This is a genomic window from Halomonas sp. SpR8, from assembly GCF_031010195.1.
Classification (GTDB): Bacteria; Pseudomonadota; Gammaproteobacteria; order Pseudomonadales; family Halomonadaceae; genus Vreelandella.
The window spans coordinates 113367-168737 of the sequence record NZ_JAUAMC010000005.1 but is presented as its reverse complement, the minus strand read 5'-3'; the positions used below and the strand labels follow the sequence as shown (position 1 = coordinate 168737).

Here is a 55371-nt window from a genome sequence, read left to right as displayed (position 1 = left end):
TGTTCCAAGCCTTTGTTGGCAGTGATGACGACGCCACTTGGCTGGCGCGACTGGCTGGAGGCGACTACCAAGAGCAACACTGGCTGGAGGGTTTAGAGCGTGACGGATTAGATAGCCCCACTTCGGCGGTGTTTAGTCGTTTGCCGCCGCTGGCTGCTGCACTGGGTTGGCTAGTGCTTAGCCACCACCGCTTGCCGTTAAAACCGCTGGAAAAGGGCGGCAATACTGAAAGGCGCTGGGGCAGAGGAAAGGCGCCACTTCAGGCGGAGCAGTTGGGCGGGCTGTTTGCGTCTATTCATGCCGAGTGGAATGAGATTCCCGAAACCCAAGACCCTAAGCGTATAGCCCCGTACTGGCAATTCAGCGGTGGGTTGCCGCTGAGTACATCCCGTTGGCGTGAACGTGCTACTAAACTCGCCACTAGGCTACAGGCACGGATAAAAGCGGATCGCCACTGGCTGGAAAGCCACTACGTCATGCACTTGGCGCGGCTAAGCTTAATGCTCGCCGACCATCACTACTCAAGCCTGGAAGACCTACAGCATCGCGTTCGCGGCGAACCCAACTATCCGCTAATAGCCAATACCGTGCGCAAAACTGGCAAGCCCAATCAGCCCTTGGATGAACATATCTTGGGCGTTGAAAAACACGCCGCCGCGATAGCGCGCGCACTGCCTAGCGTCGACAGCCACCTACCGCGTTTAGCCCGCCATAAAGGCTTTCGTAAACGCAGCAGTCACCCGCGCTTTCGCTGGCAGGATAAAGCCTTTGACCTTGCACAATCATTGAGAGAGCGCAGCCAACGGCAAGGCTTTTTTGGTATCAATATGGCCTCCACCGGCTGCGGCAAGACCCTTGCGAATGGGCGCATTATGTACGCCCTGGCTGATTCTCAGCAGGGTGCACGCTTTAGCATCGCTCTTGGGCTGCGCACGTTAACGCTGCAAACCGGTCAAGCCCTTCGTGAACGCTTGCATCTGGGGGAGGATGAACTCGCTGTCCGTGTGGGTGGTAGTGCCAATAAAACGTTGTTTGAGCACTACGAACAAGAAGCCGAAGCCAGTGGCTCGGCGTCTCAGCAGGCGCTGATCGAAGAAGACGCCCACGTGGTGTTTGACGGCAATTTTGATAACCACCCGGTGCTGCGCCGCCTGAATAATGAACCGGGCACCAGCGCCCTGATCGCTGCGCCCATTTTGGTGTGTACCGTTGACCACCTGGTGCCTGCTACGGAGAGCACCCGGGGTGGGCGGCAGATCGTGCCCATGCTGCGGTTAATGAGCAGTGACTTGGTACTCGATGAAATCGACGATTTCGATATCAACGACCTGCCTGCGCTGACTCGATTAGTGAATTGGGCGGGGCTCTTGGGATCGCGGGTGCTGCTGTCATCCGCCACCTTGCCGCCCGCATTGGTCGAAGGGTTGTATGAAGCCTACCGCAGCGGCCGCGAAGCCTTTCAGCGCCACCGTGGCGAACCGGGCTTGGCGGTGGATATTTGCTGCGCATGGTTCGACGAACACGACCGTCAGCATGAAAACTGCGCCAGCAGCGAGACCTTCAAGGATGCGCATCACGCCTTCGCCAAACGCCGGTTAGAGCGCCTATCGTCTAGCCCGGTGCGCCGCCGTGGCGATATTTTAGCGTTGCCAGCGTTGGGCAAACGCCCGGAAGAGATCAGAACTGCGATTGCAGGGCTACTGCGTGAACATGCGCTAGCGCTGCACCAGCGGCACCACTCCGTTGACCCCCACACCAGCAAACGCGTCAGTTTTGGCCTTATTCGCATGGCCAATATCGACCCCTTAGTGGATGTGGCCAGGGCGCTGTTTCAGCAGGGCGCGCCGGAAGGTGTGCGCATTCACCTCTGCGTTTACCACTCCCGCCACCCACTGGTGATGCGCTCGGAAATTGAACGCCGGTTGGATAAAACGCTGCAACGGGCCGAACCCGAGCGCGTGTTTCAGCAGCCCGATATCCGCCGCCTATTGGATAGCAGTGAAGAAAACGACCACTTGTTTATTGTGCTGGGCTCGCCGGTCACCGAAGTGGGCCGCGACCACGACTACGACTGGGCGATCGTAGAGCCTTCATCTATGCGCTCGATCATCCAGCTAGCGGGCCGGGTACGCCGTCACCGTGAGCAGGCGTGTGAAGTGCCCAATATTTTGCTGTTAGAGACCAATTTGAAAGACCTTGAGCGGCCGGATGAACCCGCTTTTCATAAGCCAGGGTTTGAAACAAACGCTACCTGGCGTCTCAAAAGCCACTCACTTAACACCTTGTTAACGCCGGATGAGTACCAGGTCATTGACGCTCGCCCCCGCGTTCTGGCGAGGGAAACGCTGCATGCCACAGAAAGTCTCGTCGATCTGGAGCATGTGCGGCTGCATCAACTGATGATCGAACAACCCGCTGAACCGTTAACCAAAAAAGAGATCAGGCTTGGCAAGCAGCCCAAGCCGCCACCGCTGGGGGCCTATAGTTGGTACGCCTTACCACAGGTGCACTTAACCGGTGTATTGATTCAGCGTGATCCGTTTCGCAAACAGCTTGAACCTGAAATAACCCTAGCGCTGCTGCCCGATGAAAGCGGCGAAACCTGGACGCTACACCGCGTAGACGATGGTGCAAGGCGGGGTGAAAAGCTCTATGTGCCGGTAGAAGAGAGCCTGCTGGTGCGGGTAGACCTGGCAAAAGAGCAGGGCGAGCGGATTCAACCCTGGGGCGCCAGCGACTATTTAACGGCATTGGCTGACTTGGCAGAAGACCTGGATATTTCCCTTGATCGCGCCGCCCGAACCTTCGGCACGGTGACGGCTTCGGCTAGAAACCAGCGGTGGGGGTATCACTCGGTGTTGGGGTTTTGGCGGAGCCGCTAACTATGCGTTTGCGAGCCGGTCACTGACTAAGCGGTTGAGGCTGATATTTTCCTCTGCTGCCTTAATCGCAAGCTCACGGTGTTTTTCCGGGGGAATGCGCACATTAAAACGACCAGAGTAGTGGCGTTCAGAAAGTGGGAGCGGGGGTGTTTCTCCTTCAGCTTCCATGTCGGCCACTACGTCGGAAACTAGGGACAGAATACCTTCCAGCGCTTCTTGGTGAGTATCTGCAAGCCAAGAGAGGCTGGGTAGTTCGGTGCATAAACCAACGAATTGGTCATCTTCTTCTGACCAGCGGATGCGGTAGGTGTAATGGGTATGGTTCACCATGGTGCTACTCCCATCGTCATGCTGATGACGACAATTTATCAATGGCAGCAAGCGCTTGGCGTACTTGATAAGCCTTGGCTTCTCCATTTTTCCCCCGCTGAATATTAACGCGAGGATCGCCGGGCCAGGGCGTTTTATATACCCGATGGCTAGTTTTTTGCTGGCGAGGAGGGCCAAAGTAGTGATCGCATAAATAGGTCAGTTCGTCGAAGCTCATGCTTTTAGGCTGTCGACGTGCTTTATCCAAAAGCTTATCAAGCTTTGCCATAAGCGCTCTCAAATAGTAGTACTAATAATAGTACTGTATTGGATGGATGTCACGCTGCAATGATGAGTCTGCTGCCTGTTCGGCAGAACATTGCCAAATGAAAATATAAGGCGTGCGATAGTATTGCTGAGCTACCTTCTCGGTAGTCAGGAATGAATGTTAGGAGTGTCTGAGAATGTAGTCAAGAATTTTGATTTTATAAGTGTACGTTAGTAGGATGACTTTATGTGAATAAGGTTTCTGGCTGAGCATCAGGCGTTTCCTTAAGTGCAGTAGTCGCAAGATCGTTCAAGGCTACAGTATAAAATATGATTAGGGAGTAGAGTTATGCGGGAAAGAACCGGCAACGGGGGACAAAAACTCAATTTAGTCATCCAGCACTTTCTAAAAGAGCGCTTCGATACCAAAACGGAAAAGCTAGATCCCGATGACCCGAAATACCAGGCACTGGTTGAGCAGTTCCAGTTCGATACCTGGATCAACGATGCGGCAAGGCGCGTTGGCCAACTGCAAGTCGTAACCCACTCGCTAAAACCTATCCACCCCGATGCCAAAGGTTCCAATCTTTACGCCCCGCCTGAATCGCTAAACAACCATTATCTTGTCGGTAGTCATGTACTACCCGCTGATTTTGCGGGCGATGTGGTGGGGAACGCCGCAGCCTTGGATGTGTATAAGTTCTTGAAGCTGCAATTCGAGGGAAAATCGCTGCTTGAGCGTGCGCTAGAAAATGACAGCGAGTTTGCCAAAGCGTTAAGCGATAACCCTGAACAAGCCCAGGCGTGGATAAGCGCCTTTGCTGCGATTACCGAACCGCGTGGTGAACACGCCTCCCACACTCGTGGCAAACAGCTCTATTGGCTGGTGGGCGAAGACGCCTTGGAAGATGAAGACTTCCACCTGCTAGCCCCACTCTATGCCACCTCGCTGGCCCACCGCGTATTCCAAACCATTAACCATGACCGTTTTAGCGAAGAGGCTAAAGAGGCACGTAAAGCCAAGCGGGAAGGCAAATACGCCGAGCAACCCGTGCACAGCTACCCCAACCTGGCCGTACAAAAAATGGGTGGTACCAAGCCGCAAAATATCTCGCAACTTAACAGCGAGCGCGGCGGTAACAACTATTTGATGGCATCGCTTCCACCCAGTTGGAATGTCCGTGATATTCGCCCACCGCTAAAAGTAGCATCGGTTTTCTCCAACCCAGGAATATTTGGCAGCCGCTCAGAAGTGCGCTCCCTTGTTAAAGACCTAAAGCGCTTTCTGGAGACCAATCCCACCACCGATATGCACACCCGCGATTTACGTGATGACTTCACCGCCATGCTGATGGATGAGCTGGCACTATTTGCCATGCAAATGCATAGCCTGCCAGCGGGTTGGAGCGACGATGAAAAATGCGAACTGGTCGCCGAAGAAGCCTTTTGGCTAGACCCTGGCCGAGCCGAGGAAGATGCCGCTTTTCGTGAAGCGCGAAACAGCGTGGAATGGGCTGACGAGATTCGCCACCGTTACGCTAGCTGGCTCAATGCGGCGTTGGGTGAAAAGCTCCCGTTAGGCGATGTGGAGTTTCGCCATTGGCAGAAAACGCTGGCAAAAGATACGACTCATCAAAGCATGTTAGATCGTGACCGCCGCTGGATGGAAAGCCTAATAGAAGACCTAGCCAACCTGCCTGGAGGTGATGACGATGAGTGAAGTGAAAAACCTCCTGGTTTTACCACGCCTGCGGGTACAAAACGCCAACGCGATTTCCAGCCCAATGACCTGGGGCTTTCCTTCAATGAGCGCTTTTGTAGGCTTGATGCACGCCCTTGAGCGCAAGCTCTATGCGGCAGGTATCAACGTTTCGCTCAGTAACGTCGGCGTTATTTGCCACGACTTTGACGCCCAGGCCACTGAAGGTGGCTACATTCGGGGCTTTCATCTAACTCGTAACCCGGTGGATAAAACCGGCGGCACGGCAGCGATTGTAGAAGAAGGGCGCATCCATCTGGATATCACGGTGGTCTTCACAATTGATTCAGCGGCGGCGGAAAGTGAGCACGAGCACATTGCCGAAAAAATCGGTGAGATCGTTGCGGGTATGCGTATTGCCGGTGGCAGCGTCATCCCTAATCGCAGCTTGCCAAACCACAAAAAACGTCCGCAATGGGTCACGCTTGATGACGATGAAGAAAAACGGCAAAAGCAGTTCGCGCGCCTAAAGCGGCGCTGGTTACCGGGCTTTGCGCTCACGCTGCGCGATGACTACCTCGCCGAGCACCACCAAACGCTGCAACAGCAAAACCCGAAGGCCAATTTGCTGGATGCGTGGCTAGACCTTTCACGGCTCAATCACTACTGCACCCTGGAAAATGAAGGTGAATCCAAAGAGAAGCCCGTTTGGCAGGTGCAGCGTCCCTATCGCGGCTGGCTGGTGCCTATCCCCGTAGGTTACGGCGCTATTTCTGACCTTTTTAATTCCGGAGAAGTGGCTAACGCCCGGGATAACAAGACTAAGTTTCGCTTTGTTGAAAGCCTCTACTCCATTGGTGAATGGGTCAGCCCGCACCGCATGAAGCAACCTGAAGACCTGCTTTGGTACGTTGATAACGACGAAGAAGCGGGACTTTACCGACTCAACAACGATTACCACCTTCGCGCCTCAGCACAGTAAACAAGGAGCTTTATCATGGCTAAAAACGATACCCTTAAAACCGCTTCCGTCCTCGCCTTTGAGCGCAAGCTTGATCCCTCCGATGCCCTGCTATACGCCAGCAGCTGGGGTAAGCGCCAAGATAATCAGCAGTGGCAGCCGGTAGAAGTACGCGAAAAATCGGTGCGCGGTACCATCTCCAACCGCCTGAAAGCCAAAGACCAAGACCCCGCTAAGCTAGACGCAGCGATTGAAAATCCCAACCTGCAAACCGTCGATGTCGCCACTTTGCCCCACGATGCAGATACCTTAGTGGCGCGTTTTACGCTGCGCGTATTGGCCGGTGCGGGAACGCCCTCGGCCTGCAACAACGCCGAGTACCAAGCCAAGCTGGAACAAGCAGTCGCCGAATATAAGCAGGCGCAAGGTTTTGGCGAGCTGGCGCATCGCTATGCCAATAACCTCGCCAATGGCCGTTTTTTGTGGCGCAACCGCATGGGCGCAGAACAAGTCGAGGTCAGTGTTCGCCAATTGGCCCAGGGCAAAACAACCAAAGAGTGGACGTTTGATGCCCTGTCGCTCTCGTTGCGGGCTTTCGATGACACCGCCGAGCTTAAAGAACTCGCCGGTGTTATTGCCTCCGCATTGGCCGGTGAGCAGCACTTACTGCTAGAGGTGGTGGCCTACGTGCGCGTAGGCAGTGGCCAAGAGGTGTTCCCGTCTCAAGAGCTGATTCTAGACCGGGGCCGGGGTGATAAGAGTAAAACGCTTTATCACGTTAGCAAGATTGCCGGTATTCACTCGCAGAAACTGGGTAATGCTATTCGCACCATTGATACCTGGTACCCCAATGAGAACGATGAAGATCTTGGGCCTATTGCCGTGGAACCCTATGGCTCGGTGACTACCCAGGGCAAAGCGTACCGCCAGCCCAAACAGAAGGCCGATTTCTACTCACTGCTGGATAACTGGATGATCAAAGACCAAGTGCCTTCCAAAGAGAACCAGCACTTTGTGATGGCAACGCTGATTCGCGGTGGCGTATTCGGCGAAGCGGGGTAAGCCATGGATCACTATCTCGATATCCGATTAAGGCCCGACCCTGACTTTGCCCCGGCAATGTTAATGGGCGCGCTTTATAACAAGCTGCACCGGGCGCTGTTTGATTTACAGGCTGAGGACGTAGGTATCAGTTTCCCTGGCCATAAGCACGGTTTACGCGCCCGCACGCTGGGTGATCATCTTCGCCTACACGGCACAAAAACGCGTTTGCAGCAGCTAATGAGTGCAGACTGGCTAACCGGTATGCGTGATCACACTCAGGTGAGCGAGGTGCTTGCGGTGCCTGCGGGTGCTCAGCATATCAACGTGGCGCGTAAACAGTTCAATACGGGGAGCGAAAGCCGGGCCAAGCGCTATGCTAAACGGCACAACATCACGGATGAGGAAGCGCGGAAGATTTATGCCAAGCTGGCTGAACGGCGTATTGAGCTTCCCTTTGTGCAGATCAATAGCCGCTCCACCCAGCAGCGTTTTAGCCTTTTTATTGAACATGGCAAACCGACCGCTTCTGCCACGGAGGGCACGTACAGCCATTACGGCCTAAGCCCCAACGCAACGGTGCCCTGGTTTTGACCCTTTTTTTCAGCGATAAAATAGGCCACCAATAATCAACCACTTAGCGGTATCGCTCAAAAAAGGGTGATACCGTTTTTTTCGGCCAAAGCTCTTTAACAATCAACACATTAATTTTGATATGCTCTAGTTCGCTGCCGCCCAGGCAGCTTAGAAAATCAGGGCGACATGCAGCGCGAGGGCAGTTACGTTCGCTGCCGCCCAGGCAGCTTAGAAATCAACAAGACCCGTGGCGGCGATGAGGCCGACGTTCGCTGCCGCCCAGGCAGCTTAGAAAAACACGTATCAATATCGGTGGCAGGCGTGGCAGTTCGCTGCCGCCCAGGCAGCTTAGAAAATAATCTATCAACTCTTGATAACTGATAGCTTGTTCGCTGCCGCCCAGGCAGCTTAGAAAGATCACCATGTCTTCGTCGATCGTTAATTCATGTTCGCTGCCGCCCAGGCAGCTTAGAAAACGTTAACAAGCACGTACTGCAGGCCGGTAGGGTTCGCTGCCGCCCAGGCAGCTTAGAAATCAACGCTCACGCTACTCATCCCACTGGGGTTGTGCGCTGCCGCCCAGGCAGCTTAGAAATAACACGCCTTGCAAAATACTGGGTGGTATTCGTGCGCTGCCGCCCAGGCAGCTTAGAAAAGTTTGCGCAAGAAATGGAGGATGCAGGAACTGTGCGCTGCCGCCTAGGCAGCTTAGAAAAGTTACGCGAGCGCGGCTACTCAATCATTAACGTGCGCTGCCGCCCAGGCAGCTTAGAAAAGGCATGGGAGTTCGAGTCTCCCTATTCGCACTGTGTATGTGGCTTGGTATCACTGCGCTTGTGTGCCGCTTGGCAGTGCAACCTCAATAAAATAGCCACCGCTTGGGTGGCTATAGATGCTGAGTGTAGAAAATGCCGATGCCCTACTCTTCTTTGGGCGGCGTTTCTAGAGCGCGTTTGTCGTCGGGTACTCTGACCATGTGGCCGATTTCGAGTTTGCTGTAGTTTTTGTGGCGGTCGCCTTTTGCATCGATGATGGCGACGACTTCGCCAATGCTAACGGCGTCATCTTCCCGATAGGCTTCCACTTTCACACGCACCATGACGCCCTGGTAACGTGCGGAAATGATGTCGCCGGGGTCGGGGGCGTTGTGATCGGAGTCATTTTTAAAGTACTCGGCTACGCTGGCGCTACCTGGGTTATCCCATTCGATATGCTGGTGCATCGTCGTCTTCCTTGTCATATTGGATGTTACTTTAGTGTAGTGCGTTCAGCTGCTTACTTCCTCTGGGCTTTCGTCCACAGAGCTTTGTTCGACAGAACTCTCTTTTACCGGAATTTGTTCGACAGGCGTTTCTTCTTCAGCCGCGTCTTCCGCTGCTGCTAGGTTATCGGGCTGTCCTACGTACTGAAATAGGAAGTTCAGAGCGGCTGGTAGGCTGGCGCGCCACACTTGCCAGGTGTGGCCGCCGGGGTAGAGGTCTAGACGTACATCGTTGGGCTGAATGCGCTCCATGGCTTGGCGCATTATGCGGGCGTGAAATTCTGCATCGTAAACGTCGCTGCGCCCGGCACTGATATACAGCGGCACCGGGGAGATATCGGGCTCTTCTGTGGTGCCTCGGGGGGTGACTTGTAGGCGATACGCTTCTAAATATGCGGTGTAGTTCAGGGCCTCCCACAGCTCGCGATCGAACTGCCCCTGCTCATTGATAAAAGCCGGATGCCGCCAGGCGGAGGAGTTGCGCGGCGGAAGCGGGGCGTAGCTGGCGGGGCTTAGGGCGGCCACGGCGGCAAATAACTCCGGCCGCTCCAGAGCAAAGTTGAGCGCGCCGTAGCCGCCCGCTGAAAGCCCGGCTACGCCACGCAGGCTGCGCTCTTGGCCGACATGATAGGTCGCTTCTACATGGGGGATTAGATCGTTGAAAAACGCGCTGCGGGCGGGTTCATTGTGTCCATCGATCCACCAACTGCGGCTGCCGGGCATAATGTAAACCGCCGGTGGAATGTGGCCAGCGCGGATTAGTCTATCGGCCACCTGTTGCAAGTTGCCGCGGGAAACCCAGTCTCGGTCTGTCCCGAACGAGCCGTGCAACATATAAATCACTGGGTACGCGTCTGTCGCCTGAGCGTCATAATTGTCGGGTAAATAAACGCTATAGGGGTAATCGTAGCCTAGCGTCGGTGAAAAAAACTGATGGTGTTTGACCTCGCTGGCTAAACTATGGCCACTGAGCGTTAGCCATCCAATAAACGCGGTGAGCAGAGCGTGAAATCGGTATGAGAAGCGTGGCAGCTTATTGGTGAACACATGTCCTCCGGGAATTAATACTGCTTAATGAGGTCGGACAGCGCAACGGCATAAGTTGTTCATCTTACAAGAGTTGAGGTGGTTGCGGCGGGAGGCCTAATGCGGAAAGTTGAAGAGATCTATTGGTTCCGTGCGTACGGCTGTATAGCCGTTTTTTTGTTTCATTTGTTAGATCATGTCAATCAACGCCTCGATAACGTCGCGACCGACCTAATGCGGATTCCACTGGTATTGGGTACGCCGATCTTCCTGTTTATTTCGGTTTTTGTGTTTGCCGTTCGTTACGATAAATCGGTGCCTGACGGGTTTCTTGCCCAGCGGGTGAAGTATGTGATGGTGCCGTACTTCGTTTATGGGTTTATTTATTCGACGGCTGAATGGGTCAGCCAGCGAGCCTCGGATGAGCCGGTGGGGTTTGTTGCCAATGCCATCGAGTATTACGTTTACGCGGGCTGGCACGGCTACTTCTTGATTATTGCGATGCAGTTTTATGTGGCGTATTGGTTATTTACCCGCTTTCAGTTGTGGCGGCTGAACCCGGTGCCGTGGCTGTGGGGCGCCTGCGTGATCAGCATGGCGTATTGGGGGCTTGCTTACTGGTTCGATGTTGACTTGCCAGGCTACCTGCTGTGGATCGCGCCGCTGGGATGGATCTACGTATTTTTCTTGGCATTAGTGCTGGTGCGTTACTACCCGCTAGCCCCCGAAAGCGTGTTAGCTCAGCGGCCCAATTGGATGCAGCAGATGGCCCACCCGGCATGGCTGGCGCTGTTGGTGGCGCTGATAATAGCGGCTACCTTTGCAGGTTGGCTGGAGTTCTCTTCGAAAGAAGTGTGGGTGATTCCTCTCTTTGTGCTGTTCACGCTTTGCGCTATGCGTTATTTGGCTGGTCGACCTGCGCCTAAGTGGGTGCGCCACATCAATGCGTATTCGTTTGGCATCTACTTGGCTCACCCGATGTTCTTTGTGCTTGCCGATCTGGCAGTTGATCCCTTGTCATTGCCCATCGGGGTCTACGCATTGGTATTAATAACCGTGGGCCTGGTGGGGTCGATTATTCTAAACAGGCTGGCAAACACCTCCACGCTTGGGGCGGTGCTATTTGGTAAACGGCTTAAAGTTAGTTAAGCGGGAGATGAGACGACCAAATCGGTGATTAAGGGATAACCGTTATTGCGGTGGCGCGTAAGTCGTACTGGGTGCGCCAAGCAGTGCAGCGTTGTCTGATGTATTGACTTGGCTAAGCAAGGAACCGCTGTAATTTTTTAGGCGGGTGGGGCAGGCGTGCAAGCGCTTTAAGAAGTCGTTAATCGCACTCTCGCTGTCTAATTCAGGATCAAAACCCCCTAAACTCTCGAACCAGGCCCGCCTAACGGCAATATAAGGCGGCAGTAGCAGCGCGCTTGCCAGTATGCGGCGCAGGATGCGCTCGGAGAATGAGGGCTGAGCAATGCCAATAATCAACGCATCCAGCGTATGGGCATCCAACTGTGGGTAAAGTGAACCCCAAAGGCTGGCAGGCAGTGGCTGTTTTTGTAGCGCGATAACTAGCCACTCCGCTTGGCATGAAAGCGCCGCTTTATTAAGACGCGCGCCTAACGGCAGCTTGGGTGTGATCAAGCAGTGGGTATAGTAGCGCTGCTCGATAGAGCTCAAACGCGCATGGTTATGTGAGCCTGTTACCACAATCGGTAGTAAGTGATCGGCAACACCAGATTTGCGTATGGATCTTAAATGCCGTGGCAACATCGCACCTGTCACCATGGCATCAACGATAAAGCAGACCGAGCCCATTTATCGACCCCAATTGTAAGCGCATCTATCGAAATGTAATTTATTGTAGTATTGGGGTTATTTGGGTAGCAAGTAAAAGTTTGCGAGCCAAATGACAGCGCTCAATATAATTAATGCACTATATTGGTGCTCATCCAGTCTTTTTTGACCTTATTTGGTGCGAATGGCTCTTTTAAAGTGGCCAAAAAGTCAATACCGCGTTCTTATGCGTCATCAAGAGGCACTGATCGCCATTTTTTAATAGTTATAAAACAATTGGTTGTTGCTTTTCTATACCATATTGGTGCAGTTTTGGCATGATATGTGCTTTGACTAGATAGAATGTTTTATAACGGCTAGCGGATCGTAGGCAGAAGCCTTGTGGCGTGCTAAAACAATAGCCGGTTTAAAATGCTCGCTGAGCGATTTGTTTACCCATGTCAGGCAAACGCTGAGCGAATAAGAATGACACACGTGCGGTTTTGCACGTATTTTGTCGAACAACACTTTTATCGTTAACTTTTTGTCGTTAGCTTTAAGCCACGCTCATACCGGAGGACACTATGTCAGCCAAGACTCTCGCGCTAATCGAAGAACACGATGTTAAATGGGTAGACCTGCGTTTTACCGACACCCGCGGTAAAGAGCAGCACGTTACCGTACCTGCCCGCGATGTGGACGAAGAATTTTTCGAGAATGGCCAAATGTTCGATGGCTCTTCTATTGAAGGTTGGAAGGGTATTAACGAATCTGACATGATTCTGCGCCCGGAAGATGGCACGGGTTACCTTGATCCCTTCACCGAAGACGCCACGCTGGTGCTACGCTGCGACATCATCGAGCCGGCCACCATGCAAGGCTATGATCGTGACCCGCGCTCCATCGCTAAGCGTGCAGAAGCTTACCTGCAGTCTACTGGCCTGGGCGACACCGCCTTCTTCGGTCCTGAGCCTGAGTTCTTTATCTTTGACGAAGTGCATTGGAAGTCTGATATTCAAGGCTCCATGTACAAGATCACTTCTGACGAAGGCGCTTGGGCAACCGATAGCCAAGTAGAAGGCGGCAACCTGGGTCACCGTCCGCGCGTAAAAGGCGGCTACTTCCCGGTTCCTCCGGTGGATAGCTTCCACGATATCCGTGGTGCCATGTGTAACACCTTGGAAGCGATTGGTCAGACCGTGGAAGTTCACCACCACGAAGTTTCCAACGCAGGTCAGAACGAAATCGGTGTGAAATTCAACACGCTGGTGAAGAAAGCTGACGAAGTGCAGGAAATGAAGTACGTGATCCACAACGTGGCCCACGCGTACGGCAAAACCGCTACCTTTATGCCGAAGCCGCTGGTCGGTGACAACGGTTCGGGTATGCACGTACACCAGTCGTTCTGGAAAGGCGGTGAGAACCAGTTCGCCGGTGACGAGTATGCGGGCCTGTCCGAAATGGCGCTGTTCTACATCGGCGGTATCATCAAGCACGCCCGTGCTCTGAATGCCTTTACCAACGCCTCTACCAACTCGTACAAGCGTCTGGTGCCTGGCTTTGAAGCGCCGGTTATGCTGGCTTACAGTGCGCGTAACCGCTCTGCATCCATCCGTATTCCGTACACCGCTAGCCCGAAAGGCAAGCGTGTAGAAGCGCGCTTCCCTGATCCGACCGCCAACCCCTACCTAGCCTTCTCAGCTATGTTGATGGCGGGTATCGACGGCATCAAAAACAAGATTCATCCTGGCGATGCCATGGACAAAAACCTGTACGACCTGCCGCCGGAAGAGGGCAAGTTAGTACCGACCGTGGCGCATAGCCTGGATCAAGCACTGGAAGCCCTCGATGCTGACCGTACGTTCTTGACCGAAGGTGGCGTGTTCACCGACGAAATGATCGATGCCTACATCGAACTCAAAATGGAAGAAGTGGAGCGTATTCGCATGACCACGCATCCGATTGAGTTTGATATGTACTACAGCTGCTAAGATCACCCTTGCGGTGCGAATAGCGAAACCCCGCCTCGGCGGGGTTTTTTGTTTTGCGGGTGATCATCGGGATGAACAAGGCAGTGAGGAGCACTATGGGCAAAGCGACCACGCTAGCCGCAAGTGGCGTAATGGCTGTTGTGCTGGGCGCTTGGCTTACGGGCAGTGCGGCAACTGCATTCGCGCAGACGGTTTATCGGATTGCCGACGAGCATGGCAACGTCACCTTTACCGATAACCCAGGAAGTGGCGGTGAGGCGCTGGAATTGGCGCCCTTGCCGGGCTTGCCGCCTGCGTTGAGAGCCGCAACTCGCCAAGCGGCTAGCTCATCAGTTACGTCAGCAGTGACGCCGGCGGCTGAGCGACGCGGCAAACCGGGGCAGCCCTTTATGCCTTATGATCACTTTTCGATTGCGTTGCCCCACCAGGGCGCACGTCTGGAAGAGGGTATGACCGCCGTGGAAATGGCGATTGCGCCACCCCTACGCGATGACCATCAGGTAAGGCTGTTAGTGAATGGCGAAATAAGTCAGACAGCGTTGCACAGCGATGTTTTCTGGTTAACCGGGCTAGCAGCGGGGCGGCACGAGCTTCAAGCAGAGCTAGTGGATAGCAGCCAACGATTGCAGCACCGAACGCCAGCGGTGACCATTAATGTTTATTAAGAACGATTCATTAAGAACGGTTGATTAAATCTGCAATGCACTAAAATGGTGCGCATACTATAGCTGTGGGCGCTGTGAGTGCGCTAAAACGATTCACTCTCTTACGTTGTTATGCTCGCAAGCCGTGCAAATAGGCATTAAGGGTCAATTGGCGCGCTTTTTGCAGTTCCCTCAGTGATCATCCACCTGTAGGTCGGTAACGGCGATGGAAGACGCGATTTCTCAGGACACCACTATGCATCAGCGCTTGCTTGAACATCTCACCACGGCGGTCTTACTGCTCGACGGCGAATTGCGGGTGCGTTGGATGAACCCAGCTGCTGAGGCCTTATTAGCGGTCAGCCTTACCCGTGTACACGGGATTAGTTTGGATACGTTACTCGGTGGTGATGAAAGCATTGACGATGTATTGGCCAAGGCGCGCGATGCGTTCCACCCATACACCCAACGTGAAGCGCGCATTACACCGATGAACAGCGAGCAGCTCACGGTGGATTACACCGTTACGCCGTTATCGGACGATGAGTTGCTGTTAGAAGTGGAGCCGCGGGATCGGTTGATGCAAATCTCCCGGGAAGAGGCACTAACCACACGCCAAGAGACCATCAAGGTGCTCGCCCGTGGGCTGGCGCATGAGGTGAAGAACCCCCTTGGCGGTATTCGCGGTGCGGCGCAGCTATTAGAGCGCGACTTAGATGACCCGGCGTTGCGCGAATATACCCATATTATTGTTGAAGAGGTGGACAGGCTGCGCGATCTGGTCGACTCCATGCTTGGCCCTAACCGTATTCTGAAACACGAGCCGGTCAATATTCACAAAGTGCTCGAGCGCGTGCGGGCACTGCTGATTGCCGAGCACCCCCGCGTGACGATCAGCCGTGATTACGACCCCAGTCTGCCCGACCTTTCCGGCGATGAATCGCAAATGATTCAGGCGGTGCTCAATGTGGCGCGTAACGCCGTCCAGGCTATGAGTGATGCGCAAACCTCAGCGCCTACGCTAATACTGCGTACCCGCGCCCGCCGCCAATTTACGCTCGGTGCTGAGCGCCACCGTCTAGTCAGTGAAGTCGCGGTTATCGATAACGGCCCCGGCATTCCCGATGCGCTGCAGGAAACGCTTTTTTACCCGATGGTGTCAGGGCGCGCGGAAGGCAGCGGCCTGGGGCTATCCATTGCCCAGTCGATTTTGCACCAACATCAAGGGTTGATCGAATGCGACTCACGAGCCGGACACACCGAATTTCGTTTACTGATTCCAATGATTATTAATTTCACCGGAGAAGCGTCATGACAGAGGCTGCACGTAATGATGTGGCGCGGGTGGTCATTGTCGATGATGACCGTGCTATCCGCTGGGTACTGGAGCGCGCCTTAGCGCAACCTGATCTTGACGTTGAGTGCATTGAGCGCGCCGATGTCGCCCTGTCACGGTTGCTGGAAACCCCTCCAGATGTGCTGGTCACCGATATTCGTATGCCCGGCATCGACGGGCTGGATTTAATGGCCAGAGTGCGCGAGGCGCATCCTGACCTGCCCGTGATTGTAATGACGGCGCACTCTGACTTAGACAGCGCCGTAGCCTCGTATCAGGGGGGCGCCTTTGAGTATCTGCCCAAACCGTTTGATGTTGATGAGGCGCTGGCGTTAGTTCGCCGTGCCGTGGCTCACGCCCGAGAGCGCCAGCGCCCGGTCGCTGTGCCAGAAGGCCTAAATGCCGAAATTATCGGTGAAGCGCCCGCCATGCAGGAGGTGTTTCGTGCCATTGGACGCCTTTCTCACTCTCACATTACGGTATTGATTAACGGTGAGTCGGGAACCGGTAAGGAGCGTGTAGCCCAGGCGCTTCACCAACATAGCCCGCGGGAGGGCAAGCCGTTTATTGCGCTGAACATGGCGGCGATTCCCCGTGACTTGATTGAGTCGGAGCTATTTGGTCATGAGAAGGGGGCGTTTACGGGGGCGGCCCAGCAGCGCCAAGGGCGCTTTGAGCAGGCTAACGGCGGCACGCTGTTTTTAGACGAAATAGGCGATATGCCAGCGGAAACCCAAACGCGGCTACTGCGTGTGCTCGCCGATGGTGAGTTCTATCGTGTTGGTGGGCATACGCCGGTCAAAGTGGACGTGCGTATCATCGCCGCAACCCACCAAAATCTGGAAGTGTTGGTGGACGACGGCCGCTTCCGTGAGGATCTGTTCCACCGTTTGAACGTGATCCGTATTCATCTGCCCAAGCTCGCCGAGCGGCGCGAAGATATCCCTCGTTTGACGCGGCACTTCTTAGCCGAAGCGGCGAAAGAGCTGACCACCGATATTAAGGTGTTGACCAGCGAAGCAGAAGCTCATCTAACGCGTTTGCCGTGGCCCGGTAACGTCCGGCAGTTAGAGAATATCTGCCGTTGGCTGACCGTCATGGCCTCCGGGCGCGAAATCCTGGTTGAGGATCTGCCACCTGAACTGCGCTCGCCCAGTGCGTCAGAAAGCAGTGCCCACGGCGATTGGCGCACGGCGTTTCGCGACTGGGCCGACCACGCGCTGGCTGAAGGCCATACCCATTTGCTGGAAGAGGCGGTGCCCGATTTCGAGCGAATTTTGATTGAGACCGCGCTGAAACATACCGGCGGACGAAAGGGTGAAGCGGCCGAGCTGCTTGGTTGGGGGCGTAATACGCTCACCCGGAAACTAAAAACGCTGCTACCGGCACTCGCCGACGAGTAGCGGCCTATTGGTTCGCTTCGATACGTTGAATCTGCGCCAGCAGCGCCTCTGCCTCTTCGGTAAGCGTTGCATTGGCACGCATATCGCCATTGCGTGACGCCTCCATTGCGGCTTGAAGCTTACGTTCATACTCTTGCTGAAGCTTCTTTTTGGGGTCGCGCTTAAACATATCTAACATGAGTCATCTCCTGGCTATCTAGGAATCTATTTCAGTGCTTCATGTACACTATTTGTATAGGTTTTGATTGCTCATGTCGAATGTTCGTTTCAGCTAGAGCCCACTGGGTCGCTTTTAGGGTTGGCACTGCACTGCCGTAAAAACCGCTCAAAATCGATCAGAATAGTATCCAGGCTGGCGTGTAGGCGGTGGTCGTCGTCTACCATTCGCAGCGAAAGCCTCTGTAGGCGGGCATGTTCAATCACGGGACCAGGGGCAACAACATCATCCCGCCAGCCGTGAATAATGTGAGTATGGCGTGCCTGAATGGTGGGCGATGTTTCAGGGTAGTCGGCTAAACCCAGCGCAGGGGCGAGCAAAAAACAGCCCAGCACCGGCTGCTGAGCGCTTACCGCTGCGCTTAGCCATCCGCCTAAGCTTGAGCCTGCCAATACGCATCGGGCTGGGTTATCGCCACGCTCGCCCAACACCTTTAATAAATGCAAAAGCCGCTGTCGAGGCTCAGCCATGCCGCGGTAATCCATTACCACGGGTTCGCAATCATCGAGCTCTTCAGCAACGCCTTTTAGGGCTTGGGTTTTCAATGCCCCTGGCCCGCTCTCTAGGCCGTGGGATAGATAAACAGTCATCATGATGTTTAATCCGCTGAGCGTTGGATAGCTTGGCCACCCTGCTCAATGTCTTCGCCTGCGCCACGAATGGTATTGCATCCGTTTAACAGTAGTAGAGTGGTGACGATGAGTATGCCAAGGGCAACAGCACGTTTCATAGAGGCCTCCTTGAAGGTAATGGGATTAAAGCTGGGACTACACCAAACCTGTAAGTAGCAAAAATAATCCCTAGCTGAGCACTTCGCTAGGTTTTTCGTGTGCTTATGTCGCATGTGTCAGTTCTATACATCAACAAAGACGGCAGAAAGAGGGAGTTAAGAGTTTCTTTTTTATTTTAAGTTCTTGTTTTTAATTATAATTATTGTCTTTTGGCACGCTTTGGCTCAACCCCTGCAACTACTAATCAGTTGCTTAGATGTTCAGCTGTTTAGATTTAGCCGTTTAGATAATTGTCAGCAGTAACGAATTCAGCAGTAACTAAGTGAGTGGGCTGACAGGCAGAAGGAAGGCAGGGAGCCAAGTTGATAACAGGACGTTAAAGGAAAATCGGCCCACTCACTGGTTACAGCGCAGGGATGCGCTGTTCATCAAGCCATGGAGTGGAACGATGCGAAATAACCATCTCGTGAAAATGAGGTGGTTTTTTTGCGTGGATGAATTATTATAAGTGATTGATATATATCTGTTGTTTGCATCGCCATTTTATTTGCATAGCTGTTGTACAGATAAAGACTGTGTTTTGGTCTATCCTGTACTGGAAATCACAATGCAGCGGTCATAAAACGTAAACGTAACGACCGCACACTATCAGGGACAAGATTATGGCGATGGCATTGATGTTATGCATGTTTGTTTTGTTCTTAGGGTTTTCAGGCGTAGGGGTGTATATGATGTTCAAGACATCGTTCATGGCAAGGCTGGATGAATTTGATGATCTGCCACCTGATATTTAGTATTAGTTAGCCTAAAAATAAGCTACTGATTGCGTCAAAAATGCCCGCTTAGCGGGCGTTTTTGTGTTTGGGTGAATTATAAAAAAGCGTTTTAGCCCATCCAGTAAAGGCTCATCAAGGCAAAAGCGTAGCCCATTGCTGCCCCTGCCAGTACGTCGCTAATGTAGTGCAGCCCTAAACCTACGCGTGAGATCGCTATCAGTAGCGCTAATGGCAACACCATGGGTAGCAACCAAGGCGTATGGGCCGCCACTAGCACGCTAAACATCACCGCATGCATGGTGTGGCCGCTGGGAAAACTGTAACGATCTCGCGCTGGTTCGCAGCACTGAATGCCCTCACTGTAAGTGATAAAAGGTCGCTCGCGGCACAGGCGCGTTTTTACCAGTCGATAAACGGAGACGGCAAACAGGGCGATGACGCTGTATTGCATCATCCGCCAAGCGCCATTTGGCTGCAGCCACGGCTGGGCGAGAATAAGCAGCACCCAGACCGGCCAATCACCTAAGCGGCTGGCTGCTTGCAACGTGAGGCGCCAGGGGCGGTAGAGCGAAAGCCGCGAGATGCGCTGGCAGAACTGCCACTCCAGCAGATCAAGACGGTCGAATACGACAAGCGGACGCGGGCGCATGATGAGCCTCCTGGGCGTGGTGTAAATAACGCAAAAATTGCTCGGCAATACCAGCCCAGCTCTGTTCAAGCGCTCGCAAGCGCGCAACTCGACCTAAGCGAGCGTAGTCAGCCGGGTGTTGGCATAGCGCTACCGCTGCCTGTTGAAAAGCAGCGCTATTGCCAGCAGGTACCGTAATGCCGTTGTGGCCGCTATTAACCAGTTCAGCGCTGGCAGCGTGATCGTAGGCCACTACGGCTAAGCCGCTGGCCATGGCTTCTGCCACCACATTGCCCCAGGTTTCTGAAAGCGAGGGGAAAATAAATAGATCGGCGCTGGCATAGTGGCGAGCAAGGGCCTCTTGGCCCACAAAGCCGGTGAAGTGCGCATCGGGAAGTACCTTCTGCAACTGCGCCCGTGCGGGGCCATCGCCCACAATCACAAGCGCGATATCGGGACGCACTTCACGCATGGCTTGGAAACTTTCGTGCAGCAAGGTGAGGTTTTTCTCAGCCGCCAATCGGCCAACGTAAAGCGCGACCGGCTGATGCTCGCTAACGCCCCAGCGCTGGCGTAACTGAGGATCGCGATGTGCAGGAGAGAAGCGCTCACCATCCAACCCGCGTGACAGCACGTTAACGTCCCGAATACCCTGATGCCGAAGCACTTTCGCCTGTTGATGGGTAGGCACCAGCGTCAAGGCACAGCCGTTATGAAAGTAGCGTAAGTAGCGTCGAGTCGCCGACGCTAGCCACCTGACGCCATAGTCTTTGCAGTAGTGGTCAAAGTTGGTGTGCCAGCCTGCAACCAAGGGAATATTGAGCCGTCGCGCCGCTTGGCGTGCCGCCCATCCCAATGGCCCTTGGGTCGCCAAATAGATCACATCAGGTCGGTATTGACGCCAAAAGTGTCGCAGGGTCGCAGGCGTTACCAAGCCGACTTGCACATCGGTATAGCCGGGTAAGGCTAGGCGTTGCACCTGTAGCTCGTGGTTAATACGAGTGGCGTTACCCGCCACCCGCGGGCGAGGGCGAATGACATCGACCGGCACTCCCTGCCGGCCCAGTTCATAGCTTAACCGGCTCAGCGTATGGGCAACGCCATTGATGTCCGGTGACCATGTTTCACTAACGATGCAGAGCCGCATGAGCGATTCATCCCTTTATCACGTTTCCGTACAGTGTGCGTGGGGCGAATGACACTGCCGAGTCAAACAGGTGAATAAGTGATGACACGTTTAAATAAATAGGCTAAGAGATAACGTGCTACAGCTACCTATTTCGATATCAGTTCAATGTTAAATTTAGATGGCAATTTTATTTAAAATGCCCATGAAAAATAAGTTCCCTAAAAAATAAAATTTTAAAGTAAATGAAATATAACTCCTTTAAGGTTTGCTGCGTTGAGGCGTTATTCGTCCTTCATTGTGCCTTCGCAAAGCGCAAGCATTTATTCTTTTAATCCAGTGCTTCAATGGGAACGAACATGTTTAAAAAAACGACACTCGCTCTGGCCGTTAGTGGTCTTTTAGCAGCCTCTGCAGCACAAGCCGCCACTGTTTATGATCAAGATGGTACCGACCTGGAAATTTATGGCCGTATCGCCATGGGGTTTGAAGGCGGCGGTGTTGATGACGGTGTTGATAACGGCGAAGAGTTCCGTAATTTCGGCTCGCGTCTGCGGATTACCGCCGGCCATCAGATCTCCTCTGACCTGCGTGCATTCGCCCGGGTAGAGTGGCGCTTTACGGGTGATGAGCGTAATACATCTTCTGGATTCGATGAGGTGCGTAATAGCTACCTGGGTCTGGAAAGCCAGCAGTTCGGTACCTTTATGGCCGGTAATTACAACAGCTTTTATGACAACTACGTGATGACGCCGTTCGATGTCTACGTAGAGCGCGGCTATGAGTTTGCTGGTGGTGGTCTTCAGGCACGCGGCGATTCGATTGGCTATAAAACGCCTAAAATGAGTGGTTTTCAGGCGGTTATTTCTGCCAAGCACTTCTCTGAGCGTGGTTTAACTGAAGCCGAGCAGACTGCCGAAGGATCCGTTATCGCTACTCAGGGTGGTGTTGTCTACGAAACAGGCCCAGCTCGTTTAGCGCTTGGCTATGTGGAAGATACGGTACGCGGTGGCGGTAACGGTGAAGTGCGTTATGGCGCTACGGGTGAGTTTGCTATTACAGATGCTTTCGCTGCTCGTGTAGGTTATGAAACCCGCGGTGATGACGATGTTAACGGTGGCGGTTTCGATAAAATCGGCGTTGGTGCTACGTACGCTATCGATTCCTGGAAGTTCTTCGCCGATTACTACAACATCGACGTAGATGGCGCTAGCGATGAGCGTAACGCTTGGGCGTTAGGATCAATGTACAAACTGACTAGCAATTTCGATATGTTCCTCGAACTGAATGATCGTAATCTGGATGCTGTTAATGACTTCGAAGAAGATATGTACTACGCCTTAGGCGCTCGCTATCATTTCTAATTGATAAAGTGATGTTAGCGGTAGTGTTGCATTAGTTTTTTGTATTAGCTTTTTGTATTAGTTCTTTAGCGTTTAGTTAGCTCGCATGTTTCGATCTTTACCGGTGTGGATGATTCCACACCGGCTTTTGGTGTTTAGTGAAGGTGATATTTCACCATGGAGACGAAAAGCCGCTGGTAGGCTATCTTTACTGCTAAGGTGTCTGAACACTGTTATGAAAGGAGTCATTTAAATGCGTTTTCACCGCTATGGCATGGCGCTAGGGACAGCGTTATTCGTCACCGTTCCTCCCGCCTTGGCTGATAACTACACCCTGACGCTGTTTCACACCAATGATTTACACGGACGCACCGATCAGTATCCCCATTTGATCACCACGCTGAATGAGGCGCGGGAGACCTATGGCGAAGGATTATTGCTGGAAGCGGGCGATATCTTTTCCGGCACGCTCTACTTCAATGAGTTTCAGGGCCAGGATGCGTTGGAATTTATGAACTTAATGGGCTATGACGCCTTCGTGCCAGGCAACCATGAGTTTGATTTGGGTGACCCGGAAGAGGGGCATCAGGCGTTAGCAGCGTTTTTTGCAGGCGCGGAGTTTCCTATCTTAGGTGCCAATCTGGATTTTTCGGCGGGCACGGAGTTTGCCGACATGCTGGGAGAGTCGATTAGTGCAGATCCAAAAGTGGGTAAGCTTTATGACGGCATTATTGTTGAGCATAAAGGCGAGCAGATCGGCATCTTCGGCTTGAGCACTCAGGATAGCGAGACAATCTCCAGCCCTGGCCAAGTCACCATTAGCGATTATCGTCAGGCGGCAGAAGCGATGGTGGCCAATTTTAAGGCGCAGGGCGTTAACAAGATTATTGCCCTTACCCACCTTAGTTACGACAGCGACCCCAGCATCGGCAATGATCTGCTGCTGGCGGAGTACGTCGAAGGCATCGATATCATTATTGGCGGCCATAGTCATAGCCAAGTCACGCCGCCAACGCTGCACACCGAAAGCCGTTCAGGCGAGGTGCTAACGCCCACAGTGATTGGCCAGGCAGGCGAGTACGGGCAATTCCTGGGCGTGATGCAGGTGAGCTTCGATGAAGACGGCGTGGTGGTGGATGCCAGCGGCGAACTGCTGGCTGTCGATGATCGCAAGGCGGATCCTGACGCGGCTGAGCGCCTTGAACCTTACACTGCTGAGATTGAAGCACTACGGGATACCCAGGTCGGTGCCAAGGTGATTGCCGCACTGCCGAACCCTCGCCATGGCAACGGCGATGAGAGAAGCGTCCGCGCCAATGAAACCGCGCTGGGTAATCTAATTACCGATGCGCAGCTGCAAGCAGCACAGCAAGTGGCGCCCGACACCGTGATGGCCATTCAGAACAGCGGTGGCATTCGTGAAGCGATTGATACCGGCGAGGTCTCTGTGGGCGATTTGATCGCAGTACAGCCGTTTGGCAATCGCCTAACGCTGCTCGACGTCACCGGCGCCGAACTGCTGGAAACCTTTGAAATTGCCCTGACCAATGCACCCGATGAGAACGGCGGTTTTCTGCAGGTGTCAGCAGGCGTTGAGCTGGTGTACGACAGCGGCGAGCCACCAGGTGAGCGGGTGATCAGCCTCAACATTGCCCGGGAAGGCGCGATGCAGGCGGTTGACCCAGAGCGTACTTATACCATCGCCACCAATAACTTCACTGCCGCTGGTGGCGACAGCCATACGGTACTCGGAGAAGCCTACGCTGATGGCCGTAACACTATCGTCGGCAATACGGATTGGGAAATGCTGCGCGACTATATGGTAGAGAGGAAAGAAGTCTTCTACCAGGTTGAAGGGCGGATTGCGGATGTAGCTCAAGAGGCTGTAGTTCGAGAGGACGTAGCTCAAGAGAATGTAGCCCAAGAGGATGTGGCCCAGGACGATTCGGAGTAGTTTTCTGGGCCACTTACTTAATGCTTACTCGTTGATGATGCTTGCAAAGCCTCCATAAATGAGACGCTTACCATCAAATGGCATCGGGTTAACATCCATCTGTAGGCGAGGATCCTGCATGACGTTGGGCATGGCTTCATCGCGCACGGCGCGGGATGGCCACTCTATCCAGGAAAAAATAACCGTCTCGTCATCCTTGCGCTTAACCGCCATGGGGAAGGAGGTCACTTCTCCTTCGGGCACATCGTCGCCCCAGCACTCCACCACGCGGAGCGCTCCGTGCTCCTTGAACACAACGGCCGCGGCACGGGCATGTTCAATAAACTCTGCTTTATTAGCGGTGGGTACGGCCGCGACAAAACCATCGACATAGGGGTAGGCGTTATTATTCATGATTGTTCTCCTATTTCTGTTTGGGGTGCTGCTTTAGGGGGGAGTTCTCGAACAGGGCGAACTTCAATGCTGCCCAGCCGGGCCGGTGGGATGCGGCTAGCCAGCTGCAGCGCCTCATTCAAGTCGTGGGCTTCAAGCAGATAAAAGCCCGCCAGTTGCTCTTTGGTTTCGGCGAAGGGGCCATCCGAGATTAGCGTCTCACCATCGCGCACGCGCACGGTGGTCGCTGTCTCCGTCGGTTGTAACGGCTGCCCGGCCAGGTAGTGGCCGCTGGCGCTCAGGCGCTCGACCCCGGCGATGCACTCCTGATTGAGGTCGTGCCACGCCTGTTCGCTCATGGCATTGATGATTTGCTCTTGGTAATACACTAACGCAACGTACTTCATGGGGAGTCTCCTTCTGTGGCCAAGGGGCAGTTGTCTGACGGAACGTTTACCATCCAGCCGACGCCAAAACGATCTATCGTCATGCCGAACCCTGGCGACCAGAAGGTCGCTTCGAACGACATGACAATCTTTCCACCCTCTGCTAGCTGAGCAAAGGTTCGTGCTGCCTGCTCGATATCCTGATACTCCAATTGAATCTCTACCCCTTGAGGTGGTGTATAGCAGTCAACCGCCATATCGGCACCCATCAAGCGGCGTCCACGCAGGTTTAGCGAGGCATGGATGATGCGGTCATGAAGGGCGGGCGGCATGTGTTCAGCGGCGGGTGTTTCAGCGTAAGTCAGTAGGCATTCCAACTGGCCACCAGTGACGTCGGCATAAAACTGCATGGCTTCACGGCAAGTGCCGGGAAAGGCAACATGCACGTTCATAGCATCCGGCACACGAGCAAGGTTACGGTGCTGCTCAATTCCGGCACCGGGCTCAAAGTCCTCCAGCGAAAAGTAGCGCCGTAGCTCAAGGGTCACGTTGCCATCGGCATCCTGGGTGGGCCACTGCTGGGCCCACTCAATGGCCACCTGTAGGGAAGGGGCTTCCAGAACGCTGTAACCGGCAATACGCTCACTGGCTGGCGACAACGGCCCGGGGATGATGGTGGGTTCACCGTTTTCGAAACGGATCAGACACCCGTCGCTGGTTGGATGTAAGCCATCGCCGCTCAAAAACACGCCTGCCTCGGTCATGCGCTGGTTATAAGCGGCCATGTCGGCAAGCATTTCCTGGGACGGCATAGCGCCATTCTCGGTGTTGGCATCAGCACGGCGTATCAACATAAATTTCATTGAGAGTCTCCTGGTTGGTCAGGGTAGTGACTCTCTGTAGTCGTTTGGCAGCGTCTTGAATCGACACAGTCTAAGCATTTTTTTATGAAACATTTTCGAGTTCTGCCAACCGCCTGTTCAGAAAGCGTTTTTCTGGTTCCAGGGTGGCCAATTGCAGCGCTTGGTGATAAGCACTGCGCGCGGCTTCATGCTGGCCTTGGCGACGTAGCAAATCCGCTTTAGCGGCATAAAATAGATGATAGCGGGATAGTTGTGGGTGATGGGCGATGTCGTCGAGTAGCTTCAGGCCGGTATCGGGTGCACCACTCATGGCAATGGCGACCGCACGGTTTAGCGCCAGGATCGGCGATGGAAAACGTTGGCAGAGAGCATCGTAGAGCCTGACGATACGTCCCCAATCGGTCTGCTCTGCGCGGCTAGCCTGGGCGTGTACGGCGGCAATCGACGCCTGAAGGGTGTAGTACCCGGCTGGAGTGAGCGCCAGCGCTTTTTCCAACCACGCTATACCGGCGTGGATATCTTCCTGACGCCATAGGCGTCTGTCTTGCGCATCCAGGGTGACCAGCTCACCGTCGCTATCCTGGCGTGCATCCCGACGGGCATCATTAAGCAGCATCAAAGCCATCAGCCCAAATACTTCCCCCAGGGGCAGTAGTCGTGCCAGCTCATTGCCCAGCCGCATGGCCTCTTGGGTTAGGCTGATATCGACTACGCTGGCGCCCGTGCTGCGTGAGTAACCTTCATTGAAGACCAGATAGACCACCTGGAGTACATCCGGCAAGCGTTCGGGCAGCTCTTCCTGGTTAGGCACGGCATAAGGGATATGCGCATCGCGAATTTTGCGTTTGGCGCGCACGATCCGCTGTGCCAGCGTGGTAGGTTTCAACAGCAGGGCGCTGGCTACCTGCTCAGTGGTCAAGCCGCACATCTCGCGAAGCGTCAGGGCTATCCGCGCTTCCATACTCAAGCTTGGGTGGCAGCAGGTGAACAGCAGCCGCAAAGCGTCGTCTTCGATAGTGGTGGGTTCAAGATCCAGCGCCTCTGCTGTAGGTGGCAGCTCTGTGGGTAACAGTAAGTGAGCTCGACGGCGTGCAGTACTGCGCCGACGAATCTGGTCGATCCCGCAGTGGTAGCCGGTGCGAATTAGCCATGCCGTGGGGTTGTTAGGCTCGCCGTTAACAGGCCACTGCTGAACCGCTGCCACAAAGGCATCCTGCAGGGCTTCTTCGGCAAGCTCAAAATCCCCCAGCAGGCGTATCAACGTCGCCTGCACGCGCCGGGAGTGATCGCGATAAAGAGTGTCGAGTAAAGGGGGGGTAATACTCATGGTAGAAGGCCCATTTGCACCCATAAGACGGGTATACAGTAGAGAGGAGTAACGTTAACTTTCTCAAACGTAGTCCATGGCGCCTTCACCTACGTATTAATTTATACCTTATACGCTTCTCGTGACGCTGTTAAAAGGATGTAGCGCCTCTAGGGTAACTTAGAGCTACAAGTGTCGGTTAGGAGGGGTAATATAAGAATTCTCTGAATTATGAGAAATATTACCACTGAAATAGATAGTACTGACTAGAATTGACTGCAATGCGTTGACGTGGTAAATGATATACATTGCTATGTAGCAGGGCGTTTGACATGGATCTCGCGAAAATCGGTGATGAGGTGGCTTGCAGCTGTAAAGGGGGGCCTCATCGTATTGTTACTGGCGCCTCGACGGCTAAAGTCGATGGTATCCCCATCGCAAGGGTCGGTGACAATAGTTCTTGTGGTGCCACTATTATCGCTGGTGTAGCTTGGTATGTCATTGAGGGCTCGCCAGCCGCTATACATGGCAGTGCCACTTCCTGCGGAGGGCAGATACTTACAGGCTCTAGTACCGAGGTTGGTTCGCCTACTGCGTCAGCAGCCAATTTACTCAGCGAGCTTCCTAAGCGCTTTAATGAGCGCTTTCGCCTTATCAATGCAGTTGGAGAGCCCGTAGCTGGTATGGAGTATCTAATTGTAAGAGATAACGGTGAGCAGATTAGTGGTGTTAGTGATGCCCAAGGTCTTACACGTCTGGTGTCCGATCATGATAAATCCGAAAAACTTCAGGTTTACATTAAAGAGAACCGGCCCATATGAGCGAAGTGACAACCTTCCCTGAAAAAGACGGTTATACGCATCTGGGTGATTTTTTCTCCACTCCAAGCAGCAGTCTTGAGCCGCAAAATGTCGAAATACCTGCACAGAAGTATCGCGAGTTCTCCGAGCCTTACTTAAAAGTTCGGCCTGATTACATTTTGGCAGAAGGGGTAGGTGTTCACGCTTCTTATAATCTTCGAGGCCATATAGCGGTAAGCGGTAATACATTAAATGTTAGTGCTATGGGTCGAACTGCTGCCAGCAGAATAGGCTCAGTAAATTGGTTCGTTTCGGCTAAAATTCTTGATGGGGTGTTAGATATTGCTACCCAGAATCTGGGTTGGGAAGGAGTTTCAGCATGGCCTAATGACGACTTCACCCCCATTGGTCATGCTAGCTTTACGTTACCCATGCCACCTCGTCGCCTGACGCTTCAACTTGTTGGCGGCTATTTCTTTTCCAATGGGCCAGGCAATCTAGCGTCAGGTACAACAGATATCAGTTTCGATATCGAGGTTGAGCCACTGTGAAGAAAGCCCTACTTATAACGATGATCACGTTATCGCTTATGGCTTGTTCCCTGGCCAACGGTGAAGCACCTGCGGAATATCTGGAGCGTGCAAGTACAGCACTCACTGATGCACGGGGCGATAAGCGACAACTAGAAGATGTGCTCATGGTTTATAAAGAAGGCCTGGAGCAGCACCCTAATAATTCTGAATTGCTCAGTAGTCGTGCTCAGCTCCTTACAAGCCTTGGCCGATATGAGGAAGCCAAGCTTGATTTGGATGAACTCCATACTGGAGAATTAAACAAAGAGGAAATGCTTCTGCGATGTATGCTGATTGAGCGTCTGGATGGAGTCACAGACGAAGCTAGGGCCTGTTATGGAGAAGTGGAAAGTGCTTATGCTCGAGAGGCGAATAACCAACCAGACGCGAACTATATTCTTGCAGCGCATCTAGCTGAATCCCCTCAGTCTGATTCACTATTATTAGAATGGCAGACTAGCAATGATCCTATGAAGGATTCAGTGCTGGATGGAATGTTGGAATTGGAAAGAGATGTCCTCATTCAGCAGTTTTTGCCTTAAGTGTTATTTAGCTATTAGTATTTTTAAACGCTTCATCTATGCCTCTCGAGTATATGTGTGAGGGGAGCAACTACTATTAATTATTATGGCAAACGTAGTTTATCGCTCCCCTTGTAGCTGATGTTGTTATTTTCTCTAGATGCTCTCAACCTCCTGTACGTTTCCCCGTGGCGCTATTAAAAGGATGCAAAGCATCGCGGGTTACGTAGAAGCGCAGGGTTTCGCCTTCGGCGACCAGCGGTTGCCCTGATACGCGAATAACTGTGGGCTGGTCGCTATCGGCGAGGTTCACATAAAGGTGGCTTTCGGCCCCGGCGGCTTCAAACAGCGCCAGCGTGGAGTCGACGGTTAAGTGAGGCGCTTCGGGCGGCGCTAAGTGCATATCATCCGGGCGAATGCCGACGGTATCGGTGCCGTCGGGCAGGTTGTCCAGCAGGCCGTTGGCGCCTGGTGTTTTCAAGTAGTCCACCGGCAGCATGTTCATGGCGGGGGAGCCGATAAACCCGGCGACAAACATGGTCGCGGGGCGGGCGTAGATCTCCATCGGCGTGCCTACTTGCTCGATCTGCCCGGCGTTGAGCACGACCAAGCGATCGCCCAGGGTCATGGCTTCCAGCTGGTCGTGGGTCACATACAGGCTGGTGGTTTTCAAACGCCGCTGGAGCTGCTTGATCTCCACGCGCATCTGCACGCGCAGTTTGGCATCCAGGTTGGAAAGCGGCTCGTCGAACAGAAACGCTGCCGGGTCGCGCACCAGGGCGCGGCCCATGGCGACGCGCTGACGCTGACCGCCGGAGAGCTTGCGCGGTTTGCGCTCTAGGAACTCCTCGATCTCGAGCATTTTGGCAGCGACTTGAACGCGCTGATCAATCTCGTCTTTTTTAAAGCCGCGGTTTTTCAGGCCATAGGCGAGGTTGTTGTACACCGTCATATGCGGGTAAAGCGCGTAGTTCTGGAACACCATGGCGATATCGCGTTCGGCGGGTTCGAGCTTGTTCACCACCCGTTCGCCGATTTTGAGCGTCCCTTCGGTGATGGTTTCCAGCCCCGCCACCATGCGCAGCAGGGTGGATTTGCCACAGCCGGAAGGCCCGACCAGCACCACAAACTCGCCATCTTCAATCTGCAAGTCGATGCCTTTGACGGCGTGAACATCGCCGCTATAGGTTTTCTTTAGCCCTTCCAAGGTAATGCTGGCCATGCTATTTCTCCGTCTCGGTCAGGCCTTTCACAAATAGGCGTTGCATAAACAGAATCACTAATACCGGCGGCAGCGCTGCCATCACCACTGCCGCCATGACGAGTTGCCACTGGGGGTTCTCTTCCGAGGTCATGCGCTGGATACCCATCACGATGGTGTAATAGTCAGGGTCGGTGGTGATAATCAGCGGCCAGAGGTACTGGTTCCAGCCGTAGATAAACATGATCACAAACAGCGCGGCGATATTAGTCACCGACAGCGGCATTAGGATGTCTTTAAAAAACTTCAGCGGCCCCGCGCCATCGACACGGGCGGCTTCAAGCATCTCTTCGGGAATGGTCATAAAGAACTGGCGGAACAGGAACGTCGCAGTGGCCGAGGCGATCAGCGGAATCGACAGCCCGGCAAAGCTATTGAGCATATTGAGATCCGCCACCACCTGGAACGTCGGGATAATGCGCACTTCCACCGGCAGCATCAAGGTGACGAAGATGATCCAGAAAAAGAACATCCGAAAGCGGAAACGGAAGTAGACGATGGCAAAGGCGGACAGCAGCGAAATAGACAGCTTACCCACGGTGATCGCCATGGCCATGATAAAACTGTTCCACAGCATCAGGGCGGCGGGCGGTGCACCGGCATTAGAGACGCCGGATTGCCACATGCGCGTGTAGTTTTCGATCCCGTGGCCGCCGGGCAGCAGCGGCAGCGTGCCCTGCAGTAAACCCGACAGGGAGTGGGTCGAGGCGACAATCGCGACATACACCGGAAAAGCCACCAGCGCGACGCCAGAGAGCAAAACAATATGGGCTATCAGGTTAGCCCAAGGGCGGTTTTCAACCATTAACGTTCTCCCAAAGGCCAGGGCCTGTTGACGTTTCATCGCGAACCGCGTTGCCCCACAAATCGCGCCAGACAAGGCGCAAAACGCAGGGAAGGGTGGTTCCCTTTTCAAGTTTTGCAACGCCGTATGGCGCGATTTGTGGGACAACCCGTAGGGCTGGGCCCGTTTTTACCCGCGGCCGCGTTAGTCGTCGTTCATTTGGAATCACCAAACCTCTCTCCTCCTGCCTTGCCGCGAATAAAAACGGGCTCCAGCGCGGCCGTGAGTGAAACCTCAACAGGCCCTAGTAGTTGACTCGGCGCTCAATAAAGCGGAACTGAATCATGGTTAATGCCACCACAATCACCATCAGAATCACCGACTGGGCAGCAGAAGAACCCAGGTTGAGCCCTACAAAACCGTCGGCATACACTTTGTAAACCAAAATGTTGGTTGCCTGGGCTGGGCCGCCTGCGGTGGTCGCGTGAATGATCGCGAAGGTGTCGAACATGGCGTACACCACGTTAACCACCAGCAAGAAGAAGGTGGTCGGCGTGAGCAGCGGGAAAATAATCGTCCAGAATCGCTTCGTCGGGCTGGCGCCATCGATGGAGGCGGCTTCAATCAGCGATTGCGGGATGGACTGTAAGCCCGCCAGGAAAAATAGGAAGTTATAGGAGATCTGCTTCCAGGCGGCGGCAAAAATCACCAGCAGCATGGCATCATTTCCCGAGTTACGGTGGTTCCACCGATAACCCACCATTTCTAGCATGTAGGGCACAATGCCGATGGAGGGGTTGAAGATAAACCACCACAAAACGCCGGCAAGCGCGGGGGCAATGGCGTAGGGCCACACCAATAGGGTGGTGTAAGTACTGCGTGAGCGAATCATCCGGTTGACGGTGCTGGCCAATAAAAGCGCCACTGTCATTGACAGCAGTGTGGTGCCGACGGCGAATACCGCTGTCACCGATAGCGAATTGACATAGCTGCCGTCGCGGAACAGGCGAGCAAAGTTCTCAAGCCCCACAAACGTCGAGCGTAGCCCAAAGGCGTCTTCGCGCAGTAGCGACTGATACAGCGCCTGGCCCGCAGGCCAGATAAAGAAAATCAGCGTCACAATTACCTGGGGCGCCAACAGCGCGTAGGGCAAAAAGCGACCAGGGTAGGTCATGCGTTTAGTTTGCATGGGCAGCTCGCGTTCAAACGAAATCGCCGCCTACCCAATAGGGTAAGCGGCGAAGTGAGTGCTTATTTATTTGTTGGCAGCTTCAAAGTCACGGAGCAGATCATTGCCGCGGGCCACTGCGTCGTCAGCCGCTTCCTGGCCCGATTTGTCACCGGTCATCACGGCTTCCATCTCTTCGGAGATGATGTCACGAATCTGCACGAAGTTACCAAAGCGCAGGCCTTTGGAGTTCTCGGTTGGCTCGTTAAGCGTCATCTGCTTCAAAGAGATATCCGCGCCGGGGTTCTCTTCGTAGTAGCCCTGCTCTTTGCTCAGATCCCAAGCGGCTTGAGTGATGGGCAAGTAGCCGGTTTGCTGGTGCCACTGCGCCTGTACTTCGGGCTGGGAGAGGTACTCAAAGAAGGCGGCAACGGCTTCATACTCCTCGTCGCTATGGCCCTGCAGTGCCCACAGGGTAGCGCCACCGATAATCGAGTTTTGCGGTGCGCCTTCTACGTCGTCGTAGTAGGGCTGCATGCCAAAGCCGACGTCAAATTCTGAATTGGCGGCGACGTCCGCACGTGAGGCAGAAGAGCCGAAGAAAATCGCGCAGTCCTGGGAGTAGAACAGCGGCTCTGAGTCGGGGCCAGAACCGGGGCCGCCCCATTTAAAGACACCCTCTTCCTGCCAGTCGTGGAGGTTGTCCCAATGGCGAGCGACCAGCTCATTGTTGAAGGTCAGCTCGGTTTCCATGCCGCCAAAACCGTTTTCCAGCGTACCTAGCGGTACGTTATGCCAAGCGGAGAAGTTTTCCAGCATTACCCAGCTAGGCCAAGAGGTGGTAAAGCCACAGCTGGCCGCCCCAGAGTCGACGATCTGACGTGAAAAGTCGGCCACTTCTTGCCATGTTTGTGGGGGCTGCTCGGGATCCAGACCCGCTTCCTCAAACATGTCCCGGTTGTAGTACATAATCGGTGTAGAGGAGTTGAACGGGAACGACAGCATATTGCCGTTGGTGTCGGTGTAGTAACCGACAACGGCGGGCAGGAAGGCATCGTTATCGAAAGCACGGCCGTGCTCTTCCATCAGCTCGTACACCGGGTAGATGGCGCCTTTGGCATTCATCATGGTGCCCGTGCCGACCTCAAATACCTGCAGGATATGCGGCTGCTCATTGGCACGGAAGGCGGCGATCGCGCCCGTCATGGTTTCGGTATAGGTGCCGCGATAGCTGGGGGTAACGTGGTACTCATCCTGGGACGCGTTAAAGTCCTGGGTCATCTCTTCGAGAATTTCGCCCAACTGGCCGCCCATGGCGTGCCACCAGTTAATCTCAGTTGCCGCCTGGGCAGATAGGCTTAGGCTGGCAGTTGCCACCCCTACGGCAATCGCATGTAGTGTAAAACGAGACATAACAGCTCCTTGTGGGATTGAGCTTAATCAGCTGAGTAGCTCATAAGCTCACGACAATGCGTTTGTTAAGATTTTTGGATGCACTGAACAGTAAGAAGTGTAGATGACGTTTTAGTGAATGCACGATGAACCTGCCGTGACAGTCAACATTACGCTGCCAGCAGGCCTGCTGAGTAGGAAAAGGCAGAGGGCGGTGATAGGGTGATATAAAGAATCCAACTAACGAGAACAGCATGACTGACGTGACCGCGTTGCTGGCGAAGCTGGTGTCATTCGATACCACTTCCAGCGAATCCAATTTGGCGCTGATTGAGTACGTGGAAGGCTATTTGGCCGAGTACGGCGTTAGCGCCGAGCGGGTGATGAGCCCCTGCGGCACCAAAGCCAACATGATCGCAAGAATTGGCCCAGCGGCGGCGCCGGGCGGAATGATGCTTTCCGGGCATACCGATGTGGTGCCGGTAGCGGGGCAGCCGTGGTCGAGCGATCCGTTCACTCTGCGCGATGGTGGCGATGGGCGCCTTTATGGGCGTGGCACCTGTGATATGAAAGGCTTTATCGCCTGCGTATTGTCGTTGGTGCCCACTTGGACGAAAGCGCCGTTGCAGCAGCCGATTTATCTGGGGTTCTCTTATGACGAAGAGATCGGCTGCGTGGGTGCGCCAAGCCTCATTAAGCGCTTTTACGAGCACTACTCCAGCACCGCCCATGTGATTGTTGGCGAGCCCACCAGCATGCAGCCGGTGGTGGCACAGAAAGGCGCCACCAACCTACGCACCACGGTGGTTGGCCGCGAAGCTCACAGCAGCCAAGTCAATCAGGGCACCTCGGCGATTCATGTGGCCGCTCGGCTAGTGACTTTTATTGAGGACACCATGGCGGCGTTGGTGGAAGAGGGGCGTGTCGATGAGGCGTTTAATGTGCCTCACACCAGTCTTCACGTCGGTAAAATCAAAGGTGGTACGGCGATCAATATTATGGCGAGGGAGTGCCAGTTCGAGTGGGAGATCCGCCATCTGCCGACCGATACTTTTGACGAGATTTACGCGCGGTTTGAGGCCTATTGCACCCAGCTAAGCGCTGAGCTACAGGCCAAAGGCAAGCAGGTGGAAATCACCACCGAGCCGCTTAATGTAACGGTACCGGGGCTGGCGGATCGTGATAATGACCATGTGCTTCGCCTGGCTAAAGATCACTTGCCCACCCCCTGCTGCAACCACGCGGTGGCTTACGCTACGGAGGCGGGGCAGTTCCAGGGCCAAGGCCTGCAAACCATCATTCTCGGCCCTGGCAGCATTGCCCAGGCGCACCAGCCCGATGAGTATATTGAGCTGGTTCAGCTTGAAGAGTGTACGGCGTTTATGCAGCGATTAGGGCAAGCGCTAGAAACACCGTATTCGGGATGATGATCGTTCCTTATGATGGTGGCTTCGCGGGCTAGTTGTATACGTCAACAGGCGAACATTTCCGCGATCGCTTCCACAACGACGCGTACCCGAGCTGTGCGCGCTAAATCCTGGTGCAATACCAGCCATGCTTCATAAGGCTTGGCCCGGCAGCGCTCAGGCCATACGCGTATTAGCTTGGGGTCACGCTGGGCCAAGTAATCCGGTAATTCTCCCAAGGCTAGGCCTGCACGTACAAAGGTAGCCAGCATCAGGCTGGAATCCAATTCGGCGACCACACGCCCCCGTCGTCTTGATTCACCAGCCAACGTGTCATCCTGCCGTCCCGTCACCCCTCTTTGGTAGAGCGCAATATCATGGCCCGAGAAGCCTTCACCGGGCTGTGGCTCGCCATGTTGTTCCAGATAACGCTGAGTCGCGTATAAACCGACCTCCCAGCGGCCGAGTTGTCGCACGATCAACTCTGGCTGTTCCGGTCGTAACGTACGCACGGCGACATCGGCTTCGCGCCGCGCCAAGTCGAATAACCGCGTCGTAGTGCTCAAGATCACACGCACCTCGGGATGGCTGGCGCGCAGGCGTTCGATGGCTGGCACCACGAAGTCGACAGCTAGTGCGTCAGTTGTGGTCACGCGTACCTCGCCAGCAACTCGCTCGTCAGCTCCCTCGCCGCGGCGCTTGAAGGAGACGGCTAGCCGCTCCATATCCTCGGCCGTGGTTAGCACTTGCTGACCGCTGTCGGTCAGTACCAATCCGCCCGTGGAGCGCAGGAACAGCCGACTACCCAGTGCTCGTTCCAGGCTGGCCAAGCGCCGACCCACGGTAGTTTGGTCGATGGATAGCTGCTGTGCTGCCCCACGTAGAGTGCCTGCGCGATACACTGCTAGGAAAATCTGCACATCATCCCAATTCATGAATTACTCCATGCTGCAAAAATGCAGTCGATTACTGCATTTTCATGCATTTTCACATGCAAGGCGGCCTCGTACCATGGCACTCATTCCCTCTGAGTTTAAATTCCTCTTAACCCATATAATGCGCAGCAGGTTTACTACCGCTGCAGGGAGCGGCCATGCCTCGTGTATCTTTCATTCTGACCGTCGCCGTGCTCAGTGCCTTTGGTCTCATCGCCTCAGATATTTATCTACCCGCGATGCCGAGCATGACCCTTGAATTTGGTGTTGCCGATTGGCAAATGCCACAAACGGTCTCTATTTATTTACTTGCGCTGGCGAGTGCGCAACTGGTTTATGGGCCACTGTCGGACCGTTATGGCCGCAAGCCGCTGTTGTTTGCCGGGATCGCGCTGTACATCGCCGGTTCGTTAGGCTGTGTGGCCTCTGGTAGCTATATTGGATTCCTGGTATGGCGCATACTCGAAGCGGTTGGTGCGGCAGCGGGGCTGGTGATTGGACGCGCCTTGATTGCCGACACCTGTGGCAAACGGACGTCGGCCAAAGTTTACGCGATGGTTTACCCGCTAGTATCGCTATCGCCAGCGTTAGCGCCAGCCGTCGGCGGGCACTTGGCCGCTGCTTTTGGATGGCGAGCCGACTTTCTATGCGTGGCTGCCTTCGGTGCCATGGCGTTGCTGATGGTGCTAACACTGCTGCCCGAAACTCTTCCTGTCTCGGCTCGTGCCCAGACCTCGCCCTTTGCTGGATTTGGCCACGTTCTGGGTGACCGGACCTTCTGCCGCTACACGCTGGTCGTCTGTGCAATCTATTGCGCTTGGTTTGTCTATCTAACCCAGTCACCTTTTCTATTTGCGCACCTAGGGTTGAGCGAAGAGCAGAGTGGCTGGATGTACCTGCCTCTGACGGCGGGCATCATCGGCGCTAATCTACTGGCTAAACGACTGCTCGATCGCTGGTCCTATGATCACATCGTCGCGGCAGGCATTGTGTGCTTCGTGCTTGGCGGTATGGCGTTTTTAGCTGTGGTAGTACTGAAGCTGCAGGGCGCGGCCAGTGTGGTACTCCCAATGTGTCTAGTCAGCTTAGCCAATGGTTCCTCGCTATCGCTAGCGGTATCCGGTGCGATTGCCAGTGAGCACGGGCATGCTGCAACGGCATCGGGGATGGTGGGGTTCTGTCAGATCGGTAGTGCTGCGCTGATAGCGATGGGGGTAAGCGCTGTGTTCGGTACGGGTATTGGCGTACTCGCCGGTGCAGTGCTGGCGCTTGGGCTTCTTGCGCTAGCTACATGCCTGCCATGGCCTGGACGCCGGAAGAAAGCAGTGTAATGGCAGCCAAAGAGAAAATAAAAAAACACCCGCCAATGATTAAACGGGCGGGTGTTCTTCTGAAACGTTTCTTAGATACTTATTACTTACAACTAATGCTGATGTTGCTCTTCAAACAGCTCCGCTTTTGCATGGCGCATCACATCTTCGCACGCCTGCTGTTGGGCTAACTGCGTCAGCAGACGCTGAGTTACTTCGAAGCCCTTGCCTAAGCAAGTATCGACTTCTTGTGGGCTGACCGCTGGCGTCACGCGGTAATCGATTTTCACCGTGCGCCCGCCACCTTCCAGCCTATCCGCAACTCCCCTGAGCCGCCACGCGATTTTCTCTTTCCAAGTTGCTGATTCTTCCGCGCCTTCGTTTACGCTAAACGTGCACTGCCATTCCGGTTTAAAGACCTTCATAGGAGAACCTCCAGAAATTTTGGAAAGAATGATCGATCGTGATTCGTACCCCATCGTCTGAATATGTTGCCCCACTACTATATACCTAATGCAGCGTGAATATCGAAACAATACTGATACACGCCAAGCGACGCACATGGGGCGTATCGGTTAGGCTATGGATGACGTTGCTAGCGAGCTTTATATATGACCCGTACGACGGATGTAAGTTGCCCCTGTGGTAGCCAATTAATGCTGGATAGCTGCTGTGGCCGTTATCATCAAGGCGCTGTAGCATCTACCCCGGAAACACTGATGCGCTCGCGCTATTCGGCCTTTGTGCTTGGGCTCCATGACTACCTGTTAGCCACTTGGCATCCCGCTACGCAGCCGGGAGAGCTTGCGTCTGATCCTGAGACCGACTGGAAGTCGCTCTCTATCGTTGCCGCAGAACCGCCGCTCGAGAATACGGGGTATGTACACTTTAAGGCCTATTTTTATGGGCGAGGGCGAGAGCAAAAAGGTTGGCACGTATTAGAAGAGGTGTCGCGCTTCGTCAAAGAGCAGCAGCGCTGGTGGTATATTGATGGCACTCCTACGCTCAGTCGCTTAAAGCCTGGCCGCAACGACCCATGCTTATGTGGTAGCGGGCGTAAATTAAAAAGCTGTTGCGGTGGATAGACGTATGACTCAGCCGTTAAATGCCGATACTCACTGGTATCTCTATCTGCTGGAGTGTCAGCGGGGAACTTACACCGGCATTACCAACAACCTCGCGAAACGCTATCAAGCACACTGCACGGGCAAGGGGGCGCGTTACACCCGCGCTAATCCGCCCGTTGCGTTGTTGGGTGCCCAGCCGTTTGAAGACCGCGCTGCCGCTAGCCGAGCTGAGTACCAGTTAAAGCAACAAAGCGCGATCCAAAAGCGTCACTGGGCCAAGCAGTGGCCTTGTCCATTAGATACCGATTAAGGAGCCCGCATGCTGACGTTTTACTCAGAGGACAGCCGCTTACGCCAAGCGCGCACCGAGCTACATGACGGCGCGTTGGTGACGCCGTTTGAGTGTCCTGAGCGTCTCGATTTAGTGCTTAAGCAAATTCGTCAGTCAGAGCTTGGCGATATACGTGCGCCCAAGACGTATGGGTTAGCACCGGTATTGGCGGTGCACGACGAGGATTACGTGTCGTTTTTAGCCAACTGTTGGAAAGAGTGGGGGGCTGCTGGGCACGACGGCGAAGCAATTCCCAATATTTGGCCCGCGCGAACTATGCGCGGAGACCGCATTCCGCGCTCAATTAGCGGACAATTAGGCTATTACGCGCTGGCAGCAGAGACGTCGATTTCGGAAGGCACCTTTGAAGCCGCCATGGCGAGCAAGGATGTGGCGTTAGGTGCGCTAGAGCATACGCTGCAAAGCGGCGAACCCAGCTTTGGCCTATGCCGACCGCCGGGTCACCATGCCGCTTTTGACCAGTTTGGCGGCTACTGCTTTTTCAATAATGCCGCCGTTGCCGCTCAACGTGCGCTGGATGCAGGCAAGCGACGAGTGGCCATTCTTGACGTGGATTTTCACCATGGCAACGGCACCCAGCAGATCTTTTATGAACGCGATGACGTGCTGTTTATCTCGCTACACGGCGACCCCGAGGTGACCTTTCCTTATTATTTGGGCTATGCGGATGAAACGGGGCGGGGCAGTGGGGAAGGTTTCAACGTCAACTACCCGCTGCCGCCGGGTACGACGGTTGATACCTGGATGGCCACGCTGGATAACGCCCTGACCAAGATTAAGGAGGCGCAATGCGACATGCTGATCGTGTCGCTGGGTGTGGATATCTTCGAAGGCGACCCCATCAGCGCTTTTACCTTCACAAGCGGTGATTTTAGCTTGTTAGGTCAACGACTTGCACAAGCTAGCCTGCCGACGGTGCTGCTTATGGAAGGTGGCTATGCCGTGGACGACATTGGTGTCAATGTCGTCAATGTGCTACAAGGCTTTAAACAGGGTATAAGTTAAGACACCAAAAGATGACACCCGAAGCCAATTCGGGCAGTCTATCGCCCTTTATATAGGGCAGGGAGTACGCGCGTGGCCGTTTACGGCGGTATTCAAGCACATGAGCTGGAGCGTTGGTTAAATGCCTTGACCAACGCTGCCTACGATAGGCGCTGCCCGCTTTCCAAGGTGCATGGTGGCGACGCGCGCGCGCGTGCGGCACGCCAGAGCTTACTACTCCTGGCCAATGACTATCGTGCTGGCGAGCTCACCCGCGAAGAGTGTGCCGCCGATCTGGGTGGCTGGTGCGAAAGCTATCTGAGTGAGGCGGAGTGGTACGTGCTGGTCGGCACCCGTCAAGCGCCCACCCAGCCGCAAAACGAAGAAGAGCGAAGCCTTACCGTGCTCAAGCAGCATCGGGTGGGGTAAACACGCTTTCATACGCCATGGCGGCAAGACTGTCACAATGGCGTCGCACTGTTACAATGGATAAATGAACAGTGCCTTTGCGACGCCTACTGCCTCCCTCGATGACCCTTTCTACTACCTGACGAACTTCCGCTTCGTTCTGGATTGGGTAGGGGAGCGCCACGCTGATCTGCTCGCCGCAGACGAGCTAGCCTTTCTTGAGCAGTTCAAAAACTTACCGCAGGCTTCGCAAGCGCTACTGGTGCGCATGGTAATGCGCAAAGGCGAGCTGTTTCGACTCAGCAAATTAAGTTATGCAGAGGTCGGTGAAAGCTCCGCCGCGATAGTGCCATTGGTCGCGCTGGGCTGGGTCGAGAGTGACCCGGCGCTTAGCATCGATGAGTTATTTAACCAACTGCGCCTTGCCGAGCTGCGCCAGATGTTTGCCGACGAGATACGCGCCGCTGGGCTTAGCGCCTCTAGCGCCAAAACCGTGCTCTACGACACGCTGGCAAGCAGGTTTACTCAAGCGGTTCCTCTAAAGGTATGGTGGCCCAACGCGCCTGACCGGGTGGTGCGCCTCACCGTGATGAATATTTGCGACCGGCTGCGCCTGATGTTCTTTGGTAATCTGCGCCAGGATTGGGCGGAGTTCGTTTTAACCGAACTTGGCTTGCAGCGGTTCGAAGCGGTTCCCTTTACGCCGCAATCCCGCGCTTTCCAGTCGCGTCAGGAAGTCGATACCTACCTGGCACTCCATTATTTACGCCAACGTCTCGATGAGGGCGAACTTCCCGCCGAGCTTCATCCTGAAGTGCCGCCGCCGTCGGATAACCGCTGGCTAGCTACGCGGCGCGCACGGCTGTTGCTGCAGCTGGGCCGCGAGGCGGAGCGGAGTGGCGAATCGACGCTCGCGCTGACGCTCTATGGCGAAGCGGGCAGTAGTGAGGCGCGCATTCGCCAGCTGCGGGTGCTGGAGCGGTTGGGCGAGCACCAAACGGCGTTTGAGCTGGCCACCCAAGCCCTTGAGAGCCGCCCCAACGAAACCGAGCGCCAGGCGCTGGCGCGGATTCTGCCCCGTCTGCGGCGGCGGCTTAAGCTGCCTGCTGTGCCGAGTGACATGGAGCCAGCCCATGAGCGTTGGGATCTCACCCTGCCGGGGCCGCAATTTGTCGAGCGGGCTGTGGTGGAAGCCCTTAGTGATCCGCACGCGCCGGTCTACTATGTGGAAAACAGCCTGATCACCGGGCTGTTTGGCCTGCTCTGCTGGCCCGCGATATTTACGCCGTTGCCCGGTGCTTTCTTCCATCCCTTTCATCATGGCCCCGCGGATCTATACCGCGACGATTTCGTGGCGCGGCGGCGTGACATCTTCGATGCGTGCCTGGCGCAGCTGGAAGACGGCAGCTATCGCGAGGTGATTCAGGCGTCCTGGCAAGAAAAGTTTGGTCTTGTATCACCCTTTGTCCACTGGCCAATTGTCGATGAGACGCTTGTCGAGCTGGCGCTTGAGTGTATCCCCGCTGAGCATTTACGGGCCTGTTTCGAACGGCTGCTGGGGGATCTCAAGGCCAACCGGGCCGGGCTGCCGGATCTGATTCAGTTGATGCCTGACGCACCCAAAGGCGAGACCTGCTACCGGATGATCGAAGTCAAAGGCCCCGGTGACCGGCTGCAGGATAATCAGCGCCGCTGGCTAACGTTCTTTCACCGTCACGAGATCCCCGTCGCGGTATGTTATGTCCGCTGGGCGGATAGCGCCGAGCCAATGCCATGAGCGCGACCTATCGGGTGGCGGTGAGGGCGCTGTGCGATTTCACCGCCCGCGAGGGCGATCTCGACCACCGCTTTACCCCTGCGCCCAGTGCCCAGGAAGGCATACAAGGACATACGCTGGTGGCCAGCCGCCGCGGGGCAGACTATATCGCCGAGCTTCCGCTGTCAGGCATCTTTGAGGGGCTGACCGTGACGGGCCGCGCCGATGGTTTTGACCCAGCGGCCAACCGTCTGGAAGAGGTCAAAACCCACCGTGGCAGCTTGGAGCGCATGGCCGATAACCAGCGCGCGCTGCACTGGGCGCAGGTTAAAGTCTACGGCGCGCTGCTGTGTGCCGAGCGCGGCCTGGCGCGCATCACCTTGACGCTTGTGTACCTGGAGATCGCCAGCGGCAAGGAGACCCTGCTTAGCCAGGAGGCGTCCGCTACCGAGTTGCAGGCGTTTTTTAGCGACCAGTGCCAACGCTTTCTCGCCTGGGCGGAGCAGGAGGCCGACCATCGCCAGAGCCGCGACAGCCGCCTGCAGACGCTAGGTTTTCCTCACGGCACCTTTCGCCCCGGCCAGCGCGAGCTTGCCGAAGACGTCTATAAAGCCACCAGTACCGGGCGCTGCCTGCTCGCCCAGGCGCCCACGGGCATTGGCAAAACGGTGGCCACGCTGTTCCCCATGCTCTCGGCCATGCCGCGTCAGCAGCTCGACCGCATCGCCTTTCTCACCATGAAGACCCCCGGTCGCCGTTTGGCGCTGGATGCACTTGCTACGCTGCGCTCAAGCCCGGGCGAGGAAGCCCAGCCGCTGCGGGTGCTGGAACTGGTAGCGCGCGACAAAGCCTGCGAATACCCCGACCGCGCCTGCCATGGTGAGTCGTGCCCGTTGGCGGCGGGCTTCTACGACCGCCTGCCCGCCGCCCGGCAAGCGGCCGTAGAACAGGCGTGGTTGGATCGCGACGCGCTGCGGGAAGTGGCGCTGGCCCATGACGTGTGCCCGTACTATTTAGGTCAGGAACTGGCGCGTTGGACGGATGTGATTGTCGGCGACGTGAACCACTGGTTCGACAGCCACGCGCTGCTACACGGCCTGGCCCAGGCCAACGACTGGCGTACGGGCGTGCTGGTCGACGAAGCGCATAACCTGGTGGAGCGCGCCCGCGGTATGTACAGCGCCGAGCTCGACCAGCAGCGCCTTAACCGGGTGCGCCGTGCTGCGCCGCCAGCACTTGCACGGCCTTTGAACCGTTTAGCTCGCCAGTGGCAAACCGCTACTAAAGACGCGGGGCTGGATGCGGTAGGCAAACCGGGTAAGCCAAGCTATCGGCTGCTCTCGGCGCTGCCCGATAAGTTGGTGGCGGCCGCTCAGCAGGTGGGCGCTTCGCTGACCGATTACCTGGGTGAACACCCTGAAGACGCCAGTCTAGAGCTCCAGGAACTGCTGTTCGAAGCGCTGGCGTTCTGCCGCCTCGCCGAGCGTTTTGGCGAGCATTCGCTGTGCGATCTTACCCGCCACGGACGGGGGCGGGCGGTGCTGGGACTCCGCAACCTGATTCCCGCTGATTTTCTGGCCCCGCGCTTTAACGCCGCACACTCGGTGGTTCTGTTCTCGGCAACGCTCACGCCTGGTCACTACTATCGGGATCTTCTCGGCTTGCCGGAAAAGACCGTCTGGCGCGAAGTGGCGTCGCCGTTTGCCGCCCGCCAGCTTGAGGTACGCATAAGGCGCGATATTTCCACCCGGTTTCGTGATCGGGACGCCTCCATCGAGCCCATTGTCGCCACCATGGCGCAGCAGTATCAGCGCAGGCCGGGCCACTATCTGGCGTTCTTCAGCAGCTTTGCCTACCTGGCGGCAGCGCTGGCGCAGTTTCGTGAGACGCACCCGGAGGTGCCCGTGTTTAGCCAAACCCGCGGGATGCCAGAAGCCGAGCGCGAGGCGTTTCTGGCGCGCTTTACCCCCGGGGGTAAAGGTATCGGATTTGCGGTGCTGGGCGGTGCCTTCGCGGAGGGTATCGACCTGCCCGGCGACCGGCTAATCGGCGCCTTTATTGCCACCCTGGGGTTGCCGCCGTTCAACGATTTCAACGAAGCGCTGAAAGCGCGTCTGGGCGCGCGCTTTGGCCAGGGTGACGACTATACCTACCGCATACCCGGCATGATCAAAGTGGTGCAGGCCGCTGGCCGGGTGATTCGCAGTCCAGAAGATGAAGGCGTTGTGGTATTAATGGATGATCGTTTCGCACAAGCTAATGTACGTGCGCTACTCCCTTCCTGGTGGGCGGTGGAGACTCTTTCTCAATAACGATGTCCCAATAACGACGAGGGTTAGGCGAACCAATGACGGATCTACTCTGGTACCAATATGCGCTGATCGGGCTAATTTTTGCCTGGAGCGGTTTTGTGAGGACGAGCCTGGGCTTTGGCGGCGCTGTACTGGCGTTGCCCTTCTTGCTTTTAGTGACCAATCAGCCCCTGGTATTCCTGCCGATTATTGCGATTCACCTACTGATTTTCTCTAGCTGGATTGCCTGGAACGGGCATCGACAGTTGCAGCAAGAGGGGGCGGGAGGCGCCGCGCCGCAGAGTAATATCGATTGGGGCTATTTAACCAAAGCCTTGAAAATCATGATTATCCCCAAGCTGATTGGGGTGGTGGGGCTGTTAACGCTGCCCGCCCAGGTCATGACCAGCATCATTTTCGGCATTGTGTTCATCTATGCCATTGGCTATGTACTGAACAGGCCATTCAAGAGCAAGAATAAATACGTGGATTACGTGCTGCTGGCGCTGGGCGGCTATGTCAGCGGCACCTCGCTAATTGGTGCGCCGCTGATTGTGGCGGTATTTGCCACTCACGTCGCCAAAGAGCAACTGCGGGATACCATGTTTGTGCTGTGGTTTATCCTGGTAGTGATCAAAATGGTGTCGTTTGTCATCGCAGGCGTCGATCTTCAACTGATTCATCAGTTGTGGCTGCTGCCCTGCGCCTTTATTGGCCATTTGATAGGCGAAAGAGCCCACCGCTATATGTTGAAAGCGGACACTGGGCTGTTCTTTCGTGTGCTGGGCGCGGTGCTGATTCTGGTCAGCGTGGTGGGGTTGATTCACCCACCTGGGTAGCCGGGGCGGTGCCGCCACCGCCTAAAGTTGGCTGTCTGCCTGTAGCGTTGTCTTACTCAAAATAGTCAGGGTGATGGCGAACAGGCAGCAGATCACTGCCATGGCGATAAAGACGCTGCGTAGTGAGCCAAGCCAAATCATAGCGGGGGCGACCACCACTGGGGAGATAAATTGGCCGAAAAAGAAGGTCGAGGTAAAGCCGCCAAATACTCGACCGCGCACCCGTTGGGGGGTGATGCGCATCAGCCAGGTGGTGGTATTGGGCATAAAGGCGCCCAAGCCAAAGCCCGAGATCGCCGCGCCTACAATGGCCATCGCATAGCTTTGGGTGAATCCTACGATTATAAAACCGCTGGCCGCCAGCAAGAAACCTAAGATATAGATCGTCATCACCGACAAAAACGGCTTGTAGTAGCCATAGCCAAAAGCAACGATACTAGCCGTTAGGGCCGACATGGAGAGTGCAATGCCAATCGCCATACCGCTGATCTGGCCCTGCTGAGAGAGCAAAAAGGGCAGTTGAGCGGGGAACATATAAAACATCGCCATGCTGATCATAGCGATAAAGTAACCTAGCCCGGTACGCCCAATATCCACCTTAACGGGGGCATCGGTAACGCCTGCATTCGCCGTACTCTGAATGCGGGGTTCTTTAAGCATTGCCCAAGCGTAGGGCAGCAATAGCACCCCAGTTAGATAGAGTAAAAACGGTCCCCGCCAGCTCCAGTCAGAAAGTATCCCGCCAAGGTTAATAAAGATAACCCCACCCAAGGCCATGCAACTGCTCTGCAGTCCCAAAAAGCGCGCTCGCTCAGCGCTATCGAAATAATCCCCCACCAGCGTGGTGCTAATGCTAAGAATGCCTGCCACCGCTATTCCCATTAGTGCCCGTGAGCTTAGTAGCAGATCTACGCGATCTATAAAAAAGCCCGATACCCCGGCAAAACCGTAGATAAACAGCATCGTCAGCAGTAGTTTCTTGCGCCCAAACCGGTCGGCCAAATAGCCCATCAATGGGCTGAACAGGGTAATCATCAGCGCAGGAATGGTCAGAATGAGCTGGATCAGCACCTGCGGCTGGTCAGGAAAGTGGCGGCTGATACCCGGCAGCGCAGGCGCGATAATCGCCCCCGACATCACGGTCATGGTGCTGGCAAACAGCAGTACGGCCTTTATATGCGTTAACTGGCGAATGGGTCTGCTTCCACATCAAATGAAAAGGGAGAAGGTTCAAACACAGACGCTTATCGTAGCACGGTTGTTAGCAGGCTATTTTATTTTTGAACAGTGTTTTTAATGGAAAACAACGGTAAGTGCTATCCCTATGTCACCTAGCACGATGCGCAACAAAAAACGGCCACCTGCTGTATTAGCTAAGTGGCCGTTTTTCATGGTGTTCTTGGTCGGAATAGCAGGATTCGAACCTACGACCTCTGCCTCCCGAAGGCAGCGCTCTACCAAGCTGAGCTATATTCCGAAAATTGCCGAGCTGTGTTTGCCAGTGCTCAACAACGGAGATGGATCATACTTAGCCAGAGGGTTTTTTTCAAGTCCTCGTCGGTGCGATGCAGTAAGTTTTATGCTTGGCGATCAACCGCTAAGCGAGCCAGTTGGGCCATGCTATCGCGGTAGGCGCTGGGCGGCAGGGCGTCCAATTGCGCTAGGGCTTTATCGGCCATCTCTTCGGCGCGTTGGCGGGTGTAGTCGAGCGCGCCGGTGGCGTGCACGATTTCCAGCACGGCGTCGAGTTGCTCAAGGCCGCCTTTGCGAATCACTTGGCGAATCAACTTGGCCTGTTCCGGGGTGCCTTGTTCCATGGCGTGGATCAGCGGCAACGTTGGCTTGCCTTCGGCTAAATCATCGCCGACGTTTTTGCCCATGGCATCGGCGTCGCCTTGATAATCCAGAAGGTCGTCAATCAGTTGGAAGGCGAGACCCAGGTAGCGGCCGTAATACTGGAGTGCCTGCTCCTGCTCCGGCGTAGCCTCCGCCAGCACCGCGCCGCTGTGGGAAGCCGCTTCGAATAATTTGGCGGTTTTACCCAAAATGGTCTCGAAGTAATCATCTTCTGAAATACTGGGGTTGCCGATGTTGGTCAACTGCAGTACTTCGCCTTCGGCGATGACGCAGGTGGCGCCGGAAAGAATCGCCATAATGCGCATAGAGCCGACGTCGACCATCATTTGAAATGAACGCGCGTAGAGGAAGTCGCCAACGAGTACCGAAGGCGCGTTGCCCCAGGCGTCGTTGGCAGTTTGCTTGCCCCGGCGCATGTGAGACTCGTCGACCACGTCGTCGTGCAGCAGCGTGGAGGTGTGCATGAACTCGATCAACGTGGCCAGCGGAATATGTTTATCGCCGGTATAGTTGAGAGACCGGGCGGCGAGTAGCGCCAATAAAGGGCGCAAACGCTTGCCGCCGCTTTCGGTGATGTACTGGCCGATGGTTTCGACCAACGGCACTTTAGAGTTCAATTGCTCGACAATCGTCCGGTTGACGGCTGCGAAGTCATCGGCCACTACGTCGTGCAGCGGTGAAGGCGTTGGGCTGACGGGCTGGGCTGAGGAGACGTTAGCGGTCATAGGATCGGTTCATCGCGGCAGAGGGAGGCGGCCAATGCCGCCCTTGGTTATGGTCATGCGTTGTGGTCATACGATGGGGCCATGCTATGGGGCTACCTGTTGGGCGTCAAGATACGTACAACGGTTACGCTACCGCATTAGTCATCATTGGCAATTGACATTGGTCAGTAGTCTTGTGGTAAGAGAAGATAGTCGCTATAATCCGCGACCCACTCATCTTGCTCCCTGTCAGATGGCTCCAAAAGGGGCGCCACTCGCAGCAGGTCGATAAGAGCACGACTCGCAAGAGCGTAGGAGATGAGTGCCGTTTAACCGTTAGAACGGCATTAACGACAGTCCGGAGAGCGACATGTACGCAGTTATTAAAAGCGGTGGTAAGCAGTACCGCGTTCAAGAAGGTCAAACCCTCAAACTTGAGAAAATCGAAGTCGCTACCGGCGAAACGATTGAGTTTGACGAAGTGCTGATGGTCGCAGACGGCGATGACTTCAACATCGGTGCGCCGATGCTCAGTGGTGCTAAAGTCTCTGCCGAAGTGGTTTCCCACGGCCGTGGCGATAAAGTCACCATCATCAAGTTCCGTCGTCGTAAGCACCACATGAAGCGTCAGGGCCACCGCCAGTGGTTCACTGAAGTCAAAATTACCGGAATTTCTGCATAAGCGGTCAATTCCTTTAGGAGGATTTTGCAATGGCACATAAAAAGGCAGCAGGCTCCACGCGTAACGGTCGCGATTCCGAGTCCAAACGCTTAGGTGTGAAACTGTTCGGTGGCCAAGCGGCGACTGCAGGTAACATCATCGTGCGTCAGCGCGGCACGCGTTTCCACGCGGGCACTGGCGTAGGTTTAGGTCGTGACCACACGCTGTTCGCTCTGAACGACGGCTTTGTGAAGTTTGAGACCAAAGGCCCGAAAAACCGCAAGTTCGTCAGCATCGTTTCTGCCTAAGCGGCTAGCGTTGCGCTCGTAACGGCGAGAAAAGTTGCTTGCAAAAGCTGCTTGAGAAAGTTGCGAGAAAAAAAGCCCCGCTATGGCGGGGCTTTTTTGTCGGTTAAATCTCTTTTCCAATCCACTTTTCCACGGTTTTTTACCAGCATGCTGATGGGAATGAAGGGGAAGGAAAAACAGTAGTGCATATTAGGGCGGCGGAAGCGGCCGGGAGAATCCAATGCAGTTCGTCGATGAAGCCTCGATTATTGTTGAGGCGGGCAAAGGCGGCAATGGCTGTCTGAGCTTTCGCCGCGAAAAATATGTGCCCAGGGGCGGCCCCGATGGGGGCGATGGCGGTCACGGTGGTAGCGTTTATCTGATTGGTGACGATGCCCTCAATACGCTGATCGATTTTAAGTTTCAGCGCTTCTATAAAGCCCAGAACGGTCAGGGCGGCATGGGCCGTCAAATGAGCGGCAAAGCCGGCGAAGACCTGCACGTCAAAGTGCCGGTGGGCACCACGGTGATTGATGAAGACACCCTGGAAGTCATCGCCGATGTCACCGAAATCGGTCAGGTAGTGTTGGTAGGTGAAGGCGGCCGACGTGGGTTGGGGAATATCCACTTTAAATCGTCGACCAACCGTGCGCCGCGTCGCACCACGCCAGGTACCGATGGCGACCGTCGCAATCTGCGCCTGGAAATGAAGGTAATGGCCGACGTGGGGCTGCTGGGCATGCCCAATGCGGGTAAGTCGACGCTGATTCGTTCGGTGTCCGCCGCCAAGCCCAAGGTCGCCAATTACCCGTTCACGACCCTAGTGCCTAACTTGGGTGTGGTAAAACTGGGGATGCACGAACACTTCGTCATGGCCGACGTGCCGGGCTTGATCGAAGGGGCGTCTGAAGGCGCTGGTTTAGGGCTGCGCTTCTTGAAGCACCTGACCCGCACGCGACTGCTGTTTCATGTGGTCGACGTCGCGCCGTTTGATGAGTCTGACCCGGTGGAAGCGGCCAAGGCCATTGTTCACGAGTTGGGGCAGTTCTCGCCAGCGCTTTCCGAGCGTCCGCGCTGGCTGGTGCTGAACAAGTTTGACCTGCTGCCGGAAGATGAGCGTGAAGAGCGCGCGCAGCAGATTATCCAGGCGCTCAACTGGGAAGGCCCGGTATTCCGCATTTCGGCGATCAGCAGCGACGGCACCGATAAGCTGGTGCAGGCGGCCTACCGCTGGTTGACCGAGCAGCGCCGCCTTGAGAACGAAGATGAAGAGGCGTTGGCGCGTGAAGAAGAGATGCGCCGCCGGATGGAAGAGGAGTCGGTTGCGCGTACCGAAGATCGTTTGGGTCGTCGGCGTAAGCGCGACGATGAAGATGACGAAGATTTCGACGACGATGATTACGATGTTGAAGTCGAGTACGCCCCTTAGTGGTATTGAGCGGGCGCATTCGGGCGTAAGCTTAAGGTGATAAGCTAAAAAGGGGCTGCGTTCGCGCGGCCCCTTTTGTAAGTGTCTGATTGAGGTGGGGTGGCATGGAAAGTAACGAGCAAATCCTAGGGCGCAGCGCGGTGAGCCGTGCACGGCGAGTCGTGGTCAAAATCGGCAGTGCGCTGCTTACCAACGATGGCCGCGGTCTGGATGAAGCCGCTATTGGTGGCTGGGTGGATCAGATCGCCGCCTTGCACCAGCAAGGGATAGAAGTGGTGCTGGTCTCTTCCGGGGCCGTGGCGGCGGGCATGGTGCGCCTTGGTTGGCAGGTGCGCCCCAGCGCTGTGCACGAACTCCAGGCCGCTGCTGCGGTGGGTCAAAACGTCTTGACCCAGTGCTATGAAAACCACTTTGCACGCCATGACATGCTCACCGCGCAAATTCTGCTCACCCACGACGATCTTTCCAACCGCAAGCGCTACCTGAATGCTCGCTCGGCGCTACGCACCCTGGTAGAAATGCGCGTGGTGCCGGTGATCAATGAAAACGACACCGTGGTCACCGATGAGATTCGCTTTGGCGATAACGACACGCTTGGGGCGCTGGTCGCCAACCTGCTGGAAGCGGACGCGCTGCTGCTACTGACCGACCAGGAAGGTCTGTTTGACGCCGACCCGCGGCATAACCCCAATGCCCAGATGATTGCTGAAGGGCGCGCCGATGACCCGCGCTTAGCCGCCGTCGCAGGCAGCGGCGGAGCGCTGGGCCGCGGCGGTATGAGCACCAAAGTACGCGCGGCGCAGTTAGCGGCGCGCTCTGGGGCTGTCACGGTCATCGCCAGCGGCCGCCAGCCTGACGCTATTAATCGGATAATGGCCGGCGAGGCGTTGGGCACATTGCTGCGCCCTGACCAAGTGCCCATGGCAGCGCGTAAGCGCTGGCTGGCGGGGCAACTGCAGGTGCGCGGTACGCTGGTGCTGGATGCTGGAGCAGTTAAAGTGCTGCGCGATAAAGGCTCTAGCCTGCTGGCGGTCGGCGTGCGTAATGTACAGGGCAGCTTTAAGCGCGGCGATATGGTGGTGTGTGTGGACGAGCAGGGTGCATCCGTAGCTAAAGGCTTGGTCAACTACGGCGTGGATGAAGCGCGGCTGCTGGCAGGCCAGCCCAGCCATCAAATTGAGGCGATCCTCGGCTACGTAGAATCCCATGAACTGATTCACCGCGATAACCTTGTGGTTATTTAACCCCTAACGCGAGGCGGTAGTGGCACTTGCCGCGGCCAGTCGTCGGGTACTAAAAATAGCCGTTCATAGCGTTGTTCCTCTTGTGCTTCCTCCGAGTAACAGAGCATCACCTGCTGAGGTGAGCGCCAGGCGTGAACCTTGTCGATAATCGTGGGCAGCACCTCCGCCGCTGGTCGAAAAGTGCTGCGCAGTGGTGGTGACAGCCAGTGGGGTTTTTCCAGCCATACCATCGTCGGCATGGCGGGAAGGCTGGCGGCCAGCTCAGGCCAATGGCGCAAATAGCACCAAGTGCCTCGGCGGTGATCCGCCGTTGCCCCCTTCGGGGCTGGCATCTCCGCGTGCCAGGGGTAATACAGCACGCCGGGAATTGCCAGACGCTGGGTAAGCTGTTCGCCTAATCCCCGACCAGAAACACCGATATCTCTGGGTGTTAACCAATGGGCGAGCGTTTCCAGCGCGGGTAGTGTGCTGGAGAGTGGCAGTTGATGGCGCTGTAAGTGAGCGCACTTGAGCGCCAGGCTATCCAGCCCGCCGGGACCAATCCAACGGCTTTGGCTGGTGGGCGCGCCAGGTCCTTCAGGTAGCCCCAGGTAGAACTTGATCGCCACTTCCAAATGCACCGGCGCCGGGTTATCGCGGGTGCGATAGAGCATATCCAGCTCGCCTAATGTGTTGCGCTTTCGAGTGATGCGTACGTTTTGGGCGAGCAATCGCGTATTGGGAGCGTGGTCTAACAGTGTGTGCCACAGGCGTTCGTGGTAATGGCCCATGCGCGTAGCGCGGCTGCCGTTTAAAGCGGCCAATGGCTGCCGACCTAACTGGCGCAGCCAGGGCAGTAGAGCATTCTCCAAGCCTAGTTCTTCAAGTGTCGGGCGCCCAGCGCAGGGAATGGGGGGCGGTAGCTCCACTAAATCAGGCGTGGCGACCAACCAGGCTAAGTCTCTCAGTGCTGACACTGTGTTTAGTGCTGACACTGTGTTTAGTGCTGACTCCGTGTTTAGTACTGACATCGCGTTGCCGAGTGCTTCATTCTCCAGCACGCCATGAAGGCTATCGTTCAGCACGGATTTCTCCTCAGCACCTTGATAAGGTCGGCACTATAAAGTTAGCTACATGATTGAACAGCCTACCATAAACGCAGCGGGCTCCCCGTAGGGAGCCCGCAAAGCGATTAGCTAACAGTTTTAGCTAACGTTATTAGTCGCGATCAATTTGGGTAACGTCGGAAGAGCCCTGACGAACGCTGATTTCTAGTTCGCGGCCATTTTCATCGCGGCCTTCGATATCGATGATGCCGCTTCTATCGATGTCGAGGTCTTCAAACTCGACCATGCCTTCTTGGCTGGCAACGTCTAGTGCTTGGCGGATATCATCTTCGCTCATGCCCCAGGCACCGCTAATCAGGCGCTCACGTTTCTCTTTTAGCGTGTCACCGTTGTCGAGGGAAATTTCCACATCGGCGTACCATTCATCATCCAGCCAGCCTTCTACTTCCACACGGCCACGGCTTTTAATGCTAACTTCTTCGTAGTGGCTGAAACCGTAATCATTGGCGTGGGTCAATACGTCATCGATGCGATCCATCGGCAGCGAATCGGCCTGGGCACTGCCAGCAGCTGCGGCAAGCAGCAGAGCAGAGGTCGGGATCAGCAGCATTTTTTTCATGGTGTTCATAGCAAATTCCTTCTTTACGTATTTAAACGTGAGTGTCTATACGTCAATGTCTATACAGCAGTGCATAAACGGCATTCAGCGAATGCGACAGGGAATTTATACCACCGCAATACTTTCCTTAAGCTGACAAAGCTGTTCATCTAACGTTCATGTTGCTTTTGGCATGCTGGCGTCATGCGTAAACTCCTCTGCCATCTTATTAAACCGCTGCGCAGCTTCCAACGAGGCACTCGTCGCAACGTCACTGGTTTAGCCCTAGTGCTACTGCTGGTGGGCAGCGCTGTGGGTGACCAGCATTGGGAATCGCTACACGGCGAGGTGCGCCGTGGCGAGGTCGTGCCCCTGGACTCTATTCTGGATTGGCTGGAAGCCCACTATATAGGCGAAGTGCTGGAGGTTGAGGTGGAACGTGAAGGAGGATATGTCGAGTACGAAATCAAGCTGCTTGGCCCGCAAGGGCAAGTCGTCGAGTTCGAATTTGACGGCCATAACGGCCAACTGATGTCGATAGAAGGCGTACGTATCAACGATATGCGCCGGTAGCCCGTTGCCATCATTTGCCATATAAAAAGAAGGGTAGTTAGCCAATGAAGTGCTTGTTGGTAGAAGATGACCAGGCGCTGGCTCGTGAGCTTAGCCAAGCGCTGCGCGACGGCGACTGGCTGGTGGAGCATGCGGCGACAGGTCAGGAAGCCGATTTTCTAGTGCGCACGGAAGCCTACGACACGCTGATTCTGGATGTCGGGCTACCCGATGGTGATGGTACCCGCTGGCTTTCCGCATGGCGGGAAGATGGTATCGACCTGCCAGTGCTGATCCTTACCGCCCGTGAGCGCTGGGCCGATAAAGCTGCAGGATTTACCGCCGGCGCCGATGACTACGTCACCAAGCCGTTCGAATCCGCGGAAGTACTCTTTCGCCTGCGCGCCCTGGTGCGTCGCAGTCATGGCCATGCCCACCCGGTGCTGAAAGTGGGCGAGCTGAGTTTGGATACCCACACCCAACACGTTTCACTTGCCGGTCGCCCGGTGGGATTGACCGCCCAGGAAACCCGCCTGCTAGGCTATTTGATGCACGCCGCGCCGCGGGTCGTCAGCCGTACCGAGCTTTCAGAGCACGTTTACGACCGCGACCACGAGCCAGACTCCAACGTGATCGATGTTCAGGTCAGCCGTCTGCGCCGCAAACTGGGCAGCTGGCGCATTGCCACCCTACGTGGCCAGGGCTATCGGCTATTAGCAGAAGAGCCCGCTAGCGAATGAGTCAAGACACCACCGCATGGAAAGATCGCTGGGCAAAGCGCTCCATCAGCGTGCGGCTACTGTTGGCCGTATTAGTAATGGTCGGGCTGGCGCTGCCCATCGCGGGCACGTTGCTTTCCCATCATTATCGCGCCGCGGCCACGCAGGCCTTTGACGAGCGTCTGGGCGCCACCCTAAACGTCATCATCGCGGGCGTCACCTACGACAACATTGAACAGCAGCTAGTCCATGATCGGGCGCTGGGTGACCAACGTTTCGACAATGTCTACTCCGGCTGGTACTGGCAAATCACCGATGGCGAGGAAAACACCCTGGCTTCGCGTTCGCTATGGGATCAGCGCCTACCGGTCATCGACAATGATACCCTTAGCGCCCGCTCGATACCTGGCCCCCGGAGCCAGTCACTGCGCGTGGTGGAGCGAGATATCTACCTAGCGCCGTTAGAGGCGCCGCTGCATATTAGCGTGGCGGCTCGGGACGATATGCTAGCCCGTGATATTGGCGAATTTCAGCGTCTGCTGTGGGGCGGTTTAGTCGGCCTGGGCGTGCTGTTGCTCGGCGTATTGGCGCTGCAAGTACGCTGGGGGCTGGCGCCGCTTCGGCGTATGCATGCCAATCTGCACGATGTAGAACAGGGGCACGCCGAACAGCTGGATACCCGCTTGCCCGACGAACTGGCGACGTTGGCTGCCTCAATGAACGCGGTACTGGCCCGCGACCAGCGCCTGATCGAGCGTGGTCGCCATACCGCTGGCAACCTTGCCCATGCGCTGAAAACCCCGCTGAGTGTGATGCGTCTACAGCTACGCCAACTGCCGGAAGCGAACCGTGCCACCTGGGAAGTGGAGCTGGCCCGTGTGGAGAGCGCGGTACGCCACCACTTGGCAAGAGCATCGGCAGCGGGCGAGGGCGCTCGCTTTGCGCCGATTGATTTGCATGCCACCCTGGCACCGTTGCTCAATGGACTAGCCAGACTTGCCCAGCGCCGCGGCATTGCGCTGCGCCAAACCTGGCCGCCTGACGTTAAGGTGCATATGGATGATCAGGATATCCAGGAGCTGGTAGGCAACTTGATGGATAACGCGCTGCGCTGGGCACACAGCGATGTGCAGTTACAGGTAGTGATTGACGAGCAGCGGTTAACCTTGACCGTTAGCGATGATGGCCCCGGCATGTCTGAAGCGGAGTGCCAGCAGGCGGTACAACGCGGTAAACGGTTGGACGAACAGCGCTCGGGCAGTGGCCTGGGTCTGGCAATTGTGACCGACCTTGTCGCCCTGTATAGCGGCCATATGCAGCTTGGGCGCGCCAGCACTGGCGGGTTACAAGTGGTGATCGAGCTGCCCGTCGTTGCGCGCAGATAATGGAGACCGTACCGAATGAATCGCACCGATACGCTGCCTGATATAGTCGCCGGCCCCCTGTTGAGGCGCATCAGCACTACCCGTTTGGTGCTTTGGCTAGTCGCCACCCGGCCGCTGAACATGGTCTTGGTGCTGCGCCCTGGTAGCATCGATAGCCAGACGATTGGCTTGG

56 protein-coding genes, 1 tRNA gene and 1 CRISPR repeat array (2 of these 58 running past the window's edge) are annotated in these 55371 nt (G+C 55.4%); of the genes, 32 read left to right on the top strand and 25 right to left on the bottom strand.

The window, feature by feature from the left end:
- Positions 1-2882 carry the 3' portion of a type I-F CRISPR-associated helicase Cas3f gene (gene cas3f, locus QT230_RS11820; RefSeq protein ID WP_308322000.1) on the top strand. Its footprint begins 463 nt before the window's first position, so only the last 2882 of its 3345 coding nucleotides appear in the window; its start codon lies beyond the left edge, outside the window; it ends in the stop codon at positions 2880-2882.
- On the opposite strand, the gene QT230_RS11815 is transcribed toward cas3f, so the two are convergent.
- A complete protein-coding gene (locus QT230_RS11815; protein WP_308321999.1) occupies positions 2883-3212 on the bottom strand; it encodes a toxin-antitoxin system HicB family antitoxin in 330 nt (109 codons plus the stop codon).
- A 16-nt stretch (positions 3213-3228) separates the two neighbouring features.
- Complete coding sequence (locus QT230_RS11810) at positions 3229-3480, bottom strand: toxin HicA (RefSeq protein WP_308321997.1); 252 nt, start codon at positions 3478-3480, stop codon at positions 3229-3231.
- A 327-nt stretch (positions 3481-3807) separates the two neighbouring features.
- On the opposite strand from QT230_RS11810, the gene csy1 reads away from it, so the two are divergent.
- The 4 genes from csy1 to cas6f are packed head-to-tail and all read left to right on the top strand — an operon-like array spanning position 3808 to position 7753.
- Positions 3808-5178 carry a type I-F CRISPR-associated protein Csy1 gene (gene csy1, locus QT230_RS11805; protein WP_308321996.1) on the top strand — a complete coding sequence of 457 codons (1371 nt, stop codon included), beginning with the start codon at positions 3808-3810 and terminating at the stop codon, positions 5176-5178.
- Positions 5171-6139, top strand: coding sequence for a type I-F CRISPR-associated protein Csy2 (gene csy2, locus QT230_RS11800; protein ID WP_308321995.1), 969 nt, complete (start codon positions 5171-5173; stop codon positions 6137-6139). Before csy1 ends, csy2 begins: the two co-directional genes overlap by 8 nt.
- Before the next feature lie 15 nt (positions 6140-6154).
- Complete coding sequence (csy3, locus tag QT230_RS11795; RefSeq protein ID WP_308321994.1) at positions 6155-7180, top strand: type I-F CRISPR-associated protein Csy3; 1026 nt, start codon at positions 6155-6157, stop codon at positions 7178-7180.
- 3 nt (positions 7181-7183) lie between these two features.
- Positions 7184-7753, top strand: a complete 570-nt coding sequence (cas6f, locus tag QT230_RS11790) for a type I-F CRISPR-associated endoribonuclease Cas6/Csy4 (RefSeq protein ID WP_308321993.1) — start codon at positions 7184-7186, stop codon at positions 7751-7753.
- Positions 7754-7885: 132 nt separating this feature from the next.
- Positions 7886-8510: a CRISPR direct-repeat array (repeat unit 25 nt; unit sequence CGCTGCCGCCCAGGCAGCTTAGAAA).
- Positions 8511-8654: 144 nt separating this feature from the next.
- On the opposite strand, the gene QT230_RS11785 is transcribed toward cas6f, so the two are convergent.
- Both QT230_RS11785 and QT230_RS11780 read right to left on the bottom strand, forming a co-directional pair.
- Positions 8655-8957, bottom strand: a complete 303-nt coding sequence (locus tag QT230_RS11785; RefSeq protein WP_308321992.1) for a hypothetical protein — start codon at positions 8955-8957, stop codon at positions 8655-8657.
- Positions 8958-9002: 45 nt separating this feature from the next.
- On the bottom strand, positions 9003-10043 hold the full coding sequence (locus tag QT230_RS11780) for an alpha/beta hydrolase-fold protein (protein WP_308321991.1): 1041 nt from the start codon (positions 10041-10043) through the stop codon (positions 9003-9005).
- 99 nt (positions 10044-10142) lie between these two features.
- Between QT230_RS11780 and QT230_RS11775 the strand changes: the two genes are divergently transcribed.
- A complete protein-coding gene (locus tag QT230_RS11775) occupies positions 10143-11171 on the top strand; it encodes an acyltransferase family protein (RefSeq protein WP_308321990.1) in 1029 nt (342 codons plus the stop codon).
- Between the two features lie 42 nt (positions 11172-11213).
- Here the strand turns inward: QT230_RS11775 and QT230_RS11770 are convergent, their stop codons facing one another.
- Positions 11214-11837, bottom strand: a complete 624-nt coding sequence (locus tag QT230_RS11770) for a glycosyltransferase family A protein (RefSeq protein ID WP_308321989.1) — start codon at positions 11835-11837, stop codon at positions 11214-11216.
- A gap of 542 nt (positions 11838-12379) precedes the next feature.
- Here QT230_RS11770 and glnA point away from each other — a divergent pair.
- From glnA to ntrC, 4 genes are all read left to right on the top strand, one after another.
- Positions 12380-13786 carry a glutamate--ammonia ligase gene (gene glnA, locus QT230_RS11765; protein ID WP_308321987.1) on the top strand — a complete coding sequence of 469 codons (1407 nt, stop codon included), beginning with the start codon at positions 12380-12382 and terminating at the stop codon, positions 13784-13786.
- 95 nt (positions 13787-13881) lie between these two features.
- A complete protein-coding gene (locus QT230_RS11760; protein WP_308321986.1) occupies positions 13882-14451 on the top strand; it encodes a DUF4124 domain-containing protein in 570 nt (189 codons plus the stop codon).
- Between the two features lie 235 nt (positions 14452-14686).
- Positions 14687-15745, top strand: a complete 1059-nt coding sequence (glnL, locus tag QT230_RS11755) for a nitrogen regulation protein NR(II) (protein ID WP_308321985.1) — start codon at positions 14687-14689, stop codon at positions 15743-15745.
- Positions 15742-17169 (top strand): nitrogen regulation protein NR(I), encoded by a 1428-nt coding sequence (gene ntrC, locus QT230_RS11750; RefSeq protein WP_308321984.1) that lies wholly within the window; start codon positions 15742-15744, stop codon positions 17167-17169. Before glnL ends, ntrC begins: the two co-directional genes overlap by 4 nt.
- Positions 17170-17173: 4 nt before the next feature.
- Here the strand turns inward: ntrC and QT230_RS11745 are convergent, their stop codons facing one another.
- The 5 genes from QT230_RS11745 to QT230_RS11725 all read right to left on the bottom strand — a co-directional run bounded on the left by QT230_RS11745 (position 17174) and on the right by QT230_RS11725 (position 20668).
- Positions 17174-17347 carry a DUF6435 family protein gene (locus QT230_RS11745; protein WP_308321983.1) on the bottom strand — a complete coding sequence of 58 codons (174 nt, stop codon included), beginning with the start codon at positions 17345-17347 and terminating at the stop codon, positions 17174-17176.
- Positions 17348-17436: 89 nt separating this feature from the next.
- On the bottom strand, positions 17437-17979 hold the full coding sequence (locus tag QT230_RS11740; RefSeq protein ID WP_308321982.1) for a YqiA/YcfP family alpha/beta fold hydrolase: 543 nt from the start codon (positions 17977-17979) through the stop codon (positions 17437-17439).
- A gap of 5 nt (positions 17980-17984) precedes the next feature.
- On the bottom strand, positions 17985-18116 hold the full coding sequence (locus QT230_RS11735) for an entericidin A/B family lipoprotein (protein ID WP_308321981.1): 132 nt from the start codon (positions 18114-18116) through the stop codon (positions 17985-17987).
- Between the two features lie 886 nt (positions 18117-19002).
- A complete protein-coding gene (locus QT230_RS11730) occupies positions 19003-19542 on the bottom strand; it encodes a phosphatase PAP2 family protein (RefSeq protein WP_308321980.1) in 540 nt (179 codons plus the stop codon).
- On the bottom strand, positions 19505-20668 hold the full coding sequence (locus tag QT230_RS11725) for a glycosyltransferase family 1 protein (RefSeq protein WP_308321979.1): 1164 nt from the start codon (positions 20666-20668) through the stop codon (positions 19505-19507). The genes QT230_RS11730 and QT230_RS11725 overlap by 38 nt, the downstream gene beginning before the upstream one ends.
- Positions 20669-21006: 338 nt before the next feature.
- Between QT230_RS11725 and QT230_RS11720 the strand changes: the two genes are divergently transcribed.
- A complete protein-coding gene (locus QT230_RS11720; protein WP_308321978.1) occupies positions 21007-22011 on the top strand; it encodes a porin in 1005 nt (334 codons plus the stop codon).
- Positions 22012-22243: 232 nt separating this feature from the next.
- On the top strand, positions 22244-23944 hold the full coding sequence (locus QT230_RS11715; RefSeq protein ID WP_308321977.1) for a 5'-nucleotidase C-terminal domain-containing protein: 1701 nt from the start codon (positions 22244-22246) through the stop codon (positions 23942-23944).
- Positions 23945-23968: 24 nt separating this feature from the next.
- On the opposite strand, the gene QT230_RS11710 is transcribed toward QT230_RS11715, so the two are convergent.
- The 4 genes from QT230_RS11710 to QT230_RS11695 all read right to left on the bottom strand — a co-directional run bounded on the left by QT230_RS11710 (position 23969) and on the right by QT230_RS11695 (position 26892).
- Positions 23969-24337, bottom strand: coding sequence for a DUF1428 domain-containing protein (locus QT230_RS11710; protein ID WP_308321976.1), 369 nt, complete (start codon positions 24335-24337; stop codon positions 23969-23971).
- Entirely contained in the window at positions 24334-24723 is a 390-nt protein-coding gene (locus tag QT230_RS11705; protein ID WP_308321975.1) for a YciI family protein, read from the bottom strand. The genes QT230_RS11710 and QT230_RS11705 overlap by 4 nt, the downstream gene beginning before the upstream one ends.
- Positions 24720-25565 (bottom strand): YciI family protein, encoded by an 846-nt coding sequence (locus tag QT230_RS11700; protein ID WP_308321974.1) that lies wholly within the window; start codon positions 25563-25565, stop codon positions 24720-24722. Before QT230_RS11700 ends, QT230_RS11705 begins: the two co-directional genes overlap by 4 nt.
- An 82-nt stretch (positions 25566-25647) precedes the next feature.
- Entirely contained in the window at positions 25648-26892 is a 1245-nt protein-coding gene (locus tag QT230_RS11695) for an RNA polymerase sigma factor (RefSeq protein WP_308321972.1), read from the bottom strand.
- 311 nt (positions 26893-27203) lie between these two features.
- Between QT230_RS11695 and QT230_RS11690 the strand changes: the two genes are divergently transcribed.
- From QT230_RS11690 to QT230_RS11680, 3 genes are read left to right on the top strand one after another with little or no spacing between them, the layout of a single operon-like run.
- Positions 27204-27692 (top strand): PAAR domain-containing protein, encoded by a 489-nt coding sequence (locus QT230_RS11690; protein ID WP_308321971.1) that lies wholly within the window; start codon positions 27204-27206, stop codon positions 27690-27692.
- Complete coding sequence (locus QT230_RS11685) at positions 27689-28222, top strand: hypothetical protein (RefSeq protein ID WP_308321970.1); 534 nt, start codon at positions 27689-27691, stop codon at positions 28220-28222. The genes QT230_RS11690 and QT230_RS11685 overlap by 4 nt, the downstream gene beginning before the upstream one ends.
- Positions 28219-28785, top strand: a complete 567-nt coding sequence (locus tag QT230_RS11680; RefSeq protein ID WP_308321969.1) for a tetratricopeptide repeat protein — start codon at positions 28219-28221, stop codon at positions 28783-28785. The genes QT230_RS11685 and QT230_RS11680 overlap by 4 nt, the downstream gene beginning before the upstream one ends.
- Positions 28786-28930: 145 nt before the next feature.
- Here the strand turns inward: QT230_RS11680 and QT230_RS11675 are convergent, their stop codons facing one another.
- The 4 genes from QT230_RS11675 to ugpB form a co-directional block, all read right to left on the bottom strand.
- A complete protein-coding gene (locus QT230_RS11675) occupies positions 28931-29986 on the bottom strand; it encodes a sn-glycerol-3-phosphate import ATP-binding protein UgpC (protein ID WP_308321968.1) in 1056 nt (351 codons plus the stop codon).
- A 1-nt stretch (position 29987) separates the two neighbouring features.
- Entirely contained in the window at positions 29988-30830 is an 843-nt protein-coding gene (gene ugpE / locus QT230_RS11670; RefSeq protein WP_308322214.1) for a sn-glycerol-3-phosphate ABC transporter permease UgpE, read from the bottom strand.
- Between the two features lie 283 nt (positions 30831-31113).
- Complete coding sequence (gene ugpA / locus QT230_RS11665) at positions 31114-31998, bottom strand: sn-glycerol-3-phosphate ABC transporter permease UgpA (RefSeq protein WP_308321967.1); 885 nt, start codon at positions 31996-31998, stop codon at positions 31114-31116.
- A 66-nt stretch (positions 31999-32064) separates the two neighbouring features.
- On the bottom strand, positions 32065-33390 hold the full coding sequence (gene ugpB / locus QT230_RS11660) for a sn-glycerol-3-phosphate ABC transporter substrate-binding protein UgpB (RefSeq protein ID WP_308321966.1): 1326 nt from the start codon (positions 33388-33390) through the stop codon (positions 32065-32067).
- Positions 33391-33623: 233 nt separating this feature from the next.
- Between ugpB and argE the strand changes: the two genes are divergently transcribed.
- Positions 33624-34796, top strand: a complete 1173-nt coding sequence (argE, locus tag QT230_RS11655) for an acetylornithine deacetylase (protein ID WP_308321965.1) — start codon at positions 33624-33626, stop codon at positions 34794-34796.
- Between the two features lie 44 nt (positions 34797-34840).
- Here the strand turns inward: argE and QT230_RS11650 are convergent, their stop codons facing one another.
- Positions 34841-35710, bottom strand: a complete 870-nt coding sequence (locus tag QT230_RS11650) for a LysR family transcriptional regulator (protein ID WP_308321964.1) — start codon at positions 35708-35710, stop codon at positions 34841-34843.
- A 158-nt stretch (positions 35711-35868) separates the two neighbouring features.
- Between QT230_RS11650 and QT230_RS11645 the strand changes: the two genes are divergently transcribed.
- Positions 35869-37041 carry a multidrug effflux MFS transporter gene (locus tag QT230_RS11645; protein ID WP_308321963.1) on the top strand — a complete coding sequence of 391 codons (1173 nt, stop codon included), beginning with the start codon at positions 35869-35871 and terminating at the stop codon, positions 37039-37041.
- A 92-nt stretch (positions 37042-37133) separates the two neighbouring features.
- On the opposite strand, the gene QT230_RS11640 is transcribed toward QT230_RS11645, so the two are convergent.
- A complete protein-coding gene (locus tag QT230_RS11640; RefSeq protein WP_308321962.1) occupies positions 37134-37445 on the bottom strand; it encodes a hypothetical protein in 312 nt (103 codons plus the stop codon).
- A gap of 186 nt (positions 37446-37631) precedes the next feature.
- Between QT230_RS11640 and QT230_RS11635 the strand changes: the two genes are divergently transcribed.
- The 7 genes from QT230_RS11635 (at position 37632) to QT230_RS11605 (ending at position 44717) form a co-directional block, all read left to right on the top strand.
- Positions 37632-38105, top strand: a complete 474-nt coding sequence (locus tag QT230_RS11635) for a YchJ family metal-binding protein (RefSeq protein WP_308321961.1) — start codon at positions 37632-37634, stop codon at positions 38103-38105.
- Positions 38106-38109: 4 nt separating this feature from the next.
- Positions 38110-38397 carry a GIY-YIG nuclease family protein gene (locus tag QT230_RS11630; protein ID WP_308321960.1) on the top strand — a complete coding sequence of 96 codons (288 nt, stop codon included), beginning with the start codon at positions 38110-38112 and terminating at the stop codon, positions 38395-38397.
- A 9-nt stretch (positions 38398-38406) separates the two neighbouring features.
- Positions 38407-39444, top strand: coding sequence for a histone deacetylase family protein (locus tag QT230_RS11625; RefSeq protein WP_308321959.1), 1038 nt, complete (start codon positions 38407-38409; stop codon positions 39442-39444).
- A 72-nt stretch (positions 39445-39516) separates the two neighbouring features.
- A complete protein-coding gene (locus tag QT230_RS11620) occupies positions 39517-39852 on the top strand; it encodes a hypothetical protein (RefSeq protein WP_308321958.1) in 336 nt (111 codons plus the stop codon).
- A 64-nt stretch (positions 39853-39916) separates the two neighbouring features.
- Positions 39917-41608 carry a VRR-NUC domain-containing protein gene (locus QT230_RS11615; RefSeq protein WP_308321957.1) on the top strand — a complete coding sequence of 564 codons (1692 nt, stop codon included), beginning with the start codon at positions 39917-39919 and terminating at the stop codon, positions 41606-41608.
- Complete coding sequence (locus QT230_RS11610; protein WP_308321956.1) at positions 41605-43899, top strand: ATP-dependent DNA helicase; 2295 nt, start codon at positions 41605-41607, stop codon at positions 43897-43899. Before QT230_RS11615 ends, QT230_RS11610 begins: the two co-directional genes overlap by 4 nt.
- 35 nt (positions 43900-43934) lie before the next feature.
- Positions 43935-44717, top strand: coding sequence for a sulfite exporter TauE/SafE family protein (locus QT230_RS11605; RefSeq protein ID WP_308321955.1), 783 nt, complete (start codon positions 43935-43937; stop codon positions 44715-44717).
- A gap of 21 nt (positions 44718-44738) precedes the next feature.
- Here QT230_RS11605 and QT230_RS11600 read toward each other — a convergent pair whose 3' ends face one another.
- From QT230_RS11600 to ispB, 3 genes are all read right to left on the bottom strand, one after another.
- Positions 44739-45878 carry an MFS transporter gene (locus tag QT230_RS11600; RefSeq protein ID WP_308322213.1) on the bottom strand — a complete coding sequence of 380 codons (1140 nt, stop codon included), beginning with the start codon at positions 45876-45878 and terminating at the stop codon, positions 44739-44741.
- A 239-nt stretch (positions 45879-46117) separates the two neighbouring features.
- Positions 46118-46194, bottom strand: a tRNA-Pro gene (locus QT230_RS11595).
- A 100-nt stretch (positions 46195-46294) separates the two neighbouring features.
- Positions 46295-47299: an octaprenyl diphosphate synthase gene (gene ispB / locus QT230_RS11590; protein WP_308321954.1), complete on the bottom strand. Its 1005-nt coding sequence runs from the start codon at positions 47297-47299 to the stop codon at positions 46295-46297.
- A 349-nt stretch (positions 47300-47648) separates the two neighbouring features.
- Between ispB and rplU the strand changes: the two genes are divergently transcribed.
- The 4 genes from rplU to proB all read left to right on the top strand — a co-directional run bounded on the left by rplU (position 47649) and on the right by proB (position 50899).
- Complete coding sequence (rplU, locus tag QT230_RS11585; RefSeq protein ID WP_035582831.1) at positions 47649-47960, top strand: 50S ribosomal protein L21; 312 nt, start codon at positions 47649-47651, stop codon at positions 47958-47960.
- Between the two features lie 29 nt (positions 47961-47989).
- Positions 47990-48247, top strand: coding sequence for a 50S ribosomal protein L27 (gene rpmA / locus QT230_RS11580; RefSeq protein WP_308321953.1), 258 nt, complete (start codon positions 47990-47992; stop codon positions 48245-48247).
- Positions 48248-48467: 220 nt separating this feature from the next.
- A complete protein-coding gene (gene cgtA, locus QT230_RS11575; RefSeq protein ID WP_007111885.1) occupies positions 48468-49655 on the top strand; it encodes an Obg family GTPase CgtA in 1188 nt (395 codons plus the stop codon).
- Between the two features lie 104 nt (positions 49656-49759).
- A complete protein-coding gene (gene proB, locus QT230_RS11570; RefSeq protein WP_308321952.1) occupies positions 49760-50899 on the top strand; it encodes a glutamate 5-kinase in 1140 nt (379 codons plus the stop codon).
- On the opposite strand, the gene QT230_RS11565 is transcribed toward proB, so the two are convergent.
- Together QT230_RS11565 and QT230_RS11560 are read right to left on the bottom strand one after the other, a co-directional pair.
- Positions 50896-51963 carry a DUF1853 family protein gene (locus tag QT230_RS11565; protein WP_308321951.1) on the bottom strand — a complete coding sequence of 356 codons (1068 nt, stop codon included), beginning with the start codon at positions 51961-51963 and terminating at the stop codon, positions 50896-50898. The genes proB and QT230_RS11565 overlap by 4 nt on opposite strands.
- Positions 51964-52096: 133 nt before the next feature.
- Positions 52097-52573, bottom strand: coding sequence for a hypothetical protein (locus tag QT230_RS11560; RefSeq protein ID WP_064235023.1), 477 nt, complete (start codon positions 52571-52573; stop codon positions 52097-52099).
- A gap of 174 nt (positions 52574-52747) precedes the next feature.
- Between QT230_RS11560 and QT230_RS11555 the strand changes: the two genes are divergently transcribed.
- The 4 genes in view from QT230_RS11555 to QT230_RS11540 are tightly spaced (at most 44 nt apart) and all read left to right on the top strand, a layout consistent with a single transcriptional unit that may run on beyond the window.
- On the top strand, positions 52748-53116 hold the full coding sequence (locus tag QT230_RS11555) for a PepSY domain-containing protein (protein ID WP_308321950.1): 369 nt from the start codon (positions 52748-52750) through the stop codon (positions 53114-53116).
- 44 nt (positions 53117-53160) lie between these two features.
- Positions 53161-53835: a response regulator transcription factor gene (locus QT230_RS11550; RefSeq protein WP_308321948.1), complete on the top strand. Its 675-nt coding sequence runs from the start codon at positions 53161-53163 to the stop codon at positions 53833-53835.
- Positions 53832-55199: a HAMP domain-containing sensor histidine kinase gene (locus QT230_RS11545; protein ID WP_308321947.1), complete on the top strand. Its 1368-nt coding sequence runs from the start codon at positions 53832-53834 to the stop codon at positions 55197-55199. The genes QT230_RS11550 and QT230_RS11545 overlap by 4 nt, the downstream gene beginning before the upstream one ends.
- 15 nt (positions 55200-55214) lie before the next feature.
- Positions 55215-55371, top strand: partial view of an alkaline phosphatase D family protein gene (locus QT230_RS11540; protein WP_308321946.1) — the 5' portion only. The gene runs 1763 nt beyond the window's last position; 157 of the gene's 1920 nt are visible here — the first part of the coding sequence; its start codon is at positions 55215-55217; the stop codon falls past the right edge of the window.

What these genes read in the sequence shown, in the direction of transcription:
- csy1 (WP_308321996.1), top strand. Translation starts at nt 3,808, where the DNA reads ATGCGGGAAAGAACCGGCAACGGGGGACAAAAACTCAATTTAGTCATC.
- rplU (WP_035582831.1), top strand. Translation starts at nt 47,649, where the DNA reads ATGTACGCAGTTATTAAAAGCGGTGGTAAGCAGTACCGCGTTCAAGAA.
- QT230_RS11785 (WP_308321992.1), bottom strand. Translation starts at nt 8,957, where the DNA reads ATGCACCAGCATATCGAATGGGATAACCCAGGTAGCGCCAGCGTAGCC.
- cgtA (WP_007111885.1), top strand. Translation starts at nt 48,468, where the DNA reads ATGCAGTTCGTCGATGAAGCCTCGATTATTGTTGAGGCGGGCAAAGGC.
- QT230_RS11740 (WP_308321982.1), bottom strand. Translation starts at nt 17,979, where the DNA reads ATGATGACTGTTTATCTATCCCACGGCCTAGAGAGCGGGCCAGGGGCA.
- QT230_RS11760 (WP_308321986.1), top strand. Translation starts at nt 13,882, where the DNA reads ATGGGCAAAGCGACCACGCTAGCCGCAAGTGGCGTAATGGCTGTTGTG.
- ispB (WP_308321954.1), bottom strand. Translation starts at nt 47,299, where the DNA reads ATGACCGCTAACGTCTCCTCAGCCCAGCCCGTCAGCCCAACGCCTTCA.
- QT230_RS11705 (WP_308321975.1), bottom strand. Translation starts at nt 24,723, where the DNA reads ATGAAGTACGTTGCGTTAGTGTATTACCAAGAGCAAATCATCAATGCC.
- rpmA (WP_308321953.1), top strand. Translation starts at nt 47,990, where the DNA reads ATGGCACATAAAAAGGCAGCAGGCTCCACGCGTAACGGTCGCGATTCC.
- QT230_RS11555 (WP_308321950.1), top strand. Translation starts at nt 52,748, where the DNA reads ATGCGTAAACTCCTCTGCCATCTTATTAAACCGCTGCGCAGCTTCCAA.
- ugpE (WP_308322214.1), bottom strand. Translation starts at nt 30,830, where the DNA reads ATGGTTGAAAACCGCCCTTGGGCTAACCTGATAGCCCATATTGTTTTG.
- cas6f (WP_308321993.1), top strand. Translation starts at nt 7,184, where the DNA reads ATGGATCACTATCTCGATATCCGATTAAGGCCCGACCCTGACTTTGCC.
- QT230_RS11710 (WP_308321976.1), bottom strand. Translation starts at nt 24,337, where the DNA reads ATGAATAATAACGCCTACCCCTATGTCGATGGTTTTGTCGCGGCCGTA.
- QT230_RS11625 (WP_308321959.1), top strand. Translation starts at nt 38,407, where the DNA reads ATGCTGACGTTTTACTCAGAGGACAGCCGCTTACGCCAAGCGCGCACC.
- ugpA (WP_308321967.1), bottom strand. Translation starts at nt 31,998, where the DNA reads ATGCAAACTAAACGCATGACCTACCCTGGTCGCTTTTTGCCCTACGCG.
- QT230_RS11720 (WP_308321978.1), top strand. Translation starts at nt 21,007, where the DNA reads ATGTTTAAAAAAACGACACTCGCTCTGGCCGTTAGTGGTCTTTTAGCA.
- proB (WP_308321952.1), top strand. Translation starts at nt 49,760, where the DNA reads ATGGAAAGTAACGAGCAAATCCTAGGGCGCAGCGCGGTGAGCCGTGCA.
- QT230_RS11770 (WP_308321989.1), bottom strand. Translation starts at nt 11,837, where the DNA reads ATGGGCTCGGTCTGCTTTATCGTTGATGCCATGGTGACAGGTGCGATG.
- argE (WP_308321965.1), top strand. Translation starts at nt 33,624, where the DNA reads ATGACTGACGTGACCGCGTTGCTGGCGAAGCTGGTGTCATTCGATACC.
- QT230_RS11695 (WP_308321972.1), bottom strand. Translation starts at nt 26,892, where the DNA reads ATGAGTATTACCCCCCCTTTACTCGACACTCTTTATCGCGATCACTCC.
- QT230_RS11675 (WP_308321968.1), bottom strand. Translation starts at nt 29,986, where the DNA reads ATGGCCAGCATTACCTTGGAAGGGCTAAAGAAAACCTATAGCGGCGAT.
- csy3 (WP_308321994.1), top strand. Translation starts at nt 6,155, where the DNA reads ATGGCTAAAAACGATACCCTTAAAACCGCTTCCGTCCTCGCCTTTGAG.
- QT230_RS11545 (WP_308321947.1), top strand. Translation starts at nt 53,832, where the DNA reads ATGAGTCAAGACACCACCGCATGGAAAGATCGCTGGGCAAAGCGCTCC.
- QT230_RS11615 (WP_308321957.1), top strand. Translation starts at nt 39,917, where the DNA reads ATGAACAGTGCCTTTGCGACGCCTACTGCCTCCCTCGATGACCCTTTC.
- QT230_RS11630 (WP_308321960.1), top strand. Translation starts at nt 38,110, where the DNA reads ATGACTCAGCCGTTAAATGCCGATACTCACTGGTATCTCTATCTGCTG.
- glnA (WP_308321987.1), top strand. Translation starts at nt 12,380, where the DNA reads ATGTCAGCCAAGACTCTCGCGCTAATCGAAGAACACGATGTTAAATGG.
- QT230_RS11650 (WP_308321964.1), bottom strand. Translation starts at nt 35,710, where the DNA reads ATGAATTGGGATGATGTGCAGATTTTCCTAGCAGTGTATCGCGCAGGC.
- QT230_RS11810 (WP_308321997.1), bottom strand. Translation starts at nt 3,480, where the DNA reads ATGGCAAAGCTTGATAAGCTTTTGGATAAAGCACGTCGACAGCCTAAA.
- QT230_RS11775 (WP_308321990.1), top strand. Translation starts at nt 10,143, where the DNA reads ATGCGGAAAGTTGAAGAGATCTATTGGTTCCGTGCGTACGGCTGTATA.
- QT230_RS11685 (WP_308321970.1), top strand. Translation starts at nt 27,689, where the DNA reads ATGAGCGAAGTGACAACCTTCCCTGAAAAAGACGGTTATACGCATCTG.
- QT230_RS11605 (WP_308321955.1), top strand. Translation starts at nt 43,935, where the DNA reads ATGACGGATCTACTCTGGTACCAATATGCGCTGATCGGGCTAATTTTT.
- QT230_RS11700 (WP_308321974.1), bottom strand. Translation starts at nt 25,565, where the DNA reads ATGAAATTTATGTTGATACGCCGTGCTGATGCCAACACCGAGAATGGC.
- QT230_RS11645 (WP_308321963.1), top strand. Translation starts at nt 35,869, where the DNA reads ATGCCTCGTGTATCTTTCATTCTGACCGTCGCCGTGCTCAGTGCCTTT.
- csy2 (WP_308321995.1), top strand. Translation starts at nt 5,171, where the DNA reads ATGAGTGAAGTGAAAAACCTCCTGGTTTTACCACGCCTGCGGGTACAA.
- ntrC (WP_308321984.1), top strand. Translation starts at nt 15,742, where the DNA reads ATGACAGAGGCTGCACGTAATGATGTGGCGCGGGTGGTCATTGTCGAT.
- QT230_RS11725 (WP_308321979.1), bottom strand. Translation starts at nt 20,668, where the DNA reads ATGCGGCTCTGCATCGTTAGTGAAACATGGTCACCGGACATCAATGGC.
- glnL (WP_308321985.1), top strand. Translation starts at nt 14,687, where the DNA reads ATGCATCAGCGCTTGCTTGAACATCTCACCACGGCGGTCTTACTGCTC.
- QT230_RS11745 (WP_308321983.1), bottom strand. Translation starts at nt 17,347, where the DNA reads ATGTTAGATATGTTTAAGCGCGACCCCAAAAAGAAGCTTCAGCAAGAG.
- QT230_RS11635 (WP_308321961.1), top strand. Translation starts at nt 37,632, where the DNA reads ATGACCCGTACGACGGATGTAAGTTGCCCCTGTGGTAGCCAATTAATG.
- ugpB (WP_308321966.1), bottom strand. Translation starts at nt 33,390, where the DNA reads ATGTCTCGTTTTACACTACATGCGATTGCCGTAGGGGTGGCAACTGCC.
- QT230_RS11735 (WP_308321981.1), bottom strand. Translation starts at nt 18,116, where the DNA reads ATGAAACGTGCTGTTGCCCTTGGCATACTCATCGTCACCACTCTACTA.
- QT230_RS11560 (WP_064235023.1), bottom strand. Translation starts at nt 52,573, where the DNA reads ATGAACACCATGAAAAAAATGCTGCTGATCCCGACCTCTGCTCTGCTG.
- QT230_RS11610 (WP_308321956.1), top strand. Translation starts at nt 41,605, where the DNA reads ATGAGCGCGACCTATCGGGTGGCGGTGAGGGCGCTGTGCGATTTCACC.
- QT230_RS11815 (WP_308321999.1), bottom strand. Translation starts at nt 3,212, where the DNA reads ATGGTGAACCATACCCATTACACCTACCGCATCCGCTGGTCAGAAGAA.
- QT230_RS11690 (WP_308321971.1), top strand. Translation starts at nt 27,204, where the DNA reads ATGGATCTCGCGAAAATCGGTGATGAGGTGGCTTGCAGCTGTAAAGGG.
- QT230_RS11715 (WP_308321977.1), top strand. Translation starts at nt 22,244, where the DNA reads ATGCGTTTTCACCGCTATGGCATGGCGCTAGGGACAGCGTTATTCGTC.
- QT230_RS11730 (WP_308321980.1), bottom strand. Translation starts at nt 19,542, where the DNA reads ATGCGCCCGCGTCCGCTTGTCGTATTCGACCGTCTTGATCTGCTGGAG.
- QT230_RS11640 (WP_308321962.1), bottom strand. Translation starts at nt 37,445, where the DNA reads ATGAAGGTCTTTAAACCGGAATGGCAGTGCACGTTTAGCGTAAACGAA.
- QT230_RS11550 (WP_308321948.1), top strand. Translation starts at nt 53,161, where the DNA reads ATGAAGTGCTTGTTGGTAGAAGATGACCAGGCGCTGGCTCGTGAGCTT.